This is a genomic window from Aliivibrio sifiae, from assembly GCF_002954715.1.
Lineage (GTDB): Bacteria > Pseudomonadota > Gammaproteobacteria > Enterobacterales > Vibrionaceae > Aliivibrio > Aliivibrio sifiae.
Genome location: NZ_MSCP01000002.1, coordinates 426,299 through 483,969 on the forward strand (window position 1 = coordinate 426,299; position 57,671 = coordinate 483,969).

General features: G+C 37.8%; 50 protein-coding genes and 2 tRNA genes (2 of these 52 running past the window's edge). 22 read left to right on the plus strand and 30 right to left on the minus strand.

Features of this window, described 5'->3' with window-relative positions:
- Positions 1–539 carry the 5' portion of a cytochrome-c peroxidase gene (locus BTO23_RS13230; protein ID WP_245922108.1) on the minus strand. Its footprint begins 493 nt before the window's first position, so 539 of the gene's 1,032 nt are visible here — the first part of the coding sequence; the start codon lies at positions 537–539; its stop codon lies beyond the left edge, outside the window.
- 319 nt (positions 540–858) lie between these two features.
- Between BTO23_RS13230 and BTO23_RS21360 the strand changes: the two genes are divergently transcribed.
- A complete protein-coding gene (locus BTO23_RS21360; RefSeq protein WP_170066744.1) occupies positions 859–1,020 on the plus strand; it encodes a hypothetical protein in 162 nt (53 codons plus the stop codon).
- A gap of 22 nt (positions 1,021–1,042) precedes the next feature.
- Positions 1,043–3,004: a methyl-accepting chemotaxis protein gene (locus tag BTO23_RS13235; RefSeq protein WP_245922109.1), complete on the plus strand. Its 1,962-nt coding sequence runs from the start codon at positions 1,043–1,045 to the stop codon at positions 3,002–3,004.
- Between the two features lie 43 nt (positions 3,005–3,047).
- Here the strand turns inward: BTO23_RS13235 and BTO23_RS13240 are convergent, their stop codons facing one another.
- The 4 genes from BTO23_RS13240 to glpA all read right to left on the minus strand — a co-directional run bounded on the left by BTO23_RS13240 (position 3,048) and on the right by glpA (position 8,776).
- Positions 3,048–4,202, minus strand: coding sequence for a winged helix-turn-helix domain-containing protein (locus BTO23_RS13240; RefSeq protein ID WP_105063749.1), 1,155 nt, complete (start codon positions 4,200–4,202; stop codon positions 3,048–3,050).
- Between the two features lie 208 nt (positions 4,203–4,410).
- Positions 4,411–5,712 carry an anaerobic glycerol-3-phosphate dehydrogenase subunit GlpC gene (glpC, locus tag BTO23_RS13245; RefSeq protein WP_105063750.1) on the minus strand — a complete coding sequence of 434 codons (1,302 nt, stop codon included), beginning with the start codon at positions 5,710–5,712 and terminating at the stop codon, positions 4,411–4,413.
- Positions 5,709–7,079, minus strand: coding sequence for a glycerol-3-phosphate dehydrogenase subunit GlpB (gene glpB, locus BTO23_RS13250; RefSeq protein WP_105063751.1), 1,371 nt, complete (start codon positions 7,077–7,079; stop codon positions 5,709–5,711). The genes glpC and glpB overlap by 4 nt, the downstream gene beginning before the upstream one ends.
- The gene (glpA, locus tag BTO23_RS13255; protein ID WP_105063752.1) at positions 7,076–8,776 is read right to left on the minus strand and encodes an anaerobic glycerol-3-phosphate dehydrogenase subunit A; all 1,701 of its coding nucleotides are present in this window, start codon (positions 8,774–8,776) and stop codon (positions 7,076–7,078) included. Before glpA ends, glpB begins: the two co-directional genes overlap by 4 nt.
- A gap of 294 nt (positions 8,777–9,070) precedes the next feature.
- Between glpA and fdhF the strand changes: the two genes are divergently transcribed.
- Positions 9,071–13,234, plus strand: a complete 4,164-nt coding sequence (gene fdhF, locus BTO23_RS13260; RefSeq protein ID WP_105063753.1) for a formate dehydrogenase subunit alpha — start codon at positions 9,071–9,073, stop codon at positions 13,232–13,234.
- A 77-nt stretch (positions 13,235–13,311) separates the two neighbouring features.
- On the opposite strand, the gene pepT is transcribed toward fdhF, so the two are convergent.
- On the minus strand, positions 13,312–14,541 hold the full coding sequence (gene pepT / locus BTO23_RS13265; protein ID WP_105063754.1) for a peptidase T: 1,230 nt from the start codon (positions 14,539–14,541) through the stop codon (positions 13,312–13,314).
- 139 nt (positions 14,542–14,680) lie between these two features.
- Positions 14,681–15,061, minus strand: coding sequence for a helix-turn-helix domain-containing protein (locus tag BTO23_RS13270; protein ID WP_060992212.1), 381 nt, complete (start codon positions 15,059–15,061; stop codon positions 14,681–14,683).
- A 586-nt stretch (positions 15,062–15,647) separates the two neighbouring features.
- On the opposite strand from BTO23_RS13270, the gene BTO23_RS13275 reads away from it, so the two are divergent.
- Positions 15,648–16,436, plus strand: coding sequence for an AraC family transcriptional regulator (locus BTO23_RS13275; RefSeq protein WP_060992213.1), 789 nt, complete (start codon positions 15,648–15,650; stop codon positions 16,434–16,436).
- An 18-nt stretch (positions 16,437–16,454) separates the two neighbouring features.
- Here BTO23_RS13275 and BTO23_RS13280 read toward each other — a convergent pair whose 3' ends face one another.
- Positions 16,455–16,646: a hypothetical protein gene (locus BTO23_RS13280; RefSeq protein WP_060992214.1), complete on the minus strand. Its 192-nt coding sequence runs from the start codon at positions 16,644–16,646 to the stop codon at positions 16,455–16,457.
- A gap of 63 nt (positions 16,647–16,709) precedes the next feature.
- Between BTO23_RS13280 and BTO23_RS13285 the strand changes: the two genes are divergently transcribed.
- Together BTO23_RS13285 and BTO23_RS13290 are read left to right on the plus strand one after the other, a co-directional pair.
- A complete protein-coding gene (locus BTO23_RS13285) occupies positions 16,710–17,069 on the plus strand; it encodes an MmcQ/YjbR family DNA-binding protein (protein ID WP_105063755.1) in 360 nt (119 codons plus the stop codon).
- Between the two features lie 178 nt (positions 17,070–17,247).
- Positions 17,248–18,597, plus strand: a complete 1,350-nt coding sequence (locus BTO23_RS13290; protein WP_105063756.1) for a diguanylate cyclase — start codon at positions 17,248–17,250, stop codon at positions 18,595–18,597.
- Between the two features lie 50 nt (positions 18,598–18,647).
- Here the strand turns inward: BTO23_RS13290 and BTO23_RS13295 are convergent, their stop codons facing one another.
- Entirely contained in the window at positions 18,648–19,211 is a 564-nt protein-coding gene (locus BTO23_RS13295; RefSeq protein WP_105063757.1) for an aldolase/citrate lyase/malate synthase family protein, read from the minus strand.
- A 136-nt stretch (positions 19,212–19,347) separates the two neighbouring features.
- On the opposite strand from BTO23_RS13295, the gene BTO23_RS13300 reads away from it, so the two are divergent.
- Positions 19,348–20,862 (plus strand): DUF3612 domain-containing protein, encoded by a 1,515-nt coding sequence (locus BTO23_RS13300; protein WP_105063758.1) that lies wholly within the window; start codon positions 19,348–19,350, stop codon positions 20,860–20,862.
- An 88-nt stretch (positions 20,863–20,950) separates the two neighbouring features.
- On the opposite strand, the gene BTO23_RS13305 is transcribed toward BTO23_RS13300, so the two are convergent.
- From BTO23_RS13305 to BTO23_RS13335, 7 genes are all read right to left on the minus strand, one after another.
- Positions 20,951–22,867 carry a monovalent cation:proton antiporter-2 (CPA2) family protein gene (locus BTO23_RS13305; protein ID WP_061011927.1) on the minus strand — a complete coding sequence of 639 codons (1,917 nt, stop codon included), beginning with the start codon at positions 22,865–22,867 and terminating at the stop codon, positions 20,951–20,953.
- On the minus strand, positions 22,864–23,490 hold the full coding sequence (locus BTO23_RS13310) for an NAD(P)H-dependent oxidoreductase (RefSeq protein WP_060992220.1): 627 nt from the start codon (positions 23,488–23,490) through the stop codon (positions 22,864–22,866). Before BTO23_RS13310 ends, BTO23_RS13305 begins: the two co-directional genes overlap by 4 nt.
- Positions 23,491–23,562: 72 nt before the next feature.
- Positions 23,563–23,892 (minus strand): DMT family transporter, encoded by a 330-nt coding sequence (locus BTO23_RS13315; protein ID WP_061011921.1) that lies wholly within the window; start codon positions 23,890–23,892, stop codon positions 23,563–23,565.
- A 187-nt stretch (positions 23,893–24,079) separates the two neighbouring features.
- Positions 24,080–24,496, minus strand: a complete 417-nt coding sequence (locus BTO23_RS13320) for an RNA-binding S4 domain-containing protein (RefSeq protein WP_105063759.1) — start codon at positions 24,494–24,496, stop codon at positions 24,080–24,082.
- An 89-nt stretch (positions 24,497–24,585) separates the two neighbouring features.
- Positions 24,586–25,758, minus strand: a complete 1,173-nt coding sequence (locus BTO23_RS13325; protein ID WP_105063760.1) for a YcbX family protein — start codon at positions 25,756–25,758, stop codon at positions 24,586–24,588.
- A gap of 74 nt (positions 25,759–25,832) precedes the next feature.
- A complete protein-coding gene (locus BTO23_RS13330; protein ID WP_060992224.1) occupies positions 25,833–27,089 on the minus strand; it encodes a sensor histidine kinase in 1,257 nt (418 codons plus the stop codon).
- A complete protein-coding gene (locus BTO23_RS13335; RefSeq protein ID WP_060992225.1) occupies positions 27,064–27,729 on the minus strand; it encodes a response regulator transcription factor in 666 nt (221 codons plus the stop codon). Before BTO23_RS13335 ends, BTO23_RS13330 begins: the two co-directional genes overlap by 26 nt.
- Before the next feature lie 81 nt (positions 27,730–27,810).
- Between BTO23_RS13335 and BTO23_RS13340 the strand changes: the two genes are divergently transcribed.
- Positions 27,811–28,698 carry a DUF5666 domain-containing protein gene (locus BTO23_RS13340; protein WP_105063761.1) on the plus strand — a complete coding sequence of 296 codons (888 nt, stop codon included), beginning with the start codon at positions 27,811–27,813 and terminating at the stop codon, positions 28,696–28,698.
- A 143-nt stretch (positions 28,699–28,841) separates the two neighbouring features.
- Positions 28,842–29,750, plus strand: a complete 909-nt coding sequence (locus tag BTO23_RS13345; RefSeq protein WP_060992227.1) for a DUF808 domain-containing protein — start codon at positions 28,842–28,844, stop codon at positions 29,748–29,750.
- 2 nt (positions 29,751–29,752) lie between these two features.
- Here BTO23_RS13345 and BTO23_RS13350 read toward each other — a convergent pair whose 3' ends face one another.
- Together BTO23_RS13350 and BTO23_RS13355 are read right to left on the minus strand one after the other, a co-directional pair.
- Positions 29,753–30,127, minus strand: coding sequence for a hypothetical protein (locus tag BTO23_RS13350; RefSeq protein ID WP_060992228.1), 375 nt, complete (start codon positions 30,125–30,127; stop codon positions 29,753–29,755).
- A 145-nt stretch (positions 30,128–30,272) separates the two neighbouring features.
- On the minus strand, positions 30,273–32,324 hold the full coding sequence (locus BTO23_RS13355; RefSeq protein WP_061036518.1) for an alkyl/aryl-sulfatase: 2,052 nt from the start codon (positions 32,322–32,324) through the stop codon (positions 30,273–30,275).
- Between the two features lie 199 nt (positions 32,325–32,523).
- Between BTO23_RS13355 and BTO23_RS13360 the strand changes: the two genes are divergently transcribed.
- Positions 32,524–33,429: a LysR family transcriptional regulator gene (locus tag BTO23_RS13360; RefSeq protein WP_060992230.1), complete on the plus strand. Its 906-nt coding sequence runs from the start codon at positions 32,524–32,526 to the stop codon at positions 33,427–33,429.
- Between the two features lies 1 nt (position 33,430).
- Here BTO23_RS13360 and BTO23_RS13365 read toward each other — a convergent pair whose 3' ends face one another.
- Positions 33,431–34,444, minus strand: coding sequence for an acyltransferase (locus BTO23_RS13365; protein WP_105063762.1), 1,014 nt, complete (start codon positions 34,442–34,444; stop codon positions 33,431–33,433).
- 207 nt (positions 34,445–34,651) lie between these two features.
- Here BTO23_RS13365 and BTO23_RS13370 point away from each other — a divergent pair, with 207 nt between their 5' ends.
- Positions 34,652–35,617, plus strand: coding sequence for a S1 family peptidase (locus BTO23_RS13370; protein ID WP_105063763.1), 966 nt, complete (start codon positions 34,652–34,654; stop codon positions 35,615–35,617).
- A gap of 75 nt (positions 35,618–35,692) precedes the next feature.
- Here the strand turns inward: BTO23_RS13370 and BTO23_RS13375 are convergent, their stop codons facing one another.
- Positions 35,693–36,820 carry an acyl-CoA desaturase gene (locus BTO23_RS13375; RefSeq protein WP_105063764.1) on the minus strand — a complete coding sequence of 376 codons (1,128 nt, stop codon included), beginning with the start codon at positions 36,818–36,820 and terminating at the stop codon, positions 35,693–35,695.
- Positions 36,821–37,135: 315 nt separating this feature from the next.
- Here BTO23_RS13375 and BTO23_RS13380 point away from each other — a divergent pair, with 315 nt between their 5' ends.
- The gene (locus BTO23_RS13380) at positions 37,136–37,372 is read left to right on the plus strand and encodes a DUF3389 domain-containing protein (RefSeq protein WP_061011909.1); all 237 of its coding nucleotides are present in this window, start codon (positions 37,136–37,138) and stop codon (positions 37,370–37,372) included.
- Between the two features lie 20 nt (positions 37,373–37,392).
- Here BTO23_RS13380 and BTO23_RS13385 read toward each other — a convergent pair whose 3' ends face one another.
- The 5 genes from BTO23_RS13385 to BTO23_RS13405 form a co-directional block, all read right to left on the minus strand.
- On the minus strand, positions 37,393–38,625 hold the full coding sequence (locus tag BTO23_RS13385) for a sensor domain-containing diguanylate cyclase (RefSeq protein ID WP_061011907.1): 1,233 nt from the start codon (positions 38,623–38,625) through the stop codon (positions 37,393–37,395).
- A 271-nt stretch (positions 38,626–38,896) separates the two neighbouring features.
- Positions 38,897–38,973: transfer RNA gene (locus BTO23_RS13390), tRNA-Asp, on the minus strand.
- Between the two features lie 38 nt (positions 38,974–39,011).
- Positions 39,012–39,102 (minus strand) — tRNA-Ser (locus BTO23_RS13395).
- An 82-nt stretch (positions 39,103–39,184) separates the two neighbouring features.
- The gene (locus BTO23_RS13400; RefSeq protein ID WP_060992236.1) at positions 39,185–39,682 is read right to left on the minus strand and encodes an ATP-dependent zinc protease family protein; all 498 of its coding nucleotides are present in this window, start codon (positions 39,680–39,682) and stop codon (positions 39,185–39,187) included.
- Between the two features lie 176 nt (positions 39,683–39,858).
- Entirely contained in the window at positions 39,859–40,803 is a 945-nt protein-coding gene (locus BTO23_RS13405) for a TerC/Alx family metal homeostasis membrane protein (protein ID WP_060992237.1), read from the minus strand.
- Between the two features lie 393 nt (positions 40,804–41,196).
- Between BTO23_RS13405 and BTO23_RS13410 the strand changes: the two genes are divergently transcribed.
- On the plus strand, positions 41,197–42,369 hold the full coding sequence (locus BTO23_RS13410; protein ID WP_060992238.1) for a tetratricopeptide repeat protein: 1,173 nt from the start codon (positions 41,197–41,199) through the stop codon (positions 42,367–42,369).
- Between the two features lie 75 nt (positions 42,370–42,444).
- On the opposite strand, the gene BTO23_RS13415 is transcribed toward BTO23_RS13410, so the two are convergent.
- The gene (locus BTO23_RS13415; RefSeq protein ID WP_245922110.1) at positions 42,445–43,329 is read right to left on the minus strand and encodes an exonuclease/endonuclease/phosphatase family protein; all 885 of its coding nucleotides are present in this window, start codon (positions 43,327–43,329) and stop codon (positions 42,445–42,447) included.
- 240 nt (positions 43,330–43,569) lie between these two features.
- On the opposite strand from BTO23_RS13415, the gene nrdD reads away from it, so the two are divergent.
- The 4 genes from nrdD to BTO23_RS13435 all read left to right on the plus strand — a co-directional run bounded on the left by nrdD (position 43,570) and on the right by BTO23_RS13435 (position 48,150).
- Positions 43,570–45,690: an anaerobic ribonucleoside-triphosphate reductase gene (gene nrdD / locus BTO23_RS13420; protein ID WP_060992240.1), complete on the plus strand. Its 2,121-nt coding sequence runs from the start codon at positions 43,570–43,572 to the stop codon at positions 45,688–45,690.
- Positions 45,690–46,160 carry an anaerobic ribonucleoside-triphosphate reductase-activating protein gene (gene nrdG / locus BTO23_RS13425; RefSeq protein ID WP_060992241.1) on the plus strand — a complete coding sequence of 157 codons (471 nt, stop codon included), beginning with the start codon at positions 45,690–45,692 and terminating at the stop codon, positions 46,158–46,160. Before nrdD ends, nrdG begins: the two co-directional genes overlap by 1 nt.
- 90 nt (positions 46,161–46,250) lie before the next feature.
- Entirely contained in the window at positions 46,251–47,438 is a 1,188-nt protein-coding gene (locus BTO23_RS13430; protein WP_105063765.1) for an amino acid aminotransferase, read from the plus strand.
- A gap of 67 nt (positions 47,439–47,505) precedes the next feature.
- Positions 47,506–48,150: an ATP-dependent zinc protease family protein gene (locus tag BTO23_RS13435; RefSeq protein ID WP_060992243.1), complete on the plus strand. Its 645-nt coding sequence runs from the start codon at positions 47,506–47,508 to the stop codon at positions 48,148–48,150.
- 73 nt (positions 48,151–48,223) lie between these two features.
- On the opposite strand, the gene BTO23_RS13440 is transcribed toward BTO23_RS13435, so the two are convergent.
- The 4 genes from BTO23_RS13440 to BTO23_RS13455 all read right to left on the minus strand — a co-directional run bounded on the left by BTO23_RS13440 (position 48,224) and on the right by BTO23_RS13455 (position 52,795).
- Entirely contained in the window at positions 48,224–49,642 is a 1,419-nt protein-coding gene (locus tag BTO23_RS13440) for an MltF family protein (RefSeq protein WP_105063766.1), read from the minus strand.
- Positions 49,643–49,810: 168 nt separating this feature from the next.
- Positions 49,811–51,697 (minus strand): methyl-accepting chemotaxis protein, encoded by a 1,887-nt coding sequence (locus BTO23_RS13445; RefSeq protein ID WP_060992245.1) that lies wholly within the window; start codon positions 51,695–51,697, stop codon positions 49,811–49,813.
- 97 nt (positions 51,698–51,794) lie between these two features.
- Positions 51,795–52,334 (minus strand): hypothetical protein, encoded by a 540-nt coding sequence (locus BTO23_RS13450; RefSeq protein ID WP_060992246.1) that lies wholly within the window; start codon positions 52,332–52,334, stop codon positions 51,795–51,797.
- A gap of 83 nt (positions 52,335–52,417) precedes the next feature.
- Entirely contained in the window at positions 52,418–52,795 is a 378-nt protein-coding gene (locus tag BTO23_RS13455; protein WP_060992247.1) for a YgiW/YdeI family stress tolerance OB fold protein, read from the minus strand.
- 221 nt (positions 52,796–53,016) lie between these two features.
- On the opposite strand from BTO23_RS13455, the gene BTO23_RS13460 reads away from it, so the two are divergent.
- The 5 genes in view from BTO23_RS13460 to yjjG are tightly spaced (at most 37 nt apart) and all read left to right on the plus strand, a layout consistent with a single transcriptional unit that may run on beyond the window.
- Positions 53,017–54,504: a cobyric acid synthase gene (locus tag BTO23_RS13460; protein ID WP_060992248.1), complete on the plus strand. Its 1,488-nt coding sequence runs from the start codon at positions 53,017–53,019 to the stop codon at positions 54,502–54,504.
- Positions 54,505–54,517: 13 nt separating this feature from the next.
- Positions 54,518–55,252 (plus strand): molybdate ABC transporter substrate-binding protein, encoded by a 735-nt coding sequence (gene modA / locus BTO23_RS13465; RefSeq protein WP_060992249.1) that lies wholly within the window; start codon positions 54,518–54,520, stop codon positions 55,250–55,252.
- The gene (gene modB / locus BTO23_RS13470) at positions 55,252–55,941 is read left to right on the plus strand and encodes a molybdate ABC transporter permease subunit (protein WP_061003746.1); all 690 of its coding nucleotides are present in this window, start codon (positions 55,252–55,254) and stop codon (positions 55,939–55,941) included. Before modA ends, modB begins: the two co-directional genes overlap by 1 nt.
- Entirely contained in the window at positions 55,942–57,036 is a 1,095-nt protein-coding gene (modC, locus tag BTO23_RS13475; protein WP_061011898.1) for a molybdenum ABC transporter ATP-binding protein ModC, read from the plus strand. It begins immediately after the preceding gene.
- 37 nt (positions 57,037–57,073) lie between these two features.
- On the plus strand, positions 57,074–57,671 hold the 5' portion of the coding sequence (gene yjjG, locus BTO23_RS13480; RefSeq protein ID WP_061003750.1) for a pyrimidine 5'-nucleotidase. It continues 83 nt past the right edge of the window; the window shows 598 of its 681 coding nt (coding positions 1–598); its start codon is at positions 57,074–57,076; the stop codon falls past the right edge of the window.

Here is a 57,671-nt window from a genome sequence, read left to right on the forward strand (position 1 = left end):
GTCTTTTCTGTAATATCACCATTGTATTCTTGTTTGAAACGCTTGGAATAATGCTCTGAAGAGGTGAGAAACTGAATGATGTCCGTCCAATTACTGTCCATTTCTAATGGGTTATGGATTGGGCCATCAAGTTGTTGTTCTAAACTTGCAGCACGACCATCCCAGAAAAAGCGAGTATTTAAACTGATATTAAATAGTGTTGGGGAGTTGCGTGGCCCTTCGCCATGAACCCCAATCGAAGAGGGAATAGACTCGGCACCGTTAGTAAAAATGTGGTGGCACGATTCGCAACTCACTTGTCCATTTGAAGATAATCTAGGATCAAGGAAAAGCTCTAAGCCTAACTTAGCTTTGCTTTTTTCTTTAATTTCTACCTCGTTGATGGCAGTAATGGCTTTAGAAAACAGTTCATTACTTTCAATCGTTTGTGGATGAGAATTAGAACCCCAAATAGGCTCTTGAAAAGAGAAGTACAAATAGATACTACAGACACTGATTATAATAAGTGGGATAACCCAGCGAAACGGTAAAAGATGCACTATTAGTTTTCCTATTAGATTCCTTTCATTTGAAAAGTATAGGATAAAGAATCACGTCTTTATGTAGAAAGTTCCTTTTATTAAAAAGGACAGTGATTTTTCTTATATTTCTAGTCTCATTTTCATCTGGGTATTCAGAAAACAAGAATGATCCTTTTAAATGGGAATTTATACCTAAAATATTCTAAATTAAACCTGTTCGGTTTTATTTAAATTATTGATTAATAATGTTTTATGGTTTTAATTGCTTGTTGTGGCATTACGCATGGTTAAATAAATCGTTTACACTGCTTTTCCTTAAAATTAGAGGTATAACTCAATGAAAATAAATGAAAGGAATAAGAGTGGAAGTAAAGTTAATTATAGAAACTCTAAAGACCATTTTCATACTGTGTCAAATGTATTAAGTGACGAAGAAATTGCTTTTATTGAAGGTGTTTTTGGAATGCAGTTAATTGAGTTATATGGAATTAATAATTAATAAAGCCAAAAGGAAAGTAAGTTTGACTCAATTAGAACGCATTTTTATGAATCTTCAATTAAGATATCAAATACTCATACCAGTAGCGATCGCCATCTCTATTATGGCGTTATCGTCAAGTGTGATCATTCAAAGCTATCATAAATTATCAGCAAACTCATTAGCCATGGATTACAATTCCATTGATAGTGCAAAGCTCACTTATGCACAAGAAAAACTACTTCATCTCCGTATTATTACAAGTCGTGCTTTAGGTAATCCTAATTATTTAAAGTCAGCTGATAAAGAATTCATAGAAACAAATCGAGCCGTTCTTCAATTATTATCTGAAGTGAAAGCATCCGCTAATGTCACGACATCTACGGATGAGTTTCAAAGACGTATGACAGAAGTTCAGGTATTGATTGGGAAGTATGGTGCTGATTTACAAAAAGTTAAATCGGACTATGAGCAGATGGATATCGCTTGGATGTCTCTTCCTTGGATTAGTGATTATATTGATCAAGCGAATAATATAATAATGGCAAGTAATGTCAGCTTAGAAGAAGAAACAAGATGGGCACAAATCCGTCAAGCGTTGTACTCTTCAAGTACAAAAATCATTGTAAGAATGTCATCAGTGCATTCTTTGGATTTACTGCCACAATTTGAAAAAGATCTCATCGAAAATTTTAATATCGCATTTACTGAAATTGAAAAGCTGAATAATAAAGAAGCTAAAAAGGTGTTAGAGCAAGGTTTTAATACGTATTCAGCGATGAATGGAATGCTGTGGGAAAGTGGTCGAGGAATTCTTCAATATAGCGATAATATTGTCGCATCAGGTACGAAAGCAGATGACATTTTAGCAAAGACGTTATCTGAGTTAATTCAACGAACTCATGATTTAACAGTAGGTTCAACCGGTTTAATTACTGACAGTGAATCTATGCTGTTGGCATCGCTAACTTTCATTATTCTGTCTTCGACCTTAACTGGTTGGTTTGTTGCAAGAATCATTATTAAACCCATTTTACGTATTCAGGATCAAATGGCGTATGTGGCGAAAGGTGATTTGACTGATATTATCAATTATCAAGGTACTAATGAAGTTGGAACCCTTTGTAAATATACTGATGATACTGTTAGGAATCTACAGACGTTAATTTTTGATTTGAGGAATGTGGGTGATGAAGTGTCTTCAGCTTCAACTGAACTCGCTGCAGTTATGGTTGAAAGTGAAGCTAATGCGAATGATCAAAAAGGGCAGGTAGAACAAATTTCTACAGCAGTCACTGAGTTATCTGCATCTGCAATGCAGGTTGACGCTTCAGCTAACCAAGCTGAATTAAGGGTGAGAGAAGTATTAGATTTAACGTTAACGGGATCTAAAATTGCTAATGAGAGTGCACAGTTAAGCCATTCTTTAGCAATGCAAATGGATGTAACTTCAGAAGAAGTGAACGTACTTAAAGAACAAACAGATAAGATAAGTGAAGTCATCACTGTTATTGATTCTATTTCTGAACAAACTAATTTACTGGCTTTAAATGCGGCTATTGAAGCTGCTCGTGCAGGGGAAAGCGGACGAGGCTTTGCCGTTGTTGCGGATGAAGTTAGAGTGTTGGCTGCAAAAACTCAAAAATCGACACAGGATATTCAACGTATTATTGATAACCTTCAGCAAAAATCGTCTGATGTTGTTACTTCTGTTTCTGATTCAATTAAGATCATTCATGAAACCACACGTATGAGCCAAGAAACTAATGAGCAGTTAGATAATATATCGGTGGCGATTGACATGATATCGCAAACGAACTCAGAGATGGCAAATGCTGCCAATGAACAGAGTCGAGCTATTTCGTCTATTAGTGAAAATGTTAGTACCATTAGTGAAAGTATTAATCAAAATGTAGAAGGAATAAAAGAGACTGCTCAAGCTAGTAATCATTTGTCTGAGCTATCTGAGGGACAGAAAGCGAAGCTATCATTTTTTAATGTATAAATTGTCTTAATGTTAGGGGGAGGGTTATCCTTCCCCCTTAGATTTATTTATGTTCAAACATAAGTAGAGATGTTTTAGTATCTTCAAAATAAGTGAAATTAGTATTTTTACTTATTGGGTAAATATGGGCATAAAATGTTTTTATTGGGCCATTAAGTAATCGTGGATAGGCATAAAGTTGAGTTTGATCTTTGATTATTCCGTGGTGTTCACGACCAAGTTTAAAATTCGTTGTTTTATTCATATTACTTAGCAGTGCGAAATATTTATCATTCTCTTTATGAAGATTGATAGTTAAATCTGATGAGTATCGATAGCTTCCCTCGTAGCCAGACTCAGTAATGAAGATAGAAAATTCACTAATGAGTTTCTCATTACGCTCCGTTTTAAGGTCGTAGTATAGATAAGCGTGGCCTGAATAATTGTCATTATCTAATGCGCCAAGATCAACACTGCTTTCCACCTTAAATTCATCATCTATTTGATGGGCAGCCAATAATTTAGGAGGGGTGTAGTCAAAGTATACTTCTGATAAATAAGGAGTTATGTCTTCTGGTGTGTTATTTTCGTTAGTAAAGAATAGTTTGTTATAGATAGAGCGACATTGTCCATCTTCTAGTTTACAAGCTGAAATACTTAGATTGCATTTTTGTCTATTAATATAATAGTAAATATCAGTTTTGATGACATTGTTATCAAATATTACTGGCAGTGAATTACTTGGTTTGAAAATATTAGGTGAATGCTCTACAAGCTCTTGAACTATAGGCTTTTTAATTATGTAATCGTCATATAACATATATGAGATGACAGTGCAGGTTAAAAAAGCAACAAATAAAGCCCATATTTTTATGTTAGGTATTTCAAATGAGTTGGTTTTTTCTGTCGCTTTATATCCTTCGCCTTTTATCGTGTCAATTATATCTATATTATGTCGATGAAGCTTTTTTCTTAACAGTGAAATTGTTTGTGGAACCACACTGACGTAGTTATCATTTCTATTCCAGGCATAATTCAGTATGTCTTCTTTGCTGTGTGTAACATTATGATTTTTAATCAAAAGAATGATTATTTTTAATTCAATGTCTGTTAGTTGAATCGTTATTTTCTTTGTTGATATACTCTTCTTTTTTATGTTAAGAGAAATGTTATTATAGTGAATGTTGTTTTGTTTTTTAACAAAAGGCTGCTTTAACATTGAGATAAATAAATGACTACTATTTGAAATAATCGAGTATTCTATCAATATACCGTAATTAATATCAACATTAATTAATGATTGAATCGGTTATTTTTACTAGGGTCGATGTTGTGAATTTAGAACAGTGAATATTTACTATTAGCCCTTTAGTATTAATATAATGGGTGATATTTAGTATGTTCTATATATCACCCATTTAATTCATTCACATTAAGGCTTCACACAATAACGAGATTGGATGGATAGTCGTAACATTTGTATTCTCTTCTATTTGCCATTTACAGGTCTCACAATCAGTAATTGCATAATCTGGCTTAGCGGCTTTTATTTGGTCAAATACGTTTTTACCAATAGCGATAGAGGTATCGTAGTTTTCTGTTTTAAAGCCGTAAGTTCCAGCTAGCCCACAACATTCACTGTCCAGTACTTGTACTTCTAAGCCCGGTATCGCTCGTAATAATTCAATGGTGTAAATATTGCCGCCACTGCGCTCTAAATGACAAGGCGTATGATAAACAATCTTTTTATTCAAAGGTTTCATTTTAGGGCCACGACCGTTCATGATCTCTTTTAATAAAAAGCGGGTAACGTATTCTATTTTCTTCGCCACCTTGCTGTTATCTACATCCAATACGTGTGGGTACTCTTGTTGTAATGTAAATGAACACGTTGATGAGGTTGATAAAATAGGGACATCTCTGCGCTCAATGGCAGCCTCTAAATTAGCAACATTAAATTCAGCATTCTTCTGTGCTTTTTTGTGAAATCCATTAGCAATTAAGGGTACGCCACAACATTTTTCTTTATCTAACAATTGTACGCCAATGTGCATGTTATTCATGACTTTAATAAAGTCTTTACCTAGTTGTGGATGGTTATAGTTTACAAAACAGCCATGGAAATAATGCACTTGTTGCTGGTAGATTGATTGATCTGATACTTCTTTTTTATACCAACGGCGGAAAGTACCGTGAGAATACTTAGGCAGCGATTTATGGTCATGGACCCCAATGGTTTTGTGCATCACTTTTTTTACTAATGGCACGCTCGTCATCGCGTTCACAATAGGAGCTACCGGCGTTGCGACTGAGCCAAATAAATCAGTATGACTTAATACGAAATCACGAATGCCTTTCATGTTATAAGCAGGTTTTCCGTGTTTACCACGAGCGACCGCAATCATGTCTCCAATTCTAACTCCTGACGGACAAGCGGTTTCACAGCGTTTACAGTTAGTGCAGAGTTTTAAGGTTTCATCATAATATTCTGGGCTTTTAAAGCGTAAACGCTCACCATCAGGTCCACATTGTTTTGGGCCGGGATAATCAGGGTTCTCTTTAGCAACAGGGCAATACACGGTACATACGGTGCATTTTAAGCATTGATCAAAACTGGTATTAGCGGGAGCTCTAAAAATTAAATTATCTTTTGCAAATTTGTCTTTTAATAATTCGCCTTTTAACAAATTATCTTTTAATAGAGTCGAGTGAAATAGTGGGCTGCTCATAATGCGACCTCTTGTTGTTGTTCTATTTTATTGGCTGATAAAAACTCAGGTCTTATTTGCTTGATTATTGATTCGGCAGCATGAAAGCCAGAACTAATTGCCACACCACTGCCGCTGCCTTCTAATACAGGGTTATAACCAGATAAGATGGCACCTGCGCAATAGAAGTTATCAATAACATTACCTGATTTTATCGCTTGTAGTTTTGACGTTGTTTTTACACCCATACTTAAAAATGGGTGCGATTGTGGACTAAAAAAAGCAGAGCTGTACCAATCTGTGCGAGAAGCGGTTTGGTCCATATCTAAGCCAAAAATAGGTTCTTCCATTGAATCTGCACTTGCTTTTAAGCCTTGGCTAAAGAAACTGCCAGTGGCTAGTACAAACTGCTTTGCTTGTAGTGGGAAGTCACCATGATTTTTAGTGAAAATTCGGTTTAATCGGTAATGTGAATGCTCAGGATCCTCTTTATCAACGTAAGAGAACTCTCCTTGGATAACATGATCTCCATTGAGTAGCGTTCCACCCTGATCAATGAAAGCGTGTTTCATGGTTTCTTCTAATCGAATACCCAATAACGATGGCGGCATGGTTGGGACTTCACATAAAGTCAGTTGAGTTAATGCTTCAATCTCTTTTAAAAGCCCCAATCCTTTTCCGTTACCAAAGATAGCAGGGATCACGACAAGATCACCGGGGTTGGCGTGTTGCTGCAATGCATGTGCAAATTCTTGTAGGTTCGCTCGTTTTGCTAATAATCGAGAAAGATCAATGGATCGTAACTCACAGTGATTACGTTGAATGTCATTAAAAGCAGACAAAGAGACGGTTGCTGTTGAAATTTCAACCTCAGATAATTGAGTGATTTGCTTTAAGTTATCTTGCGCCAACTTTGGTTGAAAATCACGAAAGCCATCCACTGTGATCAGTACGATTTTTTGCACTGTATTATTTTCTAATGCCATCGGGAATTGATGAACAAAAGGTTGTGATAACCATGTTGATTTCATTGTACCTAAAGGCGTTAATCGATAATGATTACATCCGTTTACTTGAGAAGTTAGCGGAACGCCAATAGTAGATAGTGTTGTTTGGTACCAATCAATTGCACGATTTACGGTTTCTTTTCCTAATGTGGCATAAGGATGTTCAGGGTAATGAGTCGAAAATCCATCAATTGCTACCATTGGGTCGATAACATGCGTGCCATCGGGTGTTTTTGCTAACACATCAACAGAGCCTGATGAGAAGTGTAGGGCACTTTGACCAGAGGCAATCACCGCTGTTTTTAATCCGGCTTCTAAGCAGCGCAGAGCACAGCTTAAGCCTGCCATGCCACCGCCAATTATAATGGTATCGAAATTCATAATGTTGCCTCTTGTTCTTCTTTTGATTGAGACTCTTCTACTTGGTCTTTTTCTAATTGAGTCTTGGGTGTTGGCGTATTGCTTGTTGGAATATCACTTGCGCCAAATAATCCCTCATAAATCCAATAACTGAATTCTGCTTCACGTAATGCATCACCCCAGAAAACGGGCTTAATGCCTTTCCAGCGTTCTTCTAGAAAGTGTGTTAATAATTGGCTTGATTGATTACCAGAGACTTGCCCACATTCTTCAAAAAGCCCAGCAGCGCGATACGTACATAACTCACCTTGGCACGGTCCCATACCTAAACGGGTACGACGACGAAGATCCACCAAATTGTGAACATCTAATTGATTGATGGCGTAGTTAATTTCACCTTGAGTCACCATTTCACATTCACAGATCACCGCCTGATCTTTGGCATTATCAGTTAAGAAACGTTGTGCTCGTTCACCATGACGATAAACCGCACTTTGGTAAACGGGTTTTGCGAGGCTTGCGGTTTTTTTCGCTGCGATAGAAGCGCTGTGTGAACCTGGAAGTGGGCGACAATGCGTTGTACATTCTTGGGTGTTATTCAGTTTTTTAGCTACAAGATCGGTGGTCATTTCAGCCATTAAACGAGAGGTCATTAACTTACCCCCCGTAATGGTCGTAAAGCCGTTCAGTCCGTCTTTTTCTCCATGGTCAAGTAAGACAATCCCGCGGCTTATATTACGACCTGTGCCATCATCATCGACGGCCACTAATGGACGAACACCGGCATAAGCACGAAGTACACGAGTATTCGCCATTATCGGTGCGAGTTTTGCCCCTTCACTTAATAGAATATCCACTTCTTTAGCACTAACGTGAAGGTCATCTATTTTATCGTAATCAATATGCTCTGATGTGGTTCCTATTAATGAAATAGTGTCACCTGGTACTAAAATGTCGGCATCAGAAGGTTTACGGCAACGGTTTATTACTAAGTTATTTATACGATAATCTAAGATCAGTAATGAGCCTTTAGCTGGGAACATCTTGATACTTAAATCAGCATATTCGCAGATGTTTTGTCCCCAAATACCTGCGGCATTTATGACTTCTTGAGCGAATATTTCAATCTTTTGGTTGGTTCTCACATCAATGCAATTAATCCCAAGTACTGTGTCTTGGTGGCGAATAAGCGAGGTTACATGAGTGTGTGTGAGCAAACGAGCGCCATTTTCTTTCGCATCAAGTACATTTGCCGCACATAAACGAAAAGGATCGAGCGTTCCATCGGGCACTTGAACCGCACCAATAAGATTAGGGTTTACATTAGGTTCTAATAATAAGGCTTCTTTTGGGGTTAATTGTTTCGCGTCAATTCCTGCTTCTTGGCAAGATTGAATAAATTGAGCTTGAAAAGATAAGTCATCGTCAGGCAATGAAATAAAGAGGCCTTGAGTATCCTCAACACAGTGTTTTGCTATGTTTTTTAGGATTTTATTTTCATGGATACATTCTTTCGCTGATTCATTATCCGTGACGGCATAGCGAGCCCCTGAGTGAAGTAATCCGTGATTTCTACCTGTGGTTCCAGAAGCTAAATCGTCCTTCTCAATTAAAATACAATCGATGCCACGCAGTGCACAATCACGCATTATTCCTGTGCCTGTTGCTCCCCCTCCAATGATGATGATAGAGGTTTCTAATCGAGAAGTTTTGTCCATAATTTGGTCTCTTTTTTACCACTTTTGATGTATGAATACATCATGATATTTATGTTCGACACTTTCTTTGATTTAGCGCAATTATGCTCGTTCGCGCTTTCGTTTTGTTTTCGTAGTGGTACATGAGTCACATGTTTTTCATTATACGAACGTGTTTTTTGTACTTTTACGCGACGCTTGATGGAATAATTTGAGTGTTTTCGAGTGCGTTAACATCAGATTTGCGAGTGACTTCAAAAACACTCGAAATGAGGTGATATAATCGAGAAAATTATAAGTCAATCTGGGTACTGAATGATGAAAATAACTATAGATAAACAAACATTCACTATCGATGAAGAGATAACACTGTTAGCAGCTACAAAGGAATGCAATGTCGAGATCCCTTCACTATGCGGAAACAACATTAATGGTGAAAAAATACCATGTGATTTGTGTGTAGTTGAAATTGAAGGGCAAGGAACTCAACGTGCTTGTGAAACTCAAGTCGTTGATGGTATGCAAGTGATCACTTCGTCTGAAGCGTTAGCAAAACGTCGTCAAAGTGCATTAAATAAAATACTTTCTGATCATTACGCAGATTGCGAAGCGCCGTGTCAAACAGCGTGTCCTGCTGGTGTAGATATTCAATCATACCTGTATCATATTTCGCAAAATGATCATCAAAAAGCGATTGAAGTCATCAAACGAACATTACCAATGCCATTGTCGATTGGTCGTGTGTGTCCTGCTTTCTGTGAAACAGAGTGCCGTCGTGGATTAGTTGATGAGCCATTGGCTATTCGTCAGTTAAAACGTCACGCTGCAGATGCAGATTTGAATGCGCAGGAATCTTACGTTCCACCGAAAAAAGCAGATAAGGGTAAATCCATTGCCGTGATTGGTAGTGGCCCTGGTGGATTAACCTGTGGTTACTACTTAACCAATGAAGGTTACAGTGTCACGGTTTTTGATTCCATGCCAAAAGCGGGTGGTTGGTTACGTTATGGTATCCCTGAATATCGTTTGCCAAAATCTATCCTAGATAAAGAGATTGAGTTGATGTGCCGTAACGGTATGGAGATCCAAACTTCTGTTAAGTTAGGTGAAGATTTCTCATTGTCTCAATTGAGTGATGAGTACGACGCAGTGTGTTTGGCTGTTGGTGCTTCAAAAGCCGTTGAAATGCATTACGAAGGCAGTGAGCTTGGTGGCTGTTATTTAGGTGTTGATTACTTAAAAGATTACGTAACAGAATCTAAATTAACAACAGGAAAAAAAGTAGCGGTTATTGGTGGTGGTAACACGGCGATTGACTGTGCTCGTACAGCGGTACGTGATGGTGCAGATACTACGCTTATTTATCGTCGTACTCGTGAAGAAATGCCAGCGGAAGATTATGAAGTAGTTGAAGCTGAACATGAAGGTGTTAAATTCCATTTCTTAACTAATCCTGTTGAGAATATTGCAGATACAGATGGTCGTGTTACTCAAGTTCGCTTAGAAAAAATGGCATTGGGTGAACCTGATGCGTCTGGTCGTCGTAGTCCAAAAGCAACAGGTGAATTCTTCATTGAAGACTTTGATACCGTAATTTCAGCGGTATCTCAAAAACCAGATTTAAGCTTTTTAGAAAACGACACTATTGATTTGCCACTGACTCGTTGGAATACGGCGGATTCAAATAGCCTAACTATGCACAGCGGTGTGAAAAATATTTTTAGCATCGGTGATTTTCGCCGTGGCCCAGCAACAGCGATTGAAGCGGTTGCAGATGGGCGAATTGCCGCAGAAGCGATTGATCGTTTCTTTAGTGGTGATATGGAGAAGATTCCAACCAAACAGTTTAATTCTCAAAAAGAGAAAAAGACCAAGCAGGTAGATCCTAAATACTTCGAGCATATTCAAAAAGCAATGCGTGTCATTATGCCTGAATTAACAGCAGAGCAGCGTGAGCAAAGCTTTGATGAAGTAGAAACAGGCTTTGATAATGCAGATGCAATCAGTGAAGCGGAACGTTGCCTAGAGTGTGCATGTCAGGCAAATACGAATTGTGGTTTGCGTGATTATGCGACGGAATATAAAGCGGATGAAACTGATTTAACCAACGAGAATAAGCAAAAGTTCGGCCTTGATACGAGTTCAGAGTTTATCGTCTTTGATGCCAACCGTTGTATTAGCTGTGGTCAGTGTGTTGAAGCGTGTAATGAGAAAGGCGTACATGGTGTATTAAGTTTCATGAAAAATGAAGATGGTACCAATGCTTCTCGCCCTGAGTGTCGTGCCGGTTTTGAGCACGGTTATGACATGGGTAACTCGAACTGCGTGCAATGTGGTGCGTGTGTTCAAGCCTGTCCTGTTGGTGCATTGGTTGATTCTCGTGATAAATCTCAAGGTCGAATCGAAATTTTAAAACCTGTTGATACCATTTGTACCTATTGTGGCGTGGGTTGTAAGTTAACCATGATGGTTGATGAATCAACAAACAAAATCAAATACGTACAAGGGGCTAAATCGTCTCCTGTGAACGAAGGTATGCTTTGTGTTAAAGGTCGCTTTGGTTTTGATTTTGTCAGCAGTGATGAGCGTTTAAAAACTCCGTTAATTCGTAAAGATGGTGAGCTAGTTCCTGCAAGTTGGGAAGAGGCTATTACACTGGTTGCTGATAAATTCAGTGCGATTAAATCTCAACACGGTGGCAATGCGTTAGCGGGATTCTCGTCGGCAAAAACCACCAATGAAGATAACTACGCGTTCCAAAAATTGGTACGTCGTGAGTTTGAAACCAATAACCTTGATCACTGTGCACGCTTATGTCACTCAACTACGGTAACGGGTTTAGAAGCCTCTATCGGCAGTGGAGCGATGACCAATGATATTCCAAGTATCAAACATTCTGATCTGATCTTTATTATTGGATCAGATACAACATCTGCTCACCCGATCATTGCTTCACATATTAAACAAGCCATTCGCCATCACGGTGCGCGTTTGGTTGTTGCCGATCCTAAGCAAGTGGATATTTCTGATCACGCTGAGCTGTATGTCGCGCAACGTCCGGGTACGGATGTCATGCTACTTAACGGTATTATGCAACAGATCATTAAGAATAACTGGCACGATCAAGCGTACATTACAGAACGTGTTGAAGGCTTCGATGAACTGAAAGCAGAAGTAATGTCAGAAACGTATTCGCCGGAAAAAATTGAATTAATCACCGGCGTGAAAGCGCAAGATATGATTGAAATGGCGCGTTATATCGGCACTGCTGAGCGTACTGCAATTTACTATTCAATGGGTATTACGCAGCATACGACAGGGCATGACAACGTTCGCTCTATTGCTAACCTGCAAATGTTGTGTGGCAATATAGGTATTGAAGGTGGTGGTATTAATCCACTTCGTGGCCAATCAAACGTACAAGGTGCGTGTGATATGGGCGCATTACCAACGGATTTTCCGGGTTATCAAAAAGTAGAGAATCCTGCGGTTTACGAGAAATTCGTAAAAGCATGGAATAAGCCAAACTTACCAAGCAAGAAAGGGTTAACGTTAACGGAAATCATTGATGCCGCGTGCCATGAACAAGTGAAAGGTTTATTCGTCATGGGCGAGAACCCAGTGTTGAGTGATCCTGACCAAGCACACGTTATTCATGGTTTAGAAAAACTCGATTTCTTAGTTGTACAAGATATCTTTATGACAGAAACTGCAGCATACGCCGATGTTATTCTTCCATCGTGTTCGTTTGCAGAAAAAGCGGGTCACTTTACCAATACTGAGCGTCGTGTTCAGCGTATTTCTCCGGCAGTTAATCCTCCGGGTGAAGCGAAAGAAGACTGGTGGATAATTCAAGAAATTGCTAATGCAATGGGCGGAGAGTGGAATTACCAATCAGTTGAAGACATTACTGAAGAGATCACTCAAGTGACACCTCAGTACCAAGGCATGCATTGGGATGCGATTGGTAAAAATGGACTTCAATGGCCATGTAATGATGCGAATCCACAAGGAACTCGCATCATGCATAATCAGCAGTTCTTACGTGGTAAAGGCCAAATGGCAGCGGTTCCATTTAGATATGCGGCTGAACTGCCTGATGAAGAGTACTCATTAGTGCTTACAACGGGTCGCTTATTGGAGCAGTACCATACAGGCACCATGACTCGTAAAACTAAAGGATTAAATAATCTTGCGGGTCCTCGCGCCATGATGAGTGTGGCTGATGCTGAGCGTTTAGGTATTTCAAACAGTGAAATGGTTCGAGTATCAACACGTCGTGGCACGATTGAAGCGCCTGCATTTGTGACCAAGCGTATGCAAGAAGGCGTGATATTTGTTCCGTTCCACTTTGTAGAAGCGGCGGCGAATAAATTGACCACAACAGCACTAGATCCTCATGCGAAGATCCCTGAGTTTAAAGTGGCAGCGGTGAAGATTGAAAAGGTATTAAACCCAGCGCCTGAAGTCTGCGTATAGGTAATGTAATAACGTAAAATAAAATGCCCGATGGTTATTAATCATCGGGCATTTTTTGTATGGTTAGAAAAAGGTAATTACTTATTATTGATAGCGTTTAACTCCGCAATTTTTACAATTACATCAACCGCTTGCTTCATACCATTAATCGTAATGAATTCATGAATACCGTGGAAATTGTAACCACCAGTAAAGATATTAGGGCAAGGTAAACCCATAAAAGATAAACGAGCACCATCAGTGCCGCCACGAATTGGCTTGATATCAGGTTGTACGTCACACGCTGTCATTGCTTCTTTAGCCAGTTCAATAACGTGTGGGTGAGGCTCTACCATTTCACGCATATTAAAGTAGCTGTCAGTTAAAATCAGTTCAACACGGCCTTTTTCTAGTTTCGCATTTAGCTCATCGACTTTTTGTTGCATAAAAGCTTTACGCTCTGCCATGCCTTCACGGCTAAAGTCACGTACGATATAGCCAAGTTCTGTTTTTGCAACGCCTGCTTCCATTGATTTTAGGTGATAGAAACCTTCATAGCCTTCTGTGCCTTCAGGAGTTTCATTCGCTGGCATCATCAATTGAAATTGTGCAGCAATGTTCATAGAGTTAATCATTTTTCCTTTGGCTGTGCCGGGATGAACATTCACACCATGACAAATCACATCAGCACTGGTGGCATTAAAGTTTTCATACTCTAATTCTCCCACAGGGCCACCATCGATAGTATACGCCCACTTAGCATTGAATTTCTCAACATCAAATAGGTTTGCGCCACGGCCAATCTCTTCATCTGGCGTAAAGCCAATGCAGATATCACCGTGTGGAATTTTTGGATTGGCTTTTAGTACCGCAATGGCCGTTAAAATTTCGGCAATACCGGCTTTATTATCTGCACCAAGTAGAGTCGTTCCATCTGTAGTGATGAGATCATGACCGATAAGGTTTTTTAAATCAGGAAATTGAGCTGGGTTTAACTCTTCGCCACTGGTGCCAAGGGTAATAATGTCGCCTTGATAGTTTTCTATAAGTTGAGGTTTAACATTCTCACCAGATGCGTCTGGTGCTGTATCCATATGAGCGACAAAACCAATGGCAGGCACATCGTAATCGACGTTTGAAGGTAAGCGTGCCATTACATAGCCATTTTTATCTAAAGAGACATCAGAAAGTCCAAGCTCAGTTAACTCAGCAATTAATTGTTTAGCTAAGTTGAATTGCTTTTCGGTACTAGGGCACTGAGATGCTGAAGGATTTGATTGAGTATCGATACTCACATAAGAAAGAAAGCGTTCTACAAGGTTTTTCATGATAGTCACTCTATGTAATTCAAAAGAAGGCAAAGAATGAGTATGGATCAAAAAAGGAGATGAAAAATTGCGATGGGTCATGAAAAGGAAGTGCAGATAGCGCATATTTTATAGATATGCGCTAAATGGAATAGGGTATTTACTTGTTTTCTTTCGCTTTTAAAATAAAGCCAAACTGCTCAATCAAATTACTGATTGATTTAAAAAGCATGGTACGTTCAGATTTTGAATACTTTGAAAGTTCTTGGTGAAATCCTATGACATCATTCATAGTTACACCTAACCAATCAGGAATATTATCACTACCAGAAATTATCCAGCCGATTTCTTTTCGTAGAATAAAGCTTAACGGGATAAGCTTTGATATATGTGGACTAGAAAGCCCACTTGTCCAGTTGATCACCGTTCTGGTTGATACATCACACGCCGTAGCAATTTGAGTGTTCGAAAGCCCTAACTCAGCTTTTCTTAGCTCGATCCGTCGAGAAATGCTTTCCATAGAGGTGTTTTCATCTAACACAATAGACCTCGGAAATATTGATTTTATAATATAAAGAAATGAGGTTGTCATTTATTACGAAATAAATTTTCTCTTTGCTTTTAAGGAGAATGAAATAAACTTCATAGCCTAAATATAATTAAAGAAATGGGTAAAATATTTTTCACCATGATATTTGTTAATTACATTTAAATAATCGTGACGCTGTCAATTTTCTTATTTTAATATGAACATGTTCATTATAATTAACCACAATAAATGGAACGCAGTTAACAATAAATATAATTAGCCAAATTATTATTACTGTTACTCGCTATCTTTTTGATTTAAAACAAATAAAGATAATTTTATAGATTAATTGGTTGCATAGTAATCACATTGATACTGTAATGCAAATGGTTTGTAGGTAAAGTGATTTTTATTTTTTTCTTAATTATATTAAGAACGATCATATGTTTTAAAATGTGAATAAATAAAGTGCATTTAAGTTGGTTTTCTCTTTTTCTATTAATATACTTGTTAGTGGTAAATAACTATGCTTATATGGTTTAGTCACGCTTTATTAGTTGATATGTAAACGATTATACACAGTAGATTAGGAAGATAAATGGCAGTAGAAAGGCACATACAAGCATCTGTAACTTTTGAAACCTTACCCTCAGATATTTATTTGTTGTTTGATGCGTTTCGTTCAAACACGGAAACTCGCTCGCATTCTCATTCGTGGGGACAATTGCAAATTATAAGTGGGGGAATTTTAGAGTTAAAAGCGGAAGGTCATCGTTTTCTTGCTCCTTCACATTTTGCTATTTGGGTTCCTGCTGGTGTGCAACACCAGAGCTATAATCGTAAACCTATTGCTTATTGCTCTGTAAACATTATTCCTGATTTAGCAAAGAAATTGCCTTCTCATACGTGTTTATTGGAAGTGAGCCCTTTAGTTGAGGCTCTTATTGCCGAGCTGCGTGAGCAAAGTATACAGCAACCAGAAAATGAACAAGAAGATAGGTTGATCCGAGTTTTATTTGATCAACTATTGGTTGCAAAACAAAGTGAACGCTTTTTGCCTACATCAAAAGATAAATTATTAAAACCAATTTTAGAAACCTTAGAAGCCAACCCCGCAGATGAGACGACTTTAGCTGAATGGGCAGCTCGTAATCATACGACAGAGAGAACACTAGCACGCCATTGTCAAAATGAGTTAGGAATGAGTTTTACTGAATGGCGATTACGTATCCGATACCTTTACTCATTAGAATTATTGCGTAAAAAAATGTCAATTAAAGAAATTGCATTCAGCTTAGGTTATAACCAAACCAGTCCTTTTATTACCATGTTTAAGCGGTATGCAGATTGCACTCCTGAGCAATATAAATTGAAGCATTCGATTTAGATTTAGGCTCTAAATGCGTTATCGGTCGTCATTTTTTGTCGCAAATTTAAAGGCGAAATAGACAATAGCTATCATACTTAATGGAATAATAGCAGCGACATACTCAAGCCATCTTGCCTCAGAAAATAAGCTACTTAAGATAAAATGACCTACAATTGAAAGGAAAACACACAAAAGAGCAATAGGGAGAAGTTTGAGTTCTGATGACATTAATGTTTCTTCGCAGTAAATTAAAGTATAAGAATATTAACATAAAATACAAAGGTGCCATTGATGGAGAGCAATTTCATAGAAAAGGAATGGATTAATTATTTACTTTCAAAACCATGCAGTGACGATTCATTTCCTTTTGGTCCTGAGGCGCATGTTTTTAAAGTCTTCAATAAAATGTTTGCATTGATAGGGTATAGAGATGGGCAATTGGCCATTACGCTAAAAGCGAAACCTGAAGATGTTACTTTCTTGACTGAAGAATTTAAAGGCACTGAGCGTGGCTACCATATGAGCAAAAAACATTGGATTACAATAAGCAGTTCAGAAGACATCACCATGAGCATGATAGAGTCATGGATAGATAGCTCTTATGATCTAGTGGTGTCGAAACTAACTAAAAAACAGAAAATGATGCTGTAATTGAAAAAGTAGACATCTTGAAATTATATTTGAGAGGTATTTTAAGGTAATAATATAATTGTAAATAGAACCGATTGAATATGATACAGACTCTATGTTTAAATAGAACTCTATATTTTTTGGGGCCGATGTCTAATTTTTATGATGTTGGTTAATGTACTTTAAGTTGAGGGTCGGTATGAGGGTTAAACTATTTTTAACTAAAAAAACCACGATCACGATACTTTTAAGTTGTTTTGTTTTTCTCGTTATTTGGATTGTCGAAGAATTACACCGAAAGCAGCATAATTTTCTACAAAATCAAGTCAGTCATACATCTCAAGTTGAATTAGCGAAAGCTCGTTCTAATTTAGAAAGTGCGATCCATTCCGATATCTTTTATGCAAATAGCTTAGCTACCTTAATTACGGTTAATCCTACTTCAACAATTGAGCAATGGGCGTTAATTGCAAAAGAGCTTTATCGTAACTCTCGTTACATACGCCATTTAGCTATCGCTCCGAATGATATTGTTGGTTATGTTCATCCTTTGTCTGGTAATGAAGGAGTGCAAGACCTCGATTTTAGGACATTACCCGTTCAATGGTTATCGATAAAGAAAGCGAGAAATATTGAGACGATCTTTATTGCAGGGCCGGTTGAGCTTTTTCAAGGTGGGGAGGCTTTTATTGCTCGTATGCCTGTATTTTCAGATCCTCCATTAAATGAAGAATATTGGGGGTCTATCAGTATTGTTTTAGATATTGATGCTTTATTCGAAGGGACGGGGATTTATCTGCTCAGAGAAAAGTACCCATTTGCGATGCGAGGTAAAGACAGTCAAGGAAGTAAAGGTGCTATTTTCTTAGGTAAAAAGGAGGCTTTTACTAATCCAATCGTTATTGAGAGTGTTGAATTGCCTTATGGTAGTTGGCAGTTAGCTATTGAAAAGCAACCTTTGGGTGAAGTGTATCCATGGTATCGAATTGAGATTATTCGTTTAGTTGGTTATTCTTTTTTTGGATTAATACTGCTATCTATTTCGATAATGTTTCGGTTGTATATGGTTGCAAGAAACCGTTCTTTTGAAGATGAATTAACACTATTGCCTAACCGCCGCTATTTTATGTATAGCCTAAACTCTTTATTTTATCGTGCTAAAAAGCGAGGTAAAACTTTTGCTTTGTTGAATTTAGATTTAAATAAATTTAAAAATATAAATGATACCTATGGCCACGCGGCTGGAGATGAAGTATTAAAAGAAGTTGCTAAACGTGTTGTTGCTGTACTTAGAAGTAATGATATTATTGCTCGGATCGGTGGTGATGAATATTTAGTTTTACTGCCTAGAATCAATCAAAAAAAAGATATTTATAATCTGATAAGCAAGATTAAATCAGCAGTCAGTGATACACCAATAGAATTCAATGAAACCCTAATCTATGTGGACACTACAGTAGGCTATAGTTTATTTAATACTGAAATGAAATCTGTTGATGAATTATTGCATAGAGCAGATAGAAGTATGTATTTTTATAAGCATCGATAAACGTTATTAACAATTAGGCCATCTTAATATGATGGCCTATTTTATGTTGGTTATAAGCTAAAACAGCAAGCAAGTTGATAATCGTCCCCGTTCTTTGCTGTGTATTCTTTATCTTCACGATGAGCTTTATGGTGTGATTTTTCATCACGTTTTAGTAAGCTTATCCAATGACGCATTGCGGCTAGACTGAAATCTTGACTAAAAGTAGTGCATGTTTCCATCTCAATATCTTCAATCGTTACTAAGGTATTTTTCCCCGGCTCATGATGACCAAAAATGATTTCAACATGGCTGCCGCTATTGTCTTTTAAAAGAATAGTATCTGGCGAAGAACGATGGCCGGTAAATGCCACAAACTTTCCAGGGTTACGTAAACCGCTGCAACTGCCATCTTTAAAAAACACAACTAAATGATGATAATCCAATAAGTAGTTGGTTACATCTTGATGTGATCCCTTAGTTAAAGGGAATAATTGGTCAAGTAAGTTTTTTATCTGATGTTGCTTCTCTTCGGTATGGCCTGCATCCATGTTTTCCACGGCATAGACAGCTTCAGCCATAAACGGAGTTTCTTGTTGTACGTTGTTTGTGTTGTTTATATTTGTGATAGCCATAGTCTTGCCCTCAATTTTTCGTCCTGAAAGATAAGTAAGTCACACTGGTCAGAGTTGTTTGCTTACTTGTATTGAAGCTTAGCGTAGTTTTGGCTACAATTTCACAACAAAAACTTAACAGTGTGAATTTTACAAGATGCGTCAGTCAAAAAGTATAATTAGACAAAGTCATTTTCTTGGGACTAAAATTCGAAACCTGAGAAAACGCAATCACTTAACGATGGAAGATCTCTCTACTCGATGTATTCGAGTGGATCCTGAGAATTCTCCTTCTGTGTCTTATCTTTCTATGATTGAAAGAGGGAAGCGGGTTCCCAGCGCTGATATGTTGGAAGTTATCGCGACTGTTTTTCAGAAAGAATCTTCGTGGTTTTTAGATAGTGAGCCAGAATCTCAAGCCATTACGCCAGATAAGGGCAGAAAAGGTGGGATTAGTGGGATGGTGTTAGAGCCAAGTTTTCTGTTCTCTAATGATATTCTTCAAATCGCAATTCCTGAAATGCTCAACCAAACAGGGGTTACTGGCCGTCAATTTGCTCATCTTCTTATTCGAGCTCATCAAGAAAACAATCAAAACCACTTTCCGGATCTAGAACGTGCTGCTGAAGAAGTTGGGTTAAAACAACTGCCACTCAGTGTTGAACAGATGATGGACATTGCCGCTAAGCATGGTTTGATATTTAAATGGGTAAAAGAAACACCTAAATCAGTCGTAGATGAATTTGGCGTTAATGGTAAAGAGTTATTGACCTCTTTCTTTGAACCTCCATGTACAGTGTATTTGAATGAGATCTTAAAGCATCATCCAACGAGATTAAAATACGATCTAGCCGTTTATATTGGACACTGTGTTTTACATAACAAAGAAGGATTAAAGAGCTCATTATCTGTTGGTAGTCATCGTGTATTTGATGATGAGATCCACCACACCGACAGTTCCCTCAATGCTCAAGATATTTTAAATGCATGGCGTGATTTTGAATCCAGTTTCTTTGCTGGTGCGCTACTGTGCCCACGAGTGCCGTTTAGACAGCTGCTTGATAGGCATGGTTATGAAATAGATGCTCATCGCTTGGCTGGTGTGTCTCCTTCGGTTGCAATGAGACGAATGACGGTTGTTTCTCCGTATCCTCATTGGCATTATTTTGATGCGTATGCTCCGGGTAAGCTTAAAGCAGTGTATCGGGGAAATGGGATCCCTCTTCCTTGGGGTAACATGAAACAAGTGAATGATCCTTGCCATCATTGGGCGGTTTTTCGTCGATTATCAGAGCCAAAAGACGGCAGTTCGGCACAAATATCGATCCTTAATGTCGATAATGAACCGCGCATATATTGTTGTGAATCGGTGAATATGACCGATCCTGCGGGTAATAATCGTGTGTTGTGTGCGGGAATTGATTTAAACCCTGCGATTGAAGCACAAGGTAAAGATGCCGTTTCATTAGCTCGTGATTTACAAAAAGCGTGTGTCAAAAATGGTGGAGAAAGTCCGATAGCCAAGAGTATAAAAAGAGAGTTGATCAGTGTTGCTAAGATACTAAATATTAATTGGATTGAGCGTGGGTTAGAAACCGATGCAAGAGTGATTTGTTCTCGTGGTGCTGTTTGTCCAAGAAAGCCAAGTTGTTATTCTGAATGCAAAGAATAAGGATTGTTTAGTTCCAAAGTAAAATGCCCTAGTCAGTAACGAGTAGGGCATTTTTATGTGTAGATACTTGAGTTATTTATTCCTGTGATTACTCATCAAGATCATCAGCATAGCCTTTTGGTGGTGGTGTCCAAGCACGCTCTGATTGATTGTGTTTATCAGAGCGATCTTTACTCATTGCATGTTTAATCGTACTTTCAAGCTCAATGAAAAGTTTACGATAGTTATTATCAAATCGTTCGCCTTCTGAGTCATCTAGCCATGCTTGGTACAATTTATCAGAGCTTTCATTTTCTACTTTTTTATACGCTAGTTTTTGTTGCTCAACATGGAATGGGTGTTGTCCTAATCCACGCATGGCTTCTGCGCCCATTTCAAGAGCAGAGCGAGTGGTTTCTGATTCAATAAAATCAGCACCCGCACAACGAAGCATATAGGAATGGCCTCTATCAAACGCACGCGCTAAAATCTTCACTTTAGGGTAAGTGTGTTTGACGTATTTTACTAACTCAACGCTGCTTTCTGGATTATCGATGGCAACGACGAGCATTGCTGCGTGTTCAATTCCTGCGGTATGCAGAAGATCTGGGCGTGTGGCATCACCAAAATAACTTTTGGTATTGATTTGACGTAGTGTATCTACTTGATCTGCTTGATGATCCAATACGACTGTTTTTACATGGTTTGAGACTAAGAAGCGGTTTACTACTTGTCCAAAACGACCCCCGCCAGCGATGATTACGGTACCTTTTTCATCAATGTTATCGGTTTCACGATCATTCGATTTTTGTTCGAATCGAGGTAAGATCACTTTATCAAATAAGATAAATAATCCTGGCGTTAAGAACATCGAGAGAGCAACTACCAATGATAACGGTTGTGCGATTTCAGGGGGTAAAACATGACTTTGAACGGTAAAGCTTAATAACACAAAACCAAATTCACCTGCTTGAGCTAGACTTAACGTAAACAGCCAACGATTGCTGTTTTTAATCTTAAAAATTAAGGCGAGGACATACAATATCGCGGCTTTAAGAGCCATTACGCCAAGAGTAAGGCCGATAATAGTAAAGAAGTCGTCAAACAGAATACCAAAATCGATACCAGCTCCTACAGTGATAAAAAATAACCCAAGTAGTAAGCCTTTAAAAGGATCGATATTGGATTCTAACTCGTGCCTAAACTCAGAGTTAGCCAATACTACGCCAGCTAAAAAAGTCCCCAAAGCAGGAGATAGGCCAACTAAACTCATCAGTGCTGCGATACCAATCACAAGCATTAGTGCCGTGGCAGTAAAGATTTCTCGTAGACCAGAGCTTGCGACAAAACGGAATAACGGACGACTTAAGTAGTGACCACCAACCACCACGATAGCAATAGATGCTAAAATCACCATACCATAAGCCCAACCCGGAAGGCCGACGACTAAACTGATTTCATCATGGTGTTCAGCGGCACTTGCTGCGGCTAGTTGGGCTTTTTCGATTAATTCAGGCAATGCTAATAGCGGAATGAAAGCGAGCATTGGAATAACGGCGATATCTTGAAATAGCAATACAGAGAATGCATTTTGCCCGCCTTCTGTCCTAGCTAGCCCTTTTTCATTGAATGTTTGCAAAACGATAGCAGTTGAAGAAAGAGCAAAAATTAACCCTATGGTTAGTGCAATTGTCCAAGGTTGGCCAAAGAACAATGCAATACCCATTACTGCAGCGGTAGTCCCCCCCACTTGTAAGCCACCTAAGCCCATTAAACGGTGACGCATTCCCCATAGCATTTTAGGTTCAAGTTCAAGACCAACAAGAAACAGCATCATTACAACGCCGAATTCAGCAAAGTGTTGAATCGTTGTGGTCTCTTCGCCAACTAATCCAATAATTGGGCCAATTACGACACCAGCAATTAAATAACCAAGCACAGAACCAAGGCCAAGGCGTTTAGCAATCGGTACGGCTATGACGGCGGCGAACAGGTAGATGAAAGCTTGTAGAAAATATCCTGTCATGATACTGGTTCCTTAATAAACTTATCAAATGAATGATTTAATTTTGGCAGCGCTTTTGCGATTTCAATATCAACGCGATCTTCAATTAATGCAGAAAGTAAGTTTATAAAACGGTCAGTGTGTCTTTCTATACGGTCATCTTCTAGTGCCGTACGTGCACCAAATAACACTAAAGGGGCAATGTATTCCATGTTGGTTAGTGAGGCCATTTGCTCAAGTGGGTGAAGAAGTTCACGAATGGTAAATTGGTTATAACCATTGGTTTGGTACGCTTCTTCTTTACCACCAGCAGTGATCGCACATAGGAAGGTTTTGTCTTGTAATGCTTTTCCTTCTGTACCGTAAGCAAAGCCATATTCTAATACCATATCCTGCCATTCTTTGAGGATTGCAGGTGTGGAATACCAGTATAGAGGGAATTGAAAAATAACAACATCATGGGTTAATAAAAGTTGTTGTTCTTTATCAATATCGATATTGAATTTTGGGTAGTCATGATACAAATCAACCACGGTCACATGCTCGATTTTTTTGGCTGCCTTTAAAAGTGATACATTTACTTCTGAGCGATGTTGAGAAGGATGAGCAAATAATATCAACACTTTTTTAGGTTGCTTGGTCATAAAACCTCTTTGTTTTTATTCTGTTTATAAAGTAAAAGTAGCTTCCTTTTCTATCATAACAATAAAAAGAGATTAATGGGTATGTGGAGCCGATGAAAGATTGATGATCGCAATACCGATACTAATGAATCCAATACCTAACCAAATTTTATTGTCTAAATGTTGGTGATAAAATAGGCTTGAAATTAAAGTAACAGCAATAATAGCCAGTCCAGCCCAAGAAGCATGAGCAATAGCGACAGGCAATGTTTTCATTGCTTGGCTAAGAAAGTAGAAAGCACCTAAATGACCTGTAATAACAATGACGTTAGGAATAAGGTGCGAAAGACCATCTGTGGCTTTAAGAGCAACGTGTGAAAGAGCTTCGGAAGCAACAGCAAGAAGAAGAAAAAGCCAACCCATTTTATGATTCCTATCGAGGATTAAATTAATGTTGGGCTAGTATAGCTATTTCATATTTAATGATAATAGTCAGGATTATTAATTACTTTTGCTTATTTGTAATAATAAGAAGCGGAAGGATGAAATGCTATTAGTAGAAATAATAAATAAGCTCCTGAAGATAAAGGAGCTCATTATTGAAACTGGATTAGAAGAAGTTAATTGAACGTCGACCACTTTCTGGGTCAATCGTCGTTGGCACTTCTGGTTTCTGTTTTTTCTTTTTCTCTTTTTTTTCTTTCTTAGGTTTTGGTTCTGAGTGTTCAGGTTCAACTGGAATCGGTTGAGGCTGCTCTTTTATCTCTGGTAATTCACCTACGGGAGTATCACAGATAACTACGTAATATTCTTCATTAAACTCAATCACATCACCATCGTACATTTTACGACGTTTGCGTTGTTCTAATTCACCATTGACGCCTACATAGCCCTCACCAATCATGTGCTTAGCTTCACCGCCGCCATTCACAACATTAGCAATTTTTAATACTTTATAGAGTTCAATTGGTTGCATGTTAACTTCAACACCAATTGCTTCTACTTCAAACTCTTCTTGATCTGACATGTGGGTCTCTTAGGATTACGAATTATGGCTATTGTAACTGAGAGAAAGACATCGTCCTAGTGCCTTTCTCTTTCTAGTATGAGTTTAGGTTAATCAACCACTTCAATGTCGGTCTTAGGTACAGCACAACACGCTAATATCATCCCCGCATCTTTCAGACGTTGGTTTAAAGCTGGAGACTCTTCTTGCTCAACATTGCCTGATTCTAAAGTCACTCGACACGCGCCACACAAACCAGCTCGACAACTGTTGTTGATGCTTAGCCCCGCGGCTTCTACTTGTTGAAGTAAAGGGTCTTCAGTGTTACCTGTGAATAAATTACCGTTTAAGCTAATAGTGATTTTTTTGGATTCTGTAGTGTGTTGAGTGTTTGTGGCGTCAGGCGTTGTTAGCCTAGCCGTTATGGTAGTGCCAGAATCTGTATAATATTCTTTTTCTTTGGTCTCTAATATTTCAATCGCATCACCAACGTTAATCGTTCCTTCGTTTTTAGCTATGAGGTTTTGGCCAAAATAGACATTGCCAGAGTCATCAGCGCGGAAGGTTGAGAATGTTTTTAATGGTTCTTTGTTTGGATGATATTGAGCAGTATTTGGATTTACGGTGGTTAAAATACAGCGTTGACAAGGTTTTACAACTTCAAATTCAACGTCTCCAATACGAATGCGTTTCCAAGAATCTTCAATAAAAGCGTCGTTACCAGAGACAACAAGGTTTGTTCTAAATTGAGCCATAGTATGGTGGCTAGAGCTGCGTTTATTCAGTTCAGTTAATGACGCTTCACTAATGACTAATAGAGGGTAACCATCCGCAAAACTGACGTTAGTTTGGATCTTTTCGCGCACTCTATTAGATTGTTTACCTGAGAATAGCAGCTGTGCTTCTGTACCTAAAATTGAAGAAAACCATTGGTTGGCTTCTTTGGTTGTGGAATAGGCTAAGAATGTGTCATTCCAAACCGTAGCGTTGATTTCTTCCATTTCAAATTCATTGAAAGTGAAATGTAAATCAATTAATCCTGGGTAACAAAGAACTAATCCATCAGGCTCTATGATGGCTTTAATTTTTACCATTTGAGGATGAGTACGAGCTGTGATCATTTTACCATCTAACGTTGAAACCATGAATCGACGATCGAACTCCAGTCCTTGTTTTTCAACATGAGCAGCAGATAGTGAGATCCCTGCTATCGATTTTACAGGGTATACATTGATGCTTGATAAACGTGACATTAAATTTTTTTGGCTCACAGTGGTATCCATTCTTTGTGTTTTAATTGTTATAAGTGTATCAAAGTCTATTTTGCAGTCCTATTACTTATCTACAGCGAGGTTAATTAGTTAAACTCATAAGAATTAAATACAACTGTAGTTATAAAGTCTTTTTCCGTTTTTTGTATTTCAAATGGCCAATTCATTCGTTCACAGATCCGCTCTACAATCACTAAACCACAGCCATAACCTGCGTTATAGGTGTCATTGCCATCATGGCAATTAATGATACACAGGCGGTTATGCTTTAATGCAATTTGAATGTCTCCAACACTGTAACTAAATGCATTTTTAATCAGATTATTTATCACGACAGTAATAAAACTACTTGGAGCAAGGCAGGCATCACCTTCTTTAATTGAAAGTTCAGCGCCCATTTCTTGTTTAGCGAATAGGGGTTCTAAGTGTTCTAATTGAGCTTGTAATATCTGATCGATTTGATATTGATGAAAATGATGACTTTCAATTTCTTGTTTACCGAGTAACAAAAAAGTCTCTGTTAACAGAGTCATTTCCTCACTGGCTTGATGCAAGCGGTTAATGGCTTTTAAAGCAACATTAGGTTGATTAGGAACTTTGGCTAATAAGTCGGCAGACCCTTGAATAACCATGATAGGCGTTCTTAATTCATGTGAAGCAAAGCGACTAAACTCTTTTTCTCGAGTAAAAAATTGGGCAATATGATGTTTATTTTCTAGGAGGGTTCTTTCGATCTCCCGTGTTTCTTGATACTTAGTATCTACGGTGAAGTCATCGTACTCTGGCGACATAAGCTCCACTTTATGTTGAATATGGCGAAGAGGTAATGAAATGCTGCGGACAAAATAGATGCCGTATAAGATCATCAAAATAGTAGAGATACCACCAAGCGCCAAGGTTAATATGTGCAAGTTTGCTTCGTATTCATCTAAGTAATCATCGGAGTCATCTTGAAAGAGGACATATAATAAGCCAGAACCTGATGGGTGAGGCTTAACAATAAAATGTTTATCTTCAATCCCGAGTTGCTGTTCGTAGAGTCCCGGTTTTTTATAGGAATTCAACCAAAGAGGGTGTTCTTGCTCACTCCAATACGTCGAGAATTCTTCTTCATTAGGCAACGGCGTATTTTCGCCTAGCTGAGGGTATTTTCGAATGTATTGATTTGCTTCGGTATCAAGCCAATGATGAAGACTAATTATTTCTAATTGATCTTCAGCTATGTAAATAACTGACCAAAATAAAGAGAACATTAAAAACGTTAGTATACCAAACGTCCAACGTATTTTTTTGAAGAAGCTTGGGTGTTTTATTGTGTTATTTAAGTCGGTAACCTTTTCCATGAATCGTCTCTAGTCTTGGTGTGTCAAAGCCTTTATCAATGGCGTTTCTAATGGTGTATAAATGGCTTCGTAACGCATCACTTGATGGTGATTCATCACCCCAAACATGTTCGATAAGTTCATTTTTACTGACTATATCAGGCGCTTTTTTCATTAATAATGCAATGATTTTTAATTGAATAGGGGCCAGTTTTATTAATTTTTGTTGACGAGATAAGGTGCCGGCTTTGATGTCCATATCCATATCTTTGAACGTCAGTTTGCCAATATCGGTACGGCGACCGCGTTTAGATAACGCGAGTAAACGCATATGTAATTCTTCCATAGCGAAAGGTTTGACGAGGTAATCGTCCCCGCCGACTTCAAAAGCGTGAATTTTATCTTCAAGCGTATCTTTGGCTGTTAAAAATAGAATTGGAGTGCTGCAAGCATGATCGTGTCTTAATGATTCAACAGTACTGATACCATCTAATTTTGGCATCATGATGTCCATTACGATGACATCAAAGCTTTCTTTTTTTAGAATTTCAATCGCCGCAACGCCATGATAAGCACAGTCAATATCAATGCCTACCAACTCTAAATAGTCGGCAATGGTTTCTGCGACGTGGTGATTATCTTCAACAATTAATACTTTCATTTATCTCTTCACGAATCCTTCACACTCTTGCCTCTATATTACCCTTAGAAATTGAATTAATTATAAAAATTAGGTTAAAAAATGAAGAAAGTCGCTATTTTATTATTAGGAACTGCTGTTTTAACGGGTTGTGGCTCTGATGACTCTGGTGATTCAAACGATCAGCGTGCATCAAGTTCATATATTGGTGCTATTGAAGCGGTTGATGCGAATGCTGATACGATGACAATCAACTCTATGCCATTAAGTTTAGCTAGTACTCGTATTGAATTGAATGAACATAATGTTACTTCAAATGAACTTGCTGCAGGCATGCAGGTTGATGTGGAATACGACAATGATATTGCTTATGAAGTTGATATTGATCCTGAAATTGTGGGTATGGTAACAGGAGTGACATCAACAACTATTACGGTTAATGGACAAACACTTGACACTACGAAAGACTTTACATCGAATAATTTTGAAAATAAAAGAGTGATGCTGTTTGGTTATGCTGAACAAAATGGAAATTGGAAAATTAATGCAGCTTACGAAGTAGGCTCAATCCCAGTAGAAGATTTATATGAAGGTAAAATAACATCCATTGATAAGGCGAATAATTTTTTTAATATTGGAACAATGAAAGTTGATTATTCTAATGCAAGAATGGATCATGAAGATCTTGCTGAGTTAAATAATGGTGTCTGGGTTGAAATTGAAGGCAATTTTAATATAGATTTTATGGCTAACGATGTTGATGTTGAGAATGAACTTGATTTAGCTAATGCTGAAGTGGAAGGTTATGTAACTACTCTTAATTATGAAAAAACATCAATGACATTAAACGGTAAAACAGTAGTTGCGATTACTGAAAATACTCGTTTTGAAGATGGACTTAAAGAACAATTGAAAGTTGGTTCTAAAGTGGATGTTGATTTGATTAATAACGCGGGTAAATTACAAGCCTCTGAAATCGAATTTGATTAAAGACATTATGTATTAAAAACGAACCACTGACTCTAACTGAGTCAGTGGTTTTTTGTTTCTTATGCATGATCTAAAAAATAAATCATGACAAGAATCAAATTAGGATTACTATTTAGTTAAGAATGATGAAATAAGGAAACAACATGGCAGGGTTAAGTTTATTAACACTATTAGATGATATTGCATCAGTACTTGATGATGTTGCTCTGATGTCGAAAGTGGCAGCAAAGAAAACAGCGGGTGTATTGGGCGATGATTTAGCGCTTAACGCACAACAAGTGTCTGGTGTTAGAGCTGAGCGAGAGATCCCTGTGGTATGGGGCGTTGCTAAAGGATCATTTAAGAATAAGTTAATTTTGGTTCCGGCAGCTTTGCTGATTAGTTCGATTGCCCCTTGGTTGATTACGCCATTATTATTGATTGGTGGTTTATTCCTTTGTTTTGAAGGCGCTGAGAAAATTCATGAGAAATTCTTTCATCACCATGATGTAAAAGAAGATCATGAAAAAGAAAAGCAAACAAACCCAGAAGATATTGAAGATTATGAGCAGAAGAAGATAAAAGGGGCGATTCGTACCGATTTTATTTTATCTGCTGAGATCATTGTTATTGCGCTTGGAACAGTTCAAGGGCATCCGTTTATTACTCAAGTATTGGTCATGAGCTTAATCGCAGTACTGATGACCATTGGCGTGTATGGCCTTGTTGCTGGTATCGTGAAAATGGATGACTTAGGCTTTTATCTACAGCGTAAAAGTGATGGAAAGGGCATTTTGGGCTCTATTGGGAATGGACTTGTTGCAATGGCACCAAAGTTAATGAAGTTCTTAACGGTCGTTGGTACCATCGCTATGTTTTTAGTGGGTGGTGGTATTGTTGTCCACAGTATTCCATTTGTTCACCATGCACTAGAAAGCGTTGTTAGCTTACTTCCTAGCCTTCCTTATGTTGCGGCAACCTATTTAACTATTGGTAATGGGATTATCGGTTTACTGAGTGGCTTTATTCTTCTTGGTGTTATTAGTATTTATCAGAAGATTAAATCTCAATAATTTTACTTGTTATCAGTAAACTTAATTGCAATGGCTTCGGCGTTACCACGTTCGAAGCCAGTTGTTCCTCCGCCTTTCACTCCCCAAGTACCTTCTTTGGATGCTCTAACAATAATCGCATCTGCGCCCAGTTTTTCAGCTTCATCTTGCAGCTTTTTCACCATGCCTTCATTACTTCGGTCATGAAAGATAGTTTGTCCTGTTTGAGTATTTATTATTCCTAATTCGGTATACGTTCTTTCTGTTGGAGGACTATAAAATACCTCAACAGAATGAGACGTGACTTCGCTTTGGTTTGTTACTGTCGTTGTTTTTGCACAGCCTAAAAAGAATAAGCTTGAAGTGATAACGACGATTTTGATAAGAAGTTGATTCATAAGGTAGCCTCTAAAATAGATGTAACATCACTTATTCATATTTTTAGTATAGGTGATATTTAAAATTGTTTTGAAGGTAGAAAATAAACAGCCGATGTTACTTACCATCGGCTGTTAATCTCTTTATTGGTAAAGGTTGATTAGATTAATGTTTATGCGCTGTTTCGTATAACTCAGCATCTACTTCTTCGCCTTTTTCTGGGCGAGGAACAATTTCAAATTTAGCATCGGCATTAGTTAGTGAGTCAGTCAGTTTTTGTAGGACTGATTTGTCACCTTTGATCCCAGCACTTCCGTTTTCTAATAAGGTTGCTAGCGTTACTTGTTGAAGTAGGATTTTAGACACATCAGAACGATTGATTAATAATGTCGCATCAGCTTTCATTTCTTTATCAACTATAATGTTGTTTAAGTTACCGTTAGACATTTCCACAAAATACGTTTCTTTTTCATCAGGAATGACGACATTTAATGTGAACGGTGTGTGCTGAGCTTTGATTGAATCAACGCGTACCGCTAAATAATCAAGTAAGTTTTCAATGGTCATATTTGCAAGTACATCTGGTGATGCGGTTTTAGGAGCACCAGGTAATGTACCTACACGCAATTCTTGAGCGCCTGTAAGATAAATGTTTCTCCAACCTGCGCCTTCTGCTTGATAACCTAATTGCTCATAAGTATCAGCAAGTAATTTACGCGCCTCTACGTTTTTAGGTTCAACTTGAATCACTTTGTTTAGTGCGGTTGCAATAAAACGATATTCGCCTTTTTCAAAATCAGCTTCTGCTTTTTCTAGAATTAACTCACTGCCACCCATGTATTCAACAAATTTTGCTGATTCAGGTTTTACTGGCAGTGGGTTTAAGTTCGCAGGGTTCATGTCAAAGTAACCTAAATACATATTGTAAACAGCACGAGCATTATGAGAATAAGTACCGTGGTAACCATTGGTGTGCCACGTTTTTTGAATACTTTCTGGCATCACTGTGTAAATCTCATCGCCCATGTCTTGTAGAACAACGCCGTTATTTGCTAAGCGGAGTGTTTGATTATGAGTAAAGCCATAAGCATCACGTTGCATTTTTAGGTAATCAGAGATCTCTTCTGTTCCCCAGACTGGCGCTGAGTGAGAGGCAAAAAGGACGTCCGTTGTTGAGCCCCATGTCATTAGCATTTCGTTGATTTTTTTAGACCACTTTAAGCCATCACGAACTTTGGCACCGCGAAGCGTATAAAGGTTGTGCATACCTTGGTACGTTAATTCACCCGTCCATAACGCTTTCATGCTTGGGATGTAAGTCACCATTTCTGACGCCGCTTCTGTACCTGAGGCATCCATAAATTGCATCTCTAAACCATCAATGCTCAGTGTTTCAATTTCTTCTTTATGGTTCAGTTCGTAATCAGGTAGTACATACGTAATCGCGCCTTTAGAAAGCCCTTTTGCTAATGCAGCATCCACAATGCCATGTTCGTGACGGTTAAGTGTTGCGCCGTATTGGTAAGCGGTACGGCGAGACATGGCGTTACCCGCCAAGACATTTTCATCAACGATTTCTTTGGTAATATGCTTAGAGCCGTACACTTTAACATCAGGGAAGGCTTCTTTAATCGCGCGAGATCCACCAAAATGATCGGCATGAGAGTGAGAATAGATCATTGCAACAACAGGTAAGTTACCCCCTTCAGGCACATTTTCTTGGAAGAACTTCAGTGATTGCCCAGCAGATTCTTGGGTTAATAAGACGTCATAAGCGATCCAACCATTATCACTGCGGATAAAAGAGATAGAAGCTAAATCTGTTCCACGAACTTGGTAAATTTTTCCTGGAACGACTTCATAAAGTCCTTCTGCCGCTTGGTTTAATACCGCTTGGCGCCATAATGATGGGTTAACTGAATCTGGTGCGTTATCGGCGTTAGCCACTGATGGGTCAATGAAATTAAAGCTATTACGGATAATGTCACCAGTTTTTTGATCAAATGAAGCGATAAGCCCACGGTTATTATTATCGAATGCTCGTGTATCAGAAAAGTTTAATGTTTTGGCAAACGCTTTGTTTTTTGCAATGGTTGTTTCGCTTGCTGATTTTCCGCCTTGTTTACCTATTTCACTAAAGTGTTCGTGATCGTGTTCAGCTGCAATAGCACCTAAAGGCATTGAAGAGATAATCATAGCCAAAATAGTTTTTTTCATAAATCCACCTGTTTAAATTTATCAGTAAATTACGTTGAATATAAATACGTATGTGAGGTGATGAATTAATGCTTCAGCCTCAGTGTTGAAATCTATATTAGTGATCTCTATATATTTTAAAAATAGAGAAATCTGTATACTTAACATTTATAATATAAATGTATTGATGTGTTCAGTGAATGAGTTAGAGGAGTAAGAAATGCCAAAGCAAAAAGATTTTGATATGAATTTATTACGCGTTTTTGTGTCGGTATGTCAGACTGGTTCGTTTACTAAAGCAGCTGAAGAGTTAGATTTAACTCAATCCTCTGTGAGTAATGCGATTCGTCGATTAAAAAATGCCTTAGGAAATGAATTATTTATTCGTTCTGGTCGGGGAATAGAAGTGACAGCGTATGGTGAGAACCTATTTAAACAGGTTGAACCTGCCGTTATGACATTAGCGAATGCGATTGATGAGGGCGATGTTTTTGATCCCTATTTAACCAAACGTACCTTTGTTATTTACGCATTAGAATCTGTTTTGCCTCAATTGCAAATTAGACTGCGTGAATTATTAAAAAATACGACGATTAAAGTAACGTTAAAAGAGTTACCGAGCAGCGATACTGAAATCATTGATGCATTAATGTTAGAAAGGGTTGATTTGGTATTAGACGTAGTAAAGCCAAGGCAGGCTTCTTTACAAAGCATGATCGTCTCAGAAGATAAAATTTGTTGTATTGCAAGAGTTGGGCATCCAAGAGTTGATGAGTCACTTGATGCGGATATGTTTTTTAAAGAAGAGCATGCTTTTTTGAATATGCGCCGTTTTAAACAAACGATGACCGATTATTTATCTGAAGAAGTATTACCGAATAGAAAAATGGGAAGTGAACATACGTCTATGTTAGGAATGATGGCGTGTATTGCTCAATCGGATTTGATTGGTATTAATTCTGTTCGACTTGTTTCCCAATACCAACATAGCTTTGAATTGCAGAAATTGGTTCCTCCATTTTCTACAAAACCAATTAAAACGCATATGATTTGGCCGACTAAATTTGAGAATAACAAGGCAAACAAATGGCTGCGACAGTTAATTATCGCAGCCGAGAAGAGTTAATTTAAGGAACAAGCCACGCTGTTTTTTTGGATTTAGATAGTAACCAGCTTAAAGCGAGGGCACCAGCGCCACTTAGCACAACCCAAACAGGAATAACCCACATAGGATTATGGCCGTCATACCATTGAAAATTCTTCATTGGCCATAAGAATAATGGATGGAGTAAGTAAATACCTAGGCTGTAGGTACTAATAAAACCAACGACAGTACGGGATTTATCAGACAGTGATTCACCATAATAACGACACACAAAAAATAGCATCCCAGCTGCAGCAACGGTATTAATGGTTTTATACGATAACCATCTTCCAACCGTGTATTCACCCAGTAATACGCTTTGACTTATCACCATGTAAACGGTTGTCGATAATGCAGTTAACCCAATAATAAGCGCTATTATTGTGTTTTTCTGGGTTAGTTCTACTCGTTGATATAATGCATAACCCAGTAATAAGTAACCACTGTATAGCCAGATCTCAGTGCTCCACAACCCCTCAAATTTGGCTAGGAAGAAACAAGTGGTCAGTAACCATATTCCAATGATGGAAAATAATGCCGTATTATCCAGTTTTTGTACCATCACGCGTAAGAAAGGGATAACAATGTAGAGTGGGATAAAATAGTAAAAGAATCCTAAATGATAATAGGTGTATTCAAAAGGAAGATCGATAAGAACACTTTTTGCTGATTCAAAATCATACCCTTGAGCAGCTAACCCTGAAAGCAATGCGTAAAATACAGACCAGAAAAGAAAAGGAACGAGTACTTTACCTAACCGTTTCTTTACATAATAAGGCGCGTTAAACTCCCGTTTATCACTTAACATTAATGCCCCTGTGATCATGATGAATACAGGCACAGCCCAACGACTTAAGCTATTTACCGATACCGCAGTAGCCCATTGATCAAATGGAATGACGTTAAGCTCGTTTCTGTAGGGGGCAAGCACATGAATGGCGACTACTGCCACTGCAGCAATGCATCGTAATAAATCAAAAAAGAAGACTCTTCCCATCGTATTTCCTACTTATTATTTATTTTGGTTAGTTTAGTTGTACTTTAAATAGCGCAATAAAGTGTCTGATTCATGTAAGGACATTGAAATATGTTAACTGCAACGTAAAGTGTTGCGGAAGATGATAAAACAACAAATATAAGCTAAAGTTAAAACAACTTGTTGGTATATTATTAACATATATTATCTGTGTATCAAGGAATAAAGATGAAGGCAGTTCTTGGGGTGTTGTTACCATTATCATTGTTTTCTTCTGCTCTACAAGCAGAGGATGTTAATATTGCACCATATATTGTCGGAGGAAGCTCTGTAAACGTAGCTGAATACCCATTTATGGCTTCGTTAATGTTTGAGTATGAGAGTCAACCAGGGACTATTTATCCTTTTTGTGGCGGTTCAATATTAGATAGTACTCATATTTTAACCGCAGCCCATTGTGTTTATGATGTCGCTTCTTACCGTATTGGAAATATGAAAGTAGCAATAGAAGCGAATGATGGCCAAGGCATGCTGGCAGCACAAAGAGTATCAGTAAAAAATATTTATTATCCGAGTGATTACAATGATGCAACGTTACTTAATGACGTAGCAGTGCTTGAGCTATCTCAGCCTTTATCGACATATACATCATCACATGCTGCCATATTAGGTGATTCGACAGTTGAAGGGCAGGGATATAGAGCTGCTCCAGTGAAAAATTTTAATATTATTGGTTATGGTCGATTAAGTTCAAGTACAGCAAATAGCCAAGTCGATTTTATGCAAGCAACGGTTGAATACGTTGCTCCTAATGTATGCGATATATGGACTAATTTTACCACATCAAATAAACAGGTTTGTACAACGGGTAGTTCTTTTGATGGTAGTAGTTTAGTTACAGCAACATGCCAAGGTGATTCTGGCGGTCCGTTGGTTTGGGATAACAACGGTGTAAAAACACAAATAGGTATTGTAAGTTTTGGTCCTAGTGTTTGTGGTGATGGTTCTCTGGTTGCACAGTCAGTTTTTACTGATGTCAGCCAATATGCAGATTGGATACGTAAAGCGCAAAATGGTGAGATAGCAGCAACAAGAACCGCAACAGATTTAAGTGATAGTTCGGGTGGTTCTTTTGGCTTTGGTAGTTTACTGTCATTGGTTTTGTTTAGCTTATATCGCCGTAAGTTTTCTTAAGTTTTTGTATTAATATCAATAAATAAAAAAGGACAGCTCATTATTGGCTGCCCTTTTTATTTACGTTAAAAAAAATTAAACATATTGTAAAACAAGACTGTTCCATGTTCTTTTTTGTTGCTCAAACTGTAGCTTAATCTGTTTATGTTGGACACGAAGAATGGCGAGTTCATATTGCTTTGATAAGGCATTCTTTTTGTTTTCTATAAGCTGCTTTTTAGAATCATAATACTCAGACATACGTTCAATTAAAGCATCGTATTCCGTTTCTAAATGCTCTTTGATGGCTTGATAATTTTGTAATGTTGCGATTTTATCTTCTGCTTTTTTTCTTAGCATTAACGCTTTTGCCTTTTCAATCTTAGCTTGTGGGCTAACGCGCAACTTATCGGTTAAACCAATCCAAGAACAGCTTTTGATAAACCATTTTGTAGGATCGTATTGCCACCAATAGATGCCATTTCGGTAGTCATTTTCAAAGATATGATGGTAATTATGGTAGCCTTCACCAAAAGTAAAAACTGCTAAAATACCATTATCACGTGCTGTATTTTTTTCTGTGTAGGGCTGAGATCCCCAGATATGAGCAAGTGAATTAATAAAGAAAGTGGTGTGGTGACTTAATACTAAACGTACGGCGCCGACCATTAATAGCATTCCGATAATATCCCCATAAATGACCCCTAGTAATAATGGAATACCAAAGTTCATTAGTAGAGCAAGTAAGACATAATGCTTATGCTGCCACATTACGATTTTGTCTTTCTGTAGATCACGACAGTTTGCATAATCCCCATAAGCTGCTGGTTGATAGTGACGTAGCATCCAACCAATATGAGAAAACCAAAAGCCACGTTTAGCTGAATATGGGTCTTTATCATTATTATCAACATGACGGTGGTGGATTCTATGATCAGACGACCAATGTAGAGCACTGTTCTGCAAAGCGAACGCACCGCCTAAAGCAAAGATAAATCGTAAGACTGGATGGGCGTTATACGCTTTATGTGACCATAAACGATGATAGCCAGCAGTAATTGATAGATTACAAAAACTAAAAGCTAATAGAAGCCATAGCCAATGCTCTCCACCTAAACCGTGGTAGTAGGCATAAATAGGGGTAGCGACAAAAGCAAGCAACAAACTTGATGTAAAGACAAATACATTTAACCAAATAATTGGTGGTTTAGATCCTTGGGTCATAATAAAGATTCCATTTAAGCGTACAGTTGTGCGCTAGAATAATTTGTGTAGTTCTTTTAGTCAAGAAGAGTAAGGGAAGAATATGTAACAAATGTGATGAGGTAATCTCAATTTTATTAATGATTCATTGCTTAAACAAATAAATAAGACGGAGACGGCAATAGCAACCCCTAATCACTCTCTTTTTATTCTTACTTGTAAGCTACTTTTTGACGTTATAAATAGAGCATCGAGTTAGTGGAATAGGTATTACTTTGAAGTGAAGTTAAAGAAGGTATAATTTGACGCTATCAAATAGTGCAGAAGAAAATCAGAATGAAAATTACTTTTTCAGAAGGCGATATCATCGCAACTCAATATGAGGTTGTTGTTCGCTTAAAAAATAGTTCAAGAACTACTATGCAGGCAGAAGTTGATGCGTTGACTTTAATTGGTGGGGCAAATGTGATCAGTGCCGTTGGCAGTGGTATGAAATGGTCGCTTAAATTAGATGATGAAATCCAATTAAAGCAACTATCTCAAGAAATAGGTATCGCTATCGAATTTTATTGATCGCATATTAATATGGATAGCTAATCAGGTAAAACAATTCGGTTTCTGCCTTGTTGTTTTGCTTGATACATATTGTTGTCGGCAGATTGGATTAGATGTTCAACATTACAATGTTCAGGTGAACATTTACTGATACCAATACTGGCCGTGACACTGTGTTTTTTTCCTGAAAACTCATAATACTCTTGTTCACAATTATTAAGAATGGTTTGTGCAATAATATTTGCCTCTTCTATATTTAGTTTTGGAAGGAATATTATAAATTCTTCTCCTCCCCATCGAGCAATTAATCCTGAATCTCCGACAGCCTCTTTGCATTGCTGTGAAAAGCGTTTAATTACTTCATCTCCCGCACTATGACCGAAATGGTCGTTAATATATTTAAAGTGATCAATATCAATCAATAAACACACTTCAGAAGGGCATGATGCCGGCTCTCTCTCTTTATGTAGCTTTTCAATAATGGCCCGTCGATTTAAAAGACCAGTTAAGTCATCATAAGACGCTTGATATTGAATTTTCTGTTCTAAATGATATTTATCAGTCGCATCTATAATTGAACTTTGAACGGCCAATTCCCCATCCCAACTGATGACGCTTTCAAAAAGTTGGAAATAACGTTGTTCACCATCAAAAGTGATATTCTCTACTATTGAGTTTGTTGCTTTAACTTCCCCTGAAATTAATTGCTGGTAGCGAGCTTTAGCATTCTCTCTGTTGTACTCAGGAACAACGCATAAAAATGAATCTAATGACATAACGTCATCAACTGATTTTGCTTTAATTATTTTAGCAAAAGAGGGATTTACCATTAAAGGTTTGAAATTTCTATGGACAACAATGCCTTGTAATGAATTCCAGATAAGATCTTTATAGCGTTGTTCTTGTTCGAAAATTTGTTTATTGGCACGATCGATCTGCGACATATCTATCACAGTAATTTGAAGGGCTGGCTCACCTTCCCAATTAATTACGTGGTCGACGGTAAGTACAGAGAAAAGTTGACCATGCTTATTTTGGTTAACATAAGAACGAACTTTAGGTTGCTCTTTGCCTTTCATTACAGCGTTATAAGCATCTAATGCAGAATTATGAAATTTAGGTTCGATAATTTCAAATAATGAACTGAGGTTCATGACTTCTTCTGTCGATTGAAAACCAAACATCTGTGCGTATTTTTCATCTACGTAAAGAGGAGTAAAATTGCGATGTATGACCACACCATAAGTTGAGTCGATGTGAACTTTGTCCATTACGTATCCTAGCTTATAAACCATAAGTTCATGTTATCTTTTTGCTAGAAACAAATAAACCAATGTCATAGAAATAGAGAGACTGAATCCAAAATAAGAAGAAAAAGTTTAAAACTTAAGAGCTATCTCGGGTTTGAAAAGTGAAATAATGAAAGAGGAGAATACTCGAAAGTTGGATACATATTACCTTGATTTCTTTATTTAACAGAAAAAATCCTATATTCGCCAGACACAAAAAAGCCTCGTCATTTCTGACAAGGCTTCGTTGTATTGGCGGAGCGGACGGGACTCGAACCCGCGACCCCCGGCGTGACAGGCCGGTATTCTAACCAACTGAACTACCGCTCCAATTTTTAAAACTCAGACTCTATCTGAATTTTGAAAAGTGGTGGAGGGATAGGGATTTGAACCCTAGAACCGCTATTAACGGTTGCCGGTTTTCAAGACCGGTGCTTTCGACCACTCAGCCATCCCTCCAGTGCGGTGAATAATAGTCAGCTTTGATTTTTATGTAAAGGACTTTTTGAAAAAAAACGAGTAACCGATTAAAAAATAAACATTATTCTGCGTTTTTCTCAACATCGACTAGATAATCGCCTTCTAACCAGTTACGGCCAATCAATAATTTATAATCTAATTTACTGCGGTCACGAAGGTTTACTGCGATTTTCTTCTCTTTACCATCGAATTCTAAATGCATTCGTACAGCATAGCGGCGTTCAACCCCTTGAGCGTTACGAATTTTACTAACTCTAATAATGCGGCCTGTGTGTTCAGAAGCATCACCATTTTCATTATAAGTGGTAAATTTTATTGTATCACCAAGGTGATCTCGCATATTGTCGCTTTCTTCGTCGGTTCCAACGATTTTGATATTCGTTGCATGGATTGACGTTGTTGCTGCACCTGTATCAATACGGGCTTGGTAATTAGAATTAAGTTCTTTGATATGAATTGTTTCTATTTGACCTACGATTGTTTTATTTGAGCATGTTTCATCAGCAAAGCTTGATGTCGAAATTAATAATAAACATAAGGAAATAAAGAATTTTTTCATGGGAACCTTTAATTTTAAATACAAAAATAGAGTGCGAATAAAGAATAGACGCTTTAATGCTCTGTGAGTTCAGTTATATGTAAAACATAGGACAATTTTTTGTAAATATCTAATTATGAATTGAGTAGTATTAGATACAACGGCGATACTCTGAATGATTATCGCCGTTGTGTGTTTTATACGTTTTGAGAACGATTCTTCATAACTGAACCGATAATAGCTAATGAAATAATGCCAATGATCGTTAGTAATGAGATAACCGTAGGGACTTCATAAGCAGTGCCCACCAAGAACATTTTAATACCGATGAAACTTAGTATAAATGCCAGTGCTGGTTGTAAGTAACAGAACTTATCTAGCATGCCTTGAAGAACAAAATATAAAGAACGTAAACCTAATAGTGCAAATACATTAGCTGCAAATACCAAGAATGGTTCTTGAGTTATTGCAAATATTGCAGGAATTGAATCTAACGCAAACATAATGTCGGTAAACATAATAACAATAACAACTAATAGTAGTGGCGTTGCAATTCGTTTTCCGTTTACTTTTGTAAGTAGCTTATGACCATCGTATTTGTCATCAAATGGAATGTATTTCTTTGCAAATATAACTAATTTGGATGATGAGAAATCGCTGGTTTCTTCTGTGTTGGCAAACCATAATTTCACGCCAGTAATAATTAAGAATACGGCAAAGATATATAGAATCCAATGATATTCAGCAAGTAATCCAGCGCCTACAAAAATCATAACAGCACGTAATGCAAGTGCGCCAATGATGCCCCACAATAGAATTCGTGGTCTGCTTGATTCAGGAACAGCAAATTGACTAAATATTAATGCAAAGACAAATAAATTATCTACGCTCAGCATTTTTTCGAGTAAATACCCAGTAATGAAGGCGATACTTGCGTCTTTAGGTGAGTAGGTGCTATCAGGTGCCATTAACGGCCAATAAACATAGAGAGCCGCACAAAAAATAAAGGCAAGAACAAACCAGAATAAAGACCAAAGCAATGCTTTTTTCAAGCTAGGGGCTTCTTTTCTTGTTTGAAACATATCTAAAGCAAATAGAGCGAGAACAACGAAACTAAAAAGTTCCCAAGTTAACGGTGACATAATTATTCCTTACAAGTAGGCGAAAGGAATACTGACAATATTAAGAGAGTATTAACCTTCCACCATAAACAAAATACATTAATGTTATGGTTTTTGGTCTTGTCAAAGTGATTGGCATTCTCTTGCCCACTTACAGATACCGGAAGCCGAAGCTTCGGGATGACGATATCTGAACAAAGTTAAGTATTAAACCTTGTGACTACTCCCCAAGATCTGGATATTAATCCTCATTTTTGATTTTTACAAACAAAAACTATCGCAATGAAAGTAATTTATAAATCAAAGACATTAGGCGTGAATATTTTTAACATAAGTCACAAAAATTTTTCTCATGTTTTTACCTTTTGCGTCGATAATAGAGGTGATATCAAAAAATAGAATAAATGGTGTAAAATGAATTGGATTCAAATTGCTGTCGGTGGACTAGTCACCTTGCTCGTACTAGTGTGTATTAACTTCTTTTTTGCAAACAGTAAGCAAAAGAAGCATGAAAAACAAAAAGAAAGAGAGGCGAGTTCTTATCGTAGAGCTTTAGCTGAAGCTCGTGCTGCTGAGCGTCAAGAGCGTGTATACAAAGCACAAACAGGCCATATATCAACTCAATTATTTTTAGCTAAAGAAGCTGAAATGAGCAACTTTGAAGAAGCTCTGCATTGGTATGAAATGGCGGCAAAATTAGATAATAATATAGCAATGCGTTCTGTGATCCGATTATGTGATAGTCGTCGTGAAAATTCTGAATTAAAAGAAAAGTCTATTTTTTGGGGTAAGGTGGTTGCTGCGCAAGAAGGTGGGCCAGAAGAAAAGTTAGCGTTAGGCATTGCATTTTTACAGGGTAATGGTGTTGACGTTAATATCGATAAAGGGATTAACTTAATTAATGAAGCTGCTGAGTTAGATTATATACCGGCACAGTTATTTATTGCAGATTGGTATGTGGCAGAATCAAACCCTCAACCGAATGCGAAGTTGGCAGCTGAATGGAATTTACGAGCAGCAATGCTTGATAATATTGAAGCTCAAATTCGTATTGGTAAACAATATGCAGAGGGTCGAGGTGTTCAAGTTGATTCAAAAAAAGCAACTTATTGGTTGGAGTTAGCAGCAGAAGCGGGTGATGCCAAAGCTCAATATTTTGCTGGTGAGATGGGTGCAGATACCAACGAAAAAGGGAATTCGATTTCTTATATCTGGTTATGGTTAGCAGCAAAGAATGGAATTGAAGCTGCGATATCACGACGAGATCATGTTGGTCACCTTGTTGGGGTTGATGCCGTTATTGGTTTACAGAGTATGGCAAAACCACTTCATGAGAAAATGGCTAAAGGTAAATTGAAAAAGCATGCCATTATCAAATCATTGGATAAACTGTATCAGCGTGAAAGTTATTTTCCTGATAGTAATGAATTTGTCGTCGGTGGAGAAATTGCCAATCAATCGAATGATGAACAAAAAGAAACGAGTTCACAGAAAGAAGATGTGGACATTAAGGTAGTAGATAAAGCAGAAAAGAAAGAAAGCATGAATTTTAGTCAAACTAAGATGGATGGCGCTGCAAAATTCTAATCGAAGTATGATGTTTTCCCATATAAAAAAGGAGCACTTTATTGTGCTCCTTTTTTTATGAGTCTCTAATTAGAGTCAATTATATTCAAAAAGAATAGGACAGTGGTCTGTCAGTTGATATTTTTTAACGTCATCTTGCTCAAACGATTGCTGAGTGACATTGAAACGGCTCTCAGACATATTAGTGACACCATGATCAATTAAACGAGTAAAAGTCGTATATTTTGGCCAACCTCGCTTCCATTGTTTAACAGTACAACTTCCTTTTGTCCCTTCTGTTAATAGATAAGGTGTTTCTGCTGTTTGATTGTCGATATTTTTCCATAACCAGCTTCTTGGGTGAGCAAGGGTATGGTTAAAGTCTCCTAATATGAGATATGCATCGTTATTCTTTTCTCGTTCGTTTATCCAATCGGTTAATTCTTTGGTTTGTAGTTCTAATGTTGAACAAGCATAACTCTTTTTCTTTTGTCCAAGACAACCCGATTTTAAATGTACAGAAAGAAGATGGACAGGCTGTTTCTCAATGGTCGCAATCACGTAGGTTGCATAACGTAATTTACTGCTTTTTTTCTTAGGTAAAAGAGAAAAATCTCTAGGGTCCGAGACTGAAATTGACCTGTGAATAGCGAATCCTGTGTATTGGTTTATATCACCAAACTGCTTTTTTGAGTTAGAAGAGCGATCTGATAGGAAGATATGGTACTCGTTACCAACCACTTTTTTTATAGCTTCTAAAGAGTCTACTTCTTGAAAAGCTAAAATCTGACTATTAGATTGAACAAAGTAATTATTGAGTTGTTCAAAATCTTGCTCATGTCTTTCCGAGGAAGAAAACTTTTCAACAGGATTGAGTGTTAACCATTCCATATTCCATGTCGATAATGTGATCGCGTTACTAGTAAATGAACTGAAAATGAGTATGCAAAAGCTAAGTAAGTGAGTAATTCGTTGATTCATAAGTCCTCCTGAAATCGCAAGCAGTTTAATTAAAAAATCCATATATAGCACACAAAAAAATGTTTCATTTTCATACATTGCAACGAAAGTGAGAACAATCTAAAAGCAGTGGTGAAACTAGAATCACCCTCAGATTTATCTTGATCTAGATCAAAGTATTTTCTTCTCAGATCGAGCTTAATACACCACATCTTGTGTTAGCGAGTCTAATACCCCCACTATTTAGTATTTGGAGCCACTGTGAATATAACTGTAATCAAACGAGATGGAAGTCGTGCAGCCTATAAGAATTCTCGTATTATTGACGCTGTAAAAGGTGCATCAGAGCAGGTAACACCTGAGATCGAGAGTTATGCACAATTAGTGGCTCACGCTGTTGAGATTGCTCTACAGGGACAAAATGAAGTGGGTATCCGCCAGATCCAAGATTTGGTTGAAAATGAATTAATGCAAGGGCCACATAAAGTGTTGGCTCGTGCATATATAGAGTACCGTCATGATCGTGATATCGCTCGTGAAAAAATCAGTGTGCTTAATAAAGAAATTAGTGGCCTAATTGAACAAAGCAACGCTGAATTATTGAATGAAAACGCCAATAAAGACGGTAAAGTTATTCCAACACAACGTGATTTATTAGCGGGTATTGTTGCCAAGCACTACGCAACACGCCATATTTTACCTCGTGATATTGTACAAGCGCATGAACGTGGTGAGATTCATTACCATGATTTAGATTACGCACCGTTCTTCCCAATGTTCAACTGTATGCTGATCGACTTAAAAGGCATGTTAACAGGTGGCTTTAAAATGGGTAATGCCGAAATCGATACTCCAAAATCGATTGCGACAGCAACAGCGGTAACTGCACAAATTATTGCACAAGTAGCAAGCCATATTTACGGTGGCACAACTATCAACCGCATTGATGAAATTCTTGCGCCATATGTAACAGTTAGTTATGAAAAAGCGAAGAAATTGGCTGAGAAGTGGAACATTGCGGATGCAGAAGCGTTTGCTCAAGCACAAACAGAAAAAGAATGTTATGACGCATTCCAATCTCTTGAGTATGAAGTAAATACACTGCATACAGCTAACGGACAAACGCCATTTGTAACGTTTGGTTTTGGTTTAGGTACAAGTTGGGAATCAAAATTAATTCAACGTTCTATATTAGCAAACCGTATTGCTGGTTTAGGTAAAAACCGTAAAACTGCGGTATTCCCTAAATTAGTTTTCGCTATTCGTGATGGTTTAAATCATAAGAAATCAGATCCTCATTACGATATTAAAGAACTTGCGCTTGAGTGTGCATCAAAACGTATGTATCCAGATATCCTTAACTATGACAAAGTAGTTGAAGTGACTGGTTCATTTAAAACGCCAATGGGTTGTCGTAGTTTCTTAGACGTTTATGAAGAAAATGGTGAACAAATTCATGATGGTCGTAACAACATTGGAGTTATCAGCTTAAACCTTCCTCGTGTAGCGATTGAAGCAAAAGGTGATGTTACTGCATTCTATAAATTGCTTGATGATCGTCTACTTCTTTGTCGTCGTGCATTAGAAACACGTATTTCTCGCTTAGAAGGTGTGAAAGCTCGTGTCGCACCTATCCTTTATATGGAAGGTGCATGTGGTGTTCGCTTGAATCCAGATGACGACATTATCAACATCTTTAAAAATGGCCGAGCTTCAGTATCACTGGGTTACATTGGTGTACATGAAACGATTGAAGCACTGTTCGGTAGCGATGATCATTTATATGACAATGCTGAGCTTCAAGTAAAAGCATTAGAAATCATTCAATACCTAAAAGATGCAGTAGAAGTATGGACAAAAGAAACGGGCTTTGGCTTTAGTCTTTATGGCACGCCAAGTGAAAACTTATGCTCACGTTTCTGTAAATTAGATAACACGCAATTTGGTGTGATTAATAAAGTGACAGATAAAGGCTACTACACCAATAGTTTCCATTTAGACGTTCAAAAAACAGTAAACCCATACGATAAGATCGATTTTGAAATGCCATATCCAGAGATCTCAAGTGGTGGTTTCATTTGTTATGGTGAATTTCCTAACATGCAACGTAACATTGAAGCGTTAGAAAATGTATGGGATTACAGCTACAGCCGTGTGCCTTATTACGGAACTAACACACCGATTGATGAGTGTTATGAATGTGGTTATAACGGTGAGTTTGAATGTACGAGTAAAGGTTTTACTTGTCCTAAATGTGGTAATCATGACTCAACTAAAGTATCAGTAACACGTCGTGTGTGTGGTTATTTAGGCAGCCCTGATGCGCGTCCATTTAACTTTGGTAAACAAGAAGAAGTTCAACGTCGAGTGAAACATTTATAATGAATTATCACGTATATCATTCAATTGATGTGATTAACGGACCGGGTACACGCTGTACCCTGTTTGTTTCTGGTTGTGAGCACAACTGCAAAGGGTGCTACAATAAATCAACATTGAATCCAAATTCCGGCCATGCATTCTGTCAGCAATTAGAAGATAAGATCATTGCTGATTTGAATGATACACGCATTCATCGTAGAGGATTGTCGCTGTCTGGTGGCGATCCCCTTCATCCAGTAAATTGTGAAGCGGTACTTAAGTTAGTGAAACGAGTTAACTCTGAATGTGAGAATAAAGACATTTGGATGTGGACAGGCTATAAATTAAGTGAATTAAATCCAACGCAGCAAGAGATCGTCGCTTTGATTGATACATTAATCGACGGACGATTTGAGCAAGATAAAGCGGATCCGTCATTAGATTGGCGTGGTTCGAGTAATCAAATTATTCATACAATTAATATATTGTAAGATAAATGTGAAAAACTAAGTAATAAACAGTGATATTTTCCTATCTGAATGGTAATTTAAATACATTACAGATCATAAGGATATGAAAATATGCTGCAAAATATAGCGACTCCTGCTAAAGATCCCATTCTTTCTCTTTCTATTGAATACCGTGCTGACGATCGTGCTAACAAAGTGGATCTCGGCATTGGTGTTTACCGTAATGACGAAGGTCAAACTCCAATAATGCAAGCGGTTAGTGATTCAGCAAAAGCGATTGCTGCTGAGCAAACTACAAAAGCGTATGTTGGCCTTGCTGGTTGTGAAGTGTTTAACCAAAGCATGGTTGATCTTCTTTTGCGTGATACCTCAGCGTATGAGCGTGTTTCTGCAATTCAAACACCAGGAGCAAGTGGTGCGTTACGGATGATTGCCGATTTGATTAAATCGACAGAACCAGGTGCGACGGTTTGGCTAAGTAATCCAAGTTATATTAACCACCAACCAGTAATGGAAGCGGCTGGCTTAAAAGTTAAGCATTACACTTATTTTAATCCTGCAACTAAACACGTTGATAGTGAAGCTATGATGGCAGATCTAGCGAAAGCGGGCCCTAAAGATATTATCTTATTGCATGGTTGCTGTCATAACCCAACAGGCGCGGATATTCGTCTTGCTGATTGGATTGCGATTACTGAACTGGCACTAAAAAATGGTTTTATTCCTTTTGTTGATATTGCCTACCAAGGATTTGGCGATGGTTTAGAAGCGGATGCTGCAGGTCTTCGCTTTATGGCGGATCGTGTACCTCAAATGTTTATTGCAACGTCATGTTCTAAAAACTTTGGTTTGTACCGTGAACGGACTGGTGCAGCAATGGTTATTGCAACCAATATTGAGATTGCGATGAACGCGAAAGCGAAATTATTGCAAATGGCACGAGCGACTTACACCATGCCACCAGATCACGGTGCTGCAATTGTAGGGCGTATTTTAAATGATGAAGCATTAACGCTATCGTGGCGAATTGAGCTAGATACGATGCAAAAGCGTTTACTTGGTTTACGAACTAATCTTTGCGCTGCATTACGAGATGAAACGCAATCAACTCAGTTTGATTTTATTGAACAACACAAAGGTATGTTCTCTGTCATTGGCTTCAATAACGAGCAAATGTTGGCGTTAAAATCTGACCATGGAATTTATGCTGTAGGGGATGGTCGTATTAATATTGCAGGAATGCAAGAGCAGCATATTGATTATATTGCTAAATCTGTTGCCTCTGTTGCAAATAAGTAACAGATTTTTTGAGATTTATTACTATAATAGAATTAACGATTACAGATAAGACAGTAAAGGAAAACGCATGAAGATAACAAAAAAATGGTCAACGTTACTTTTACCTATTTTGCTTGCGGGTTGTATGTCAACCACCGCAACAACTCCAACGGACACAGCAACAACGGATAAACCGGCTGTTGAGCAACCAGTAACTCCGGAAACAAAGCCTGAAGTAAAACCAGAGCAAAAGCCACAAGTTGATCCTAAACCACCCGTAGCGAAAAATCTAAAAACTGCAGATGGTAAGTTGATTTTAGGCGAAGAAGAGTGGATGTACATTAAGGCGATTAATCATAACGCCAAAGCTCGTATTGATACTGGAGCAACAACGTCATCAATTTCTGCAATTGATATTGAAATGTTTGAGCGCGATGGAAAAGATTGGGTTAAGTTTAAACTGGCTCATAACGATAAAGAAACCAAGGAATTTGAATCTCCAGTAGCTCGTATTGTTACGATTCGTCAGTCAAGTACAGAGAAACGTACTGATCGTCCAGTAATCGAAGCATGGGTACAAATTGGTGATTTAAAAACGAAGACAGAATTTACTCTTAATGATCGTACACACATGACATATCCAGTTTTGCTAGGTCGAACTTTCTTCCGTGATGTTGCTGTTGTTGATGTAAGTAAAAAATACATTCAACCAAAAGTGAAATTAGCAAAATAACGTAAATAAATTATTTTGAAATAAAAACGCCCAAATATCATATTTGGGCGTTTTCGTTTGTGAATTTATATTATCAGAATAACTTATAATTAGAGGCGTTTTGTTGTTCTCTAAGGGCTTGAAGTAGGGCTATTTGCTTATAGATAACATAATATCGGCTAATGTTGGTCACGTAATGGACGGGCTCTTTACTGACGTATTTTCGAGCCATAATCTCAACATTATTAAACCAAACATTAGGGTCATAACCGTGTTTTACTGCCATTCTACGCATTTTCCTTACGTTTGCAGGCCCTGCATTATAAGCCGCTAATGAGAAGTACATTTGGTTTTCTTTTGTTATTTCTGGTTTCTGGAAATAACGCTTATGAACAAAATTCATGTACTTCACACCAGCATGAATATTGTGTTCTAATTGTCTGAAATTCTTAATGTTGATGTAAGGCTCTTTTGCTGTCTTTGGTAATACTTGCATAATACCAACAGCGCCCATGTGAGAAACTAACCGATTATTGAACCTAGATTCTTGATACGCTTGTGCTGAAATCATCAACCAATCAAATTCATATTGATCAGCATATTGTTCAAATAAGAGAGCGAGACTATTAAATTGTTTTACCGTGTTTGGGTTGAGCGCATTTTTCAGCCATTTAGTATTATCCAGATATTTATTGTAGATAACATTACCTAAAAACGATCCTTGCTTTATTTTATTCGCGTATTGATTCACTTCCGATTTTAACTGGGGGCTGTTTTTTCTCATTGCCCAACCGATACTGGCGTCAGTACGAATGGGAAGTTCTTCATGAATAACGATATTATCCATTATTTTTGTCCACAGTTGAGATTTATGGCTATCAATGACTGTTATAGGGAGAATGTCTTGATTTATCATCTCCATTAGCTCGTAATCTTGTAGGTTTTCTTCAATAAATTGAACATGAATAGGAGGAACGCCATTAGCAGATAGCTGCTTGTTAATTTGTTGCAAACTTTCAAAGTAGCTCGAGCTGGCTCTTACCCAAACTTCCTTCCCTGATAGCTCTTCGTACGAAGTAATTGTTGGTGTTTTTTTTGATGTCACCAGCCATTCTTGGCTGTTACTAATGATAGGATCACTGAAATCAACATATTTTAATCGTTGAGGGGTAATGGTTAAATTAGCAACTGCAATATCACCAAAGCCTGCTTCAAGAGCATTAAGAAGGTCATCTCTTGGTACGGGGATCACTTGAACATTCACATTTATTTTTTTCTTGTGTAAATGTAATTCAAAATGATGAATAAACTCGGCAATAATCCCTTTGGGTTGTCCTTTTTCTATATAGTAAAAACCGAGATCAGCAGAAACAAGAACACGCACGGTTCCTTTTTTCTTTAGGCTATCAAGATCTCCAGTATAAGGGACTTGTGCCAATGGAGAGAGTTCCAAAGCAAATACTATGCTAGGGAAGAAGAAGAATAACAAAATATATTTATGTAAAAACATCATGTCGCAACATCCTTTTTAACAACATTATAACAAGTTAGAGTTAAAAGAAGACGAAATCAAGTTCTTTTATATAGATTGGTTTAATTCTCATTAATAAAACAAAAAGCCAGTACATTCATTATAAATGCACTGGCGTTATTTTTATTTTTCTAAAATTTGCTTAAATGGTTAGTATTTAAATAAATTAACCTGATTATTAAGTTGCTTAGAAATGCCACGTAATTCTTCAGACAGTTTTTGAGAATTTTCAGCTTGATTTGACATTTGGTCAGAGACATCATTGGCTGATTGTATGTTCATACTAACTTCATCTGTCACCGTTCTTTGCTCTGCTGCTGCATTAGATATTTGTGTTGCCATGTCTGAAATCTGCATTATTGATATGGAAATTTCTTCTAGAGCTTGAGTTGCATTATTCGCATCATCAACACTTGATTGAGCAAAGACTTTACTTTCATCCATGCTTTGAACTGCATTTGCGGTATTACGCTGTAAAGTTTCAATCATATGTCTGATTTCATCAGTTGAGCTATGAGTTCTTTGCGATAACACTCGAACTTCATCAGCAACAACGGCAAAGCCTCGACCTTGATCACCAGCTCGTGCTGCTTCAATGGCGGCATTTAAAGCGAGGAGGTTGGTCTGCTCTGCAATATCTCTGATAGTAGAAAGAATAGTATTAATGTCTTGTGCATTTTTATCTAACTCTTGGATAATCCCTGAGGCATTGTCCACTTGAGAGGCTAGGTTAGTGATTGATTGCTGATTACGCATGATCACTTGTTTACCTTGTTCACAATTCTCAGTTGAGCTGACTGCAGAATCTGCCGTCATTTGTGCATTATTCGCGACTTCTTGAGCTGTTGCTGACATTTCATGAACAGCCGTCGCTATTTGAGAGATTTCATTTAATTGAATCGCTAATCCATCGCTAGTTTGGCGCGCTACTTTTGTACTTACTTTTGATTGTGAATCAAGTTCTGAAGATGAGGTTGCAATGTCTTTTACAATGGTCTGTAGTTTTTCTACAAAGCCGTTGACATGAGTAGCCAAGATTCCAATCTCATCTTTTGATTCTACAGTAATGCGTTGAGTTAAATCACCGTTACCATTTGATAAGTCTTTCATTGCTTTGCTTAATATATTGAGAGGAGCTAACGCTTTCTGAATTAAATACATAGCAAGGGCAGCAATGATGGCAATTTGTAATAATGTCATCAATGTAGAATCACGCAATACATCACGAACTGAGCCAAAGGCTTGTTGTTTATCAACGACAACAATAAAGTACCAATCTGTTTGAGGTACTTTGGCAGCGGTTAAGAAAGCTTCGTTACCATTAACCAAAGTTTCACTTTGAGAGTTAGTCCTTGCTAATTGCTGAATTTTATTTAATGAAAATTCATTACCAAGCGCAGAAACCGATTTCATCGCCATATTTCTATCAGGATGAGCAACAAAATTACCGTTACCATCAATAAGAAAGGCAGATACGCCATCTTGGTTTATTGCTAAAATATCATCAACAAGAGATTGAATGCTTACATCTGCACCAACAACGCCATGGTGACCATTAATATTGAATGCTTTAGCAATAGTTACCACTAAATCGCCATTACCAGCATCAACGTAAGGACTTGTTACAATAGCATTTGAAGTTGATGATGCTTCTTGGTACCAGCCCCGTTGACGAGGATCATAATCTGAAGGAACAGGGTTATCGGAGTTACTTTGGATAAAATCACCAGTATCTAACCCTGCGTAATTAATAATAAAGTGTCCAGCTCTTTGGGATTGATTTAAGTAATCAACAGGCGCGTCAGAGTGAGTAAAAGAACGGGTTGATGCTTCTACAATACTTATTCTTCCATTTATCCATTTTTCAAGACCTGACACACTTGTTTTGGTAAGTGCCGTTGAAAATTGATTCACAGAGCGATAGGTTTCCGCAAGCAGTTGACGTCCAGTCATTACTGTTTGAATCGACGCCATAATTAAAATGACAGTCACAAACATAAGTGTAAGTTTGTTTTTAATTGAGATATTTTTCAACATATTAAAACCACTAATTAATCCTTTAATAACGAACAACGTAATGTTGTCCAATGCTTTTATTTTTACTAAGTATGTGTAGGTAATTGATCAACTTACATTAGAAAGTAAATCGTGCAGTCATCATCATTTGACCACCATAAACACCATTGAACTTAGCTTCAGCGCCCACTGATAATTGTTCGGTTGAGTGGAAGCGGAAATGAACACTGCCAATGTCTTTACTTACGTCACTATTAAATAGTTGACCGTATTGAGCACCTACTTCAATTTGCTGCATTAGCCATAATCTAAAGCCAATATTAATTTCAGTAAGCATCTCATCACCGAATTTATCACTGCTGTTGTCTTTTACATTATGAAGAAGTAGTTGACCGTAAATATCGGAAAATTCATTAATTGGGCCATTAAAACCGATACCACCAGCCACATCCCAATCACCCGAAAATTCAGTATCTACTTTAGCTACAAGGTGAGAGTTTTCTGTGAATTGTTGGTTAACTTGCACACCATAGGTACCAGGACTTGTACCGATACGAGCTTCAAAAAAACTATAAGGGAAATTGTTCGCCATTGCCGTTGAAGATGTCAGCGCTGTCGCTAAAAGAAGGGCTTTTTTGATGTACTTAGTTGATTCCATAACGTAGTTAACCTGATATTCATGAATTTTATCTATGAAAAAGCCTGCAATAAGCAGGCCAGATTATCTATTGATTGTTTATTTTATAGTGCTTGTAAGCGATCTACTTCGATTTCTGGGGTATTTCCACCTTCATACTCACCAAAAATACGAACGTTAGTGGTTTCATTAATTGCAGTTGGTAGAGAAATATCATCATCTAATTCAATTTGAATTTCATTGGTCCCGTCAGAGAATAGGTATTTATCTTTACGAATATGGCGAATAATTCGCCCATCAATTGTTGCATCTTGCTCTGCAAACATACTTGTATCTTTTAGTAACTCAGCAATAGTAGTTGTAGTTACTGGGCCTGTGTAATTAAGTTTAGCGTGTTTTTGGTTGTGATCGCCATTATCAGCTAAAGCGATGGTTGGAGATAAGATTAGGGCCGCTGTAATTGCAATAATTGTCTTTTTCATAATAATTCCTTAATTCGATAGTTAGGTAATGCTGTGTGCTTTGCTTCAATAGGGCTATTAAAACAAAGGTAGGCTGAATCTATCGTGATTAATATATTCATATTCTATTCATCTAGAGATCAGTTGTAAGACAAAGAAATTAAGAGCGGGGATAATTAGCCTCTCAACTGAGAACAATGTTAATATCACCAGACTGATGTACAACGAAATTAGATGGAATTATGAAGGCTTTATCTCCGTTAATGGTTCAAGGAACCACTTCTGATGCCGGTAAAACGGTGCTTGTGGCAGGCTTATGCCGAGTACTGGCAAATAAAGGGATCCAAGTTGCCCCTTTTAAACCTCAAAATATGGCATTGAATAGTGCAGTAACAGAAGACGGCGGTGAAATAGGTCGAGCTCAGGCTTTGCAAGCAGATGCCGCAAGAGTAAAGCCTCACGTTCATATGAATCCTATCTTATTAAAACCAAATACAGATATTGGTGCACAGGTTATTGTTCAAGGTAAAGCGATTGAGACCATGGATGCATGGGGATTTCAAGACTATAAAAAATTAGCAATGCCTTATGTTTTGGAATCTTTTTCTTACCTGATGGATAATTATCAATGTGTGGTTGTTGAAGGTGCAGGAAGTCCCGCTGAGATTAATTTACGTGAAAACGATATAGCGAATATGGGCTTTGCTGAGGCCGCTGATGTTCCGGTTATTATTGTTGCTGACATTGACCGTGGTGGTGTATTTGCCCATTTATATGGCACGTTAGCTTTATTATCTGAATCAGAACAAGCACGAGTAAAAGGGTTTGTGATTAACCGCTTTCGTGGTGATATCTCTTTACTTGTTCCCGGTCTTGAATGGCTAGAAGAAAAAACAGGTAAACCAGTATTAGGCGTTATCCCTTATTTGCATGGGCTAAATCTAGAAGCAGAAGATGCAATTAAGAGTGAGCAACAAGAGAAAGGTAAGTTTGTTGTAAAAGTGCCAGTCGTGACTCGAATGAGTAACCATACTGATTTTGACCCATTGCGTTTACATCCAGAAATAGATCTTCAATTTGTTGGTAAAGGTCAATCTCTATCAGGAGCCGATTTTATTATCCTTCCTGGCAGTAAATCAGTGCAAGCCGACTTAAATTATCTTAAATCGCAAGGTTGGGATAAAGATATTGAAAGACATCTTCGTTTTGGTGGCAATGTTATGGGGATCTGTGGCGGCTATCAAATGTTAGGTGAGCGTCTTTCTGATCCTCTAGGTCTTGAAGGTGAAGCATCATCTATTGATGGTTTAGGTTATTTACCTATTTCAACGGAGTTGAAGAAAAAGAAGCAATTAACTCTTGTTGAGGGTGAATTAACTTTGCCAAAGCAAGCACCAATTAAAGTATCGGGTTATGAAATTCATGCCGGAGTAAGTACTGACTCAGTAAAAAATGCATCGCCAATTGTGATTAATAATGAACAATCAATAAGACGTGATGGTACAGTAAATGAAGAAGGGTCGATCTTTGGCACTTATTTACATGGTATTTTTGATGAGCCGCAAGCGTTTGAAGCTATTTTGGCTTGGGCTGGTTTAAAAGAGAATGAAGCGATTGATATGAACGCAATCCAAGAAGAGGCGATTGAACGCATTGCCGAGTCTATTGAAGAAAGTTTAGATTTATCTCAACTATGGCCAACTTTATTTGAAAAGAAAGCTGCATATTAAGGACTGAATGAATATGTCTCGAATTACGTTATTTTTTGTACTGCTGTTTAGCTCTTTGTCTGTATCAGCAAATGTTACTGTGTATGCTGCATCATCACTAACTAATGTGATGAACGATATTGTGGATGCGTATCAGGATGAAACGGGTGAAAGAGTTCGTGTGAGCTATGCTGGGTCTTCGTCACTTGCTCGACAGATTGCTAACGGTGCGCCAGCTGATATTTATCTTTCAGCAAATACGAAATGGATGGACTATTTGATTGAAGAAGATCAAATTGAAGCTGGAAGTAAAGTCGATCTATTACGCAACACTCTGGTTTTAATTGCTTCGAGAAGCACACCAAAAGAAAATACATGGCAGTGGTTTATCGGACAAAAAGGCTTCCGCATAGCGATGGCAGATCCAAGGCATGTACCTGCGGGTATTTATGGTAAGCAGAGTTTAGAAAAACAGTTTCGTTGGCCTGAAGTGAAAGATCATATTGCTTCCGGTAATAATGTTCGTTCTGCATTACTGTTTGTTGAGCGTGATGAGGCACCGTTGGGCATTGTGTATAAAACGGATGCATTACTGTCAAAAAATGTCACGGTAGTTGAAGAGTTTCCTGAGGATTCTCATGATCCTATTGTTTATCCAATGGCTATAATTAAAAATAAAAAATCAGGTCAAGTAACCGATTTTTATCAATATTTATTGTCAGAGAAAGCGAAAAACACATTTACTTCTTACGGGTTTACAACAATTTAATGATATTGACGGATTACGAAGTAGACGCTTTATTACTTAGCCTAAAGATTGCAGGTATCGCCGTTAGTTTTTCTTTACCTATTGGAATTTTGCTTGCGTGGGTACTTGCTCGTTGTGAGTTCAAAGGAAAAGCCGTATTAGATGGATTAATTCATCTGCCCTTAGTGTTACCACCTGTCGTTATTGGTTATTTGTTGCTTATCTCTATGGGGCGACAAGGTATTATTGGCAAATGGTTATATGAGTTATTTGGTTTAACCTTTAGCTTTAATTGGAAAGGGGCTGCGTTGGCCTCTGCGATTGTAGCGTTGCCATTAATGGTTCGAGCGATTCGTCTTGCTTTAGAATCAGTCGACCAAAAATTAGAACAGGCGGCAAGAACACTCGGCGCTTCACGCACCAAAGTATTCTCTACTATCACGCTTCCTTTAATGTTACCTGGTATTTTAACGGGAGCAGTATTGGCTTTTGCTCGTAGTTTAGGGGAGTTTGGTGCAACCATTAGTTTTGTTTCTAATATTGAAGGCGAAACCCGAACGCTTCCATTGGCCATGTTTAGCTATATTGAAATCCCAGGAGCTGAAATGGAAGCGGCGCGTTTATGCGTTATTTCTATTGTTGTGGCATTAATCTCTTTGTTACTCTCTGAATGGTTAGCAAGAGCAAGTAAGAAAAGGTTAGTGGGATAAATGTTAGTTATTGATATTCAAAAGCAATTAGGTGATTTGGCGTTAAGTGTTCAGCTGTCTCTCCCATCTTCAGGTATTAGTGCCGTTTTTGGTCGTTCAGGTGCAGGTAAATCCTCACTTGCTAATCTAATCAGCGGATTAACATCACCAGATAAAGGGCGAATTTCACTTAATAGTACCGTATTATTTGATTCAGATAAGAAGGTTTCATTACCGCCAGAGCAGCGGCATATTGGTTATGTTTTTCAAGATGCGCGTTTATTTCCTCACTATAAAGTTGAAGGTAATTTACTTTATGGTTGCGAGGGGAAAAGAACTAAACATTTTAATGATGTTGTGAAGTTACTTGATATTGAACCTTTGCTGCAACGCTACCCGCATTCATTATCCGGTGGAGAAAAACAGAGAGTCGCGATTGGACGTGCAATTCTTTCTGAGCCGGCATTACTTATCATGGATGAACCATTAGCCTCTTTGGATTTACCAAGAAAACATGAAGTAATGCCTTATTTAGAAAGGTTAGCAAAAGAGATCCAAACGCCAATTATTTATGTGTCACACAGTTTAGATGAAATCTTACGATTAGCAGATCACATGGTTCTGCTTAATGAAGGTTCAGTAAGTCTGTCTGGGGATATTACTTCAGTTTGGAGCTCTCCATTAATGCGGCCTTGGTTAAATGCGTCAGAGCATTCAGCCTTGTTAGAAGGGACGATAACAGAGTTGCATCCAGAGCACCCGATGACATTGGTGACTCTAAAAAACGCGCAGCAAGGCATTTGGGTCAAGTCACCGTGTGATTGCACGGAGAAAGGACAAAACATTCGTTTACGTATTCGAGCAAACGACGTGTCGTTGATTAAACAACAACCAGAGTTGAGCTCTATTCGAAATATCCTTCCTGTTGTTATAGACAGTTTAAGTGAGGATAAAGAGAACGATGTGGTGGCGGTGAAATTAAACTTATCGGGACACGTGTTGTGGGCAAACATCACTCGTTGGGCAAAAGACGAGTTGGCGTTAGCGCCTGGGCAACAATGGTTTGCACAAATTAAGGGCGTAAGTGTGACTCAATCTGACTTATGCCCTAAATAATGATATTTAAAATATAAGCCCCATAAAGGAAGTAAACATGAAGTACCAATGGATATTATTTGATGCCGATGAAACCTTATTTCATTTTGATGCGTTTGCAGGTTTGCAACGTATGTTTGAAGGTTACGGTATTAGCTTTAGTAAAGAACAATTTATTGAATATCAGTTAGTGAATAAACCGCTGTGGGTGCAATATCAAGATAATGAAATTACTGCACAACAACTGCAAGAAATCCGTTTTGAGTATTGGGCTAACGAGGTTGGTGTAACACCAAAAGCAATGAATACGGCTTTTATGATGGCAATGGCAGAGATCTGCACGCCATTAGATGGTGCTAAAGCGCTGCTTGATTCATTATTAGTAAGTAATGTGAAAATGGGAATTATCACTAATGGCTTTACTGAATTGCAAAAGATCCGTTTGGAAAAAACAGGGTTTAGTCATTACTTTGAATTGATTACGATTTCAGAGCAAGTGGGTGTAGCTAAACCGGATAAACGTATTTTTGAACATACTTTTTCTATGATGGGTGAGATTGAATTATCAAACATATTAATGGTTGGTGATAACCCTGATTCAGATGTTCTTGGTGGAATGAATGCCGGTATTGATACATGCTGGCTAAATGCAAGCC

What these genes read in the sequence shown, in the direction of transcription:
- BTO23_RS13380 (WP_061011909.1), top strand. Translation starts at nt 37,136, where the DNA reads ATGAAAATTACTTTTTCAGAAGGCGATATCATCGCAACTCAATATGAG.
- BTO23_RS13335 (WP_060992225.1), bottom strand. Translation starts at nt 27,729, where the DNA reads ATGAAAGTATTAATTGTTGAAGATAATCACCACGTCGCAGAAACCATT.
- BTO23_RS13430 (WP_105063765.1), top strand. Translation starts at nt 46,251, where the DNA reads ATGCTGCAAAATATAGCGACTCCTGCTAAAGATCCCATTCTTTCTCTT.
- BTO23_RS13310 (WP_060992220.1), bottom strand. Translation starts at nt 23,490, where the DNA reads ATGACCAAGCAACCTAAAAAAGTGTTGATATTATTTGCTCATCCTTCT.
- BTO23_RS13280 (WP_060992214.1), bottom strand. Translation starts at nt 16,646, where the DNA reads ATGTCATCAGAACTCAAACTTCTCCCTATTGCTCTTTTGTGTGTTTTC.
- pepT (WP_105063754.1), bottom strand. Translation starts at nt 14,541, where the DNA reads ATGAAAAACCTTGTAGAACGCTTTCTTTCTTATGTGAGTATCGATACT.
- glpC (WP_105063750.1), bottom strand. Translation starts at nt 5,712, where the DNA reads ATGAGCAGCCCACTATTTCACTCGACTCTATTAAAAGATAATTTGTTA.
- BTO23_RS13330 (WP_060992224.1), bottom strand. Translation starts at nt 27,089, where the DNA reads ATGGAAAAGGTTACCGACTTAAATAACACAATAAAACACCCAAGCTTC.
- BTO23_RS13385 (WP_061011907.1), bottom strand. Translation starts at nt 38,625, where the DNA reads ATGGACAAAGTTCACATCGACTCAACTTATGGTGTGGTCATACATCGC.
- glpA (WP_105063752.1), bottom strand. Translation starts at nt 8,776, where the DNA reads ATGGACAAAACTTCTCGATTAGAAACCTCTATCATCATCATTGGAGGG.
- BTO23_RS13405 (WP_060992237.1), bottom strand. Translation starts at nt 40,803, where the DNA reads ATGTCACCGTTAACTTGGGAACTTTTTAGTTTCGTTGTTCTCGCTCTA.
- BTO23_RS13240 (WP_105063749.1), bottom strand. Translation starts at nt 4,202, where the DNA reads ATGTTAAAGCAGCCTTTTGTTAAAAAACAAAACAACATTCACTATAAT.
- BTO23_RS13340 (WP_105063761.1), top strand. Translation starts at nt 27,811, where the DNA reads ATGAAGAAAGTCGCTATTTTATTATTAGGAACTGCTGTTTTAACGGGT.
- BTO23_RS13325 (WP_105063760.1), bottom strand. Translation starts at nt 25,758, where the DNA reads ATGGATACCACTGTGAGCCAAAAAAATTTAATGTCACGTTTATCAAGC.
- BTO23_RS13440 (WP_105063766.1), bottom strand. Translation starts at nt 49,642, where the DNA reads ATGATGTTTTTACATAAATATATTTTGTTATTCTTCTTCTTCCCTAGC.
- BTO23_RS13460 (WP_060992248.1), top strand. Translation starts at nt 53,017, where the DNA reads ATGAAGGCTTTATCTCCGTTAATGGTTCAAGGAACCACTTCTGATGCC.
- modB (WP_061003746.1), top strand. Translation starts at nt 55,252, where the DNA reads ATGATATTGACGGATTACGAAGTAGACGCTTTATTACTTAGCCTAAAG.
- BTO23_RS13435 (WP_060992243.1), top strand. Translation starts at nt 47,506, where the DNA reads ATGAAGATAACAAAAAAATGGTCAACGTTACTTTTACCTATTTTGCTT.
- BTO23_RS13375 (WP_105063764.1), bottom strand. Translation starts at nt 36,820, where the DNA reads ATGACCCAAGGATCTAAACCACCAATTATTTGGTTAAATGTATTTGTC.
- BTO23_RS13355 (WP_061036518.1), bottom strand. Translation starts at nt 32,324, where the DNA reads ATGAAAAAAACTATTTTGGCTATGATTATCTCTTCAATGCCTTTAGGT.
- BTO23_RS13415 (WP_245922110.1), bottom strand. Translation starts at nt 43,329, where the DNA reads ATGAATCAACGAATTACTCACTTACTTAGCTTTTGCATACTCATTTTC.
- BTO23_RS13305 (WP_061011927.1), bottom strand. Translation starts at nt 22,867, where the DNA reads ATGACAGGATATTTTCTACAAGCTTTCATCTACCTGTTCGCCGCCGTC.
- BTO23_RS13360 (WP_060992230.1), top strand. Translation starts at nt 32,524, where the DNA reads ATGCCAAAGCAAAAAGATTTTGATATGAATTTATTACGCGTTTTTGTG.
- BTO23_RS13400 (WP_060992236.1), bottom strand. Translation starts at nt 39,682, where the DNA reads ATGAAAAAATTCTTTATTTCCTTATGTTTATTATTAATTTCGACATCA.
- BTO23_RS13350 (WP_060992228.1), bottom strand. Translation starts at nt 30,127, where the DNA reads ATGAATCAACTTCTTATCAAAATCGTCGTTATCACTTCAAGCTTATTC.
- modC (WP_061011898.1), top strand. Translation starts at nt 55,942, where the DNA reads ATGTTAGTTATTGATATTCAAAAGCAATTAGGTGATTTGGCGTTAAGT.
- BTO23_RS13455 (WP_060992247.1), bottom strand. Translation starts at nt 52,795, where the DNA reads ATGAAAAAGACAATTATTGCAATTACAGCGGCCCTAATCTTATCTCCA.
- BTO23_RS13285 (WP_105063755.1), top strand. Translation starts at nt 16,710, where the DNA reads ATGGAGAGCAATTTCATAGAAAAGGAATGGATTAATTATTTACTTTCA.
- glpB (WP_105063751.1), bottom strand. Translation starts at nt 7,079, where the DNA reads ATGAATTTCGATACCATTATAATTGGCGGTGGCATGGCAGGCTTAAGC.
- BTO23_RS13365 (WP_105063762.1), bottom strand. Translation starts at nt 34,444, where the DNA reads ATGGGAAGAGTCTTCTTTTTTGATTTATTACGATGCATTGCTGCAGTG.
- BTO23_RS21360 (WP_170066744.1), top strand. Translation starts at nt 859, where the DNA reads ATGAAAATAAATGAAAGGAATAAGAGTGGAAGTAAAGTTAATTATAGA.
- BTO23_RS13300 (WP_105063758.1), top strand. Translation starts at nt 19,348, where the DNA reads ATGCGTCAGTCAAAAAGTATAATTAGACAAAGTCATTTTCTTGGGACT.
- modA (WP_060992249.1), top strand. Translation starts at nt 54,518, where the DNA reads ATGTCTCGAATTACGTTATTTTTTGTACTGCTGTTTAGCTCTTTGTCT.
- BTO23_RS13275 (WP_060992213.1), top strand. Translation starts at nt 15,648, where the DNA reads ATGGCAGTAGAAAGGCACATACAAGCATCTGTAACTTTTGAAACCTTA.
- BTO23_RS13290 (WP_105063756.1), top strand. Translation starts at nt 17,248, where the DNA reads ATGAGGGTTAAACTATTTTTAACTAAAAAAACCACGATCACGATACTT.
- BTO23_RS13370 (WP_105063763.1), top strand. Translation starts at nt 34,652, where the DNA reads ATGAAGGCAGTTCTTGGGGTGTTGTTACCATTATCATTGTTTTCTTCT.
- BTO23_RS13345 (WP_060992227.1), top strand. Translation starts at nt 28,842, where the DNA reads ATGGCAGGGTTAAGTTTATTAACACTATTAGATGATATTGCATCAGTA.
- BTO23_RS13295 (WP_105063757.1), bottom strand. Translation starts at nt 19,211, where the DNA reads ATGGCTATCACAAATATAAACAACACAAACAACGTACAACAAGAAACT.
- fdhF (WP_105063753.1), top strand. Translation starts at nt 9,071, where the DNA reads ATGATGAAAATAACTATAGATAAACAAACATTCACTATCGATGAAGAG.
- BTO23_RS13320 (WP_105063759.1), bottom strand. Translation starts at nt 24,496, where the DNA reads ATGTCAGATCAAGAAGAGTTTGAAGTAGAAGCAATTGGTGTTGAAGTT.
- BTO23_RS13445 (WP_060992245.1), bottom strand. Translation starts at nt 51,697, where the DNA reads ATGTTGAAAAATATCTCAATTAAAAACAAACTTACACTTATGTTTGTG.
- nrdG (WP_060992241.1), top strand. Translation starts at nt 45,690, where the DNA reads ATGAATTATCACGTATATCATTCAATTGATGTGATTAACGGACCGGGT.
- BTO23_RS13315 (WP_061011921.1), bottom strand. Translation starts at nt 23,892, where the DNA reads ATGGGTTGGCTTTTTCTTCTTCTTGCTGTTGCTTCCGAAGCTCTTTCA.
- BTO23_RS13410 (WP_060992238.1), top strand. Translation starts at nt 41,197, where the DNA reads ATGAATTGGATTCAAATTGCTGTCGGTGGACTAGTCACCTTGCTCGTA.
- BTO23_RS13450 (WP_060992246.1), bottom strand. Translation starts at nt 52,334, where the DNA reads ATGGAATCAACTAAGTACATCAAAAAAGCCCTTCTTTTAGCGACAGCG.